Annotated in this window: 47 protein-coding genes (2 of these 47 running past the window's edge); 25 read left to right on the forward strand and 22 right to left on the reverse strand. The window is 37.2% G+C overall.

Going from position 1 to position 57,671, the window contains the following annotated elements; all coding sequences use genetic code 11:
• Positions 1 to 442: the beginning of a tRNA-queuosine alpha-mannosyltransferase domain-containing protein gene (locus EPA86_RS01970; RefSeq protein ID WP_140601346.1), read on the reverse strand. The gene continues 656 nt to the left of window position 1, outside the view; only the first 442 of its 1,098 coding nucleotides appear in the window; its start codon is at positions 440 to 442; its stop codon lies off the left edge, out of view.
• Between the two features lie 137 nt (positions 443 to 579).
• Between EPA86_RS01970 and EPA86_RS01975 the strand changes: the two genes are divergently transcribed.
• The gene (locus EPA86_RS01975; RefSeq protein WP_140601348.1) at positions 580 to 1,161 is read left to right on the forward strand and encodes a lipid-binding SYLF domain-containing protein; all 582 of its coding nucleotides are present in this window, start codon (positions 580 to 582) and stop codon (positions 1,159 to 1,161) included.
• Between the two features lie 392 nt (positions 1,162 to 1,553).
• Here EPA86_RS01975 and EPA86_RS01980 read toward each other — a convergent pair whose 3' ends face one another.
• From EPA86_RS01980 to EPA86_RS01995, 4 genes are all read right to left on the reverse strand, one after another.
• Complete coding sequence (locus EPA86_RS01980) at positions 1,554 to 1,841, reverse strand: hypothetical protein (RefSeq protein WP_170309539.1); 288 nt, start codon at positions 1,839 to 1,841, stop codon at positions 1,554 to 1,556.
• A 66-nt stretch (positions 1,842 to 1,907) separates the two neighbouring features.
• Positions 1,908 to 2,927 carry a DUF2955 domain-containing protein gene (locus tag EPA86_RS01985; protein ID WP_246058206.1) on the reverse strand — a complete coding sequence of 340 codons (1,020 nt, stop codon included), beginning with the start codon at positions 2,925 to 2,927 and terminating at the stop codon, positions 1,908 to 1,910.
• Positions 2,928 to 2,946: 19 nt separating this feature from the next.
• Entirely contained in the window at positions 2,947 to 4,050 is a 1,104-nt protein-coding gene (locus EPA86_RS01990; RefSeq protein WP_140601351.1) for an HlyD family secretion protein, read from the reverse strand.
• A gap of 167 nt (positions 4,051 to 4,217) precedes the next feature.
• Positions 4,218 to 5,795, reverse strand: coding sequence for a sensor domain-containing diguanylate cyclase (locus tag EPA86_RS01995; protein ID WP_140601353.1), 1,578 nt, complete (start codon positions 5,793 to 5,795; stop codon positions 4,218 to 4,220).
• A gap of 282 nt (positions 5,796 to 6,077) precedes the next feature.
• On the opposite strand from EPA86_RS01995, the gene EPA86_RS02000 reads away from it, so the two are divergent.
• The 5 genes from EPA86_RS02000 to EPA86_RS02020 all read left to right on the forward strand — a co-directional run bounded on the left by EPA86_RS02000 (position 6,078) and on the right by EPA86_RS02020 (position 12,381).
• Positions 6,078 to 8,306, forward strand: a complete 2,229-nt coding sequence (locus EPA86_RS02000; RefSeq protein ID WP_246058207.1) for a cation:dicarboxylate symporter family transporter — start codon at positions 6,078 to 6,080, stop codon at positions 8,304 to 8,306.
• A 154-nt stretch (positions 8,307 to 8,460) separates the two neighbouring features.
• Positions 8,461 to 9,129 (forward strand): potassium channel family protein, encoded by a 669-nt coding sequence (locus EPA86_RS02005; protein WP_140601538.1) that lies wholly within the window; start codon positions 8,461 to 8,463, stop codon positions 9,127 to 9,129.
• A gap of 30 nt (positions 9,130 to 9,159) precedes the next feature.
• Entirely contained in the window at positions 9,160 to 10,263 is a 1,104-nt protein-coding gene (locus EPA86_RS02010) for an AI-2E family transporter (protein WP_140601355.1), read from the forward strand.
• A 51-nt stretch (positions 10,264 to 10,314) separates the two neighbouring features.
• Positions 10,315 to 11,556: an alpha/beta hydrolase gene (locus EPA86_RS02015; RefSeq protein ID WP_140601356.1), complete on the forward strand. Its 1,242-nt coding sequence runs from the start codon at positions 10,315 to 10,317 to the stop codon at positions 11,554 to 11,556.
• Between the two features lie 75 nt (positions 11,557 to 11,631).
• Complete coding sequence (locus tag EPA86_RS02020; protein WP_140601358.1) at positions 11,632 to 12,381, forward strand: substrate-binding periplasmic protein; 750 nt, start codon at positions 11,632 to 11,634, stop codon at positions 12,379 to 12,381.
• A 35-nt stretch (positions 12,382 to 12,416) separates the two neighbouring features.
• On the opposite strand, the gene EPA86_RS02025 is transcribed toward EPA86_RS02020, so the two are convergent.
• Positions 12,417 to 13,463: a phospholipase effector Tle1 domain-containing protein gene (locus EPA86_RS02025; protein WP_170309540.1), complete on the reverse strand. Its 1,047-nt coding sequence runs from the start codon at positions 13,461 to 13,463 to the stop codon at positions 12,417 to 12,419.
• Positions 13,464 to 13,622: 159 nt separating this feature from the next.
• On the opposite strand from EPA86_RS02025, the gene EPA86_RS02030 reads away from it, so the two are divergent.
• Complete coding sequence (locus EPA86_RS02030; RefSeq protein ID WP_140601540.1) at positions 13,623 to 14,348, forward strand: YebC/PmpR family DNA-binding transcriptional regulator; 726 nt, start codon at positions 13,623 to 13,625, stop codon at positions 14,346 to 14,348.
• A 63-nt stretch (positions 14,349 to 14,411) separates the two neighbouring features.
• Here the strand turns inward: EPA86_RS02030 and EPA86_RS02035 are convergent, their stop codons facing one another.
• Together EPA86_RS02035 and EPA86_RS02040 are read right to left on the reverse strand one after the other, a co-directional pair.
• Positions 14,412 to 15,542, reverse strand: a complete 1,131-nt coding sequence (locus EPA86_RS02035; RefSeq protein ID WP_140601362.1) for a metallophosphoesterase — start codon at positions 15,540 to 15,542, stop codon at positions 14,412 to 14,414.
• A gap of 208 nt (positions 15,543 to 15,750) precedes the next feature.
• Positions 15,751 to 18,798: a TonB-dependent receptor plug domain-containing protein gene (locus EPA86_RS02040; protein ID WP_140601542.1), complete on the reverse strand. Its 3,048-nt coding sequence runs from the start codon at positions 18,796 to 18,798 to the stop codon at positions 15,751 to 15,753.
• 452 nt (positions 18,799 to 19,250) lie between these two features.
• On the opposite strand from EPA86_RS02040, the gene EPA86_RS02045 reads away from it, so the two are divergent.
• Positions 19,251 to 21,407 carry a winged helix-turn-helix domain-containing protein gene (locus tag EPA86_RS02045; RefSeq protein ID WP_140601364.1) on the forward strand — a complete coding sequence of 719 codons (2,157 nt, stop codon included), beginning with the start codon at positions 19,251 to 19,253 and terminating at the stop codon, positions 21,405 to 21,407.
• 71 nt (positions 21,408 to 21,478) lie between these two features.
• The gene (locus tag EPA86_RS02050) at positions 21,479 to 21,865 is read left to right on the forward strand and encodes a VOC family protein (RefSeq protein ID WP_140601366.1); all 387 of its coding nucleotides are present in this window, start codon (positions 21,479 to 21,481) and stop codon (positions 21,863 to 21,865) included.
• Between the two features lie 162 nt (positions 21,866 to 22,027).
• Here EPA86_RS02050 and parC read toward each other — a convergent pair whose 3' ends face one another.
• From parC to EPA86_RS02090, 8 genes are all read right to left on the reverse strand, one after another.
• Entirely contained in the window at positions 22,028 to 24,343 is a 2,316-nt protein-coding gene (parC, locus tag EPA86_RS02055) for a DNA topoisomerase IV subunit A (RefSeq protein WP_140601368.1), read from the reverse strand.
• 177 nt (positions 24,344 to 24,520) lie between these two features.
• The gene (locus EPA86_RS02060; RefSeq protein ID WP_170309541.1) at positions 24,521 to 25,807 is read right to left on the reverse strand and encodes a diguanylate cyclase; all 1,287 of its coding nucleotides are present in this window, start codon (positions 25,805 to 25,807) and stop codon (positions 24,521 to 24,523) included.
• On the reverse strand, positions 25,804 to 27,711 hold the full coding sequence (locus tag EPA86_RS02065; RefSeq protein WP_140601372.1) for a tetratricopeptide repeat-containing diguanylate cyclase: 1,908 nt from the start codon (positions 27,709 to 27,711) through the stop codon (positions 25,804 to 25,806). Before EPA86_RS02065 ends, EPA86_RS02060 begins: the two co-directional genes overlap by 4 nt.
• On the reverse strand, positions 27,704 to 29,590 hold the full coding sequence (parE, locus tag EPA86_RS02070) for a DNA topoisomerase IV subunit B (protein ID WP_140601374.1): 1,887 nt from the start codon (positions 29,588 to 29,590) through the stop codon (positions 27,704 to 27,706). The genes EPA86_RS02065 and parE overlap by 8 nt, the downstream gene beginning before the upstream one ends.
• 89 nt (positions 29,591 to 29,679) lie before the next feature.
• Complete coding sequence (locus EPA86_RS02075) at positions 29,680 to 30,285, reverse strand: YqiA/YcfP family alpha/beta fold hydrolase (protein ID WP_140601376.1); 606 nt, start codon at positions 30,283 to 30,285, stop codon at positions 29,680 to 29,682.
• A gap of 25 nt (positions 30,286 to 30,310) precedes the next feature.
• The gene (locus EPA86_RS02080; protein WP_140601378.1) at positions 30,311 to 31,102 is read right to left on the reverse strand and encodes a metallophosphoesterase; all 792 of its coding nucleotides are present in this window, start codon (positions 31,100 to 31,102) and stop codon (positions 30,311 to 30,313) included.
• Positions 31,103 to 31,137: 35 nt separating this feature from the next.
• Positions 31,138 to 31,611 (reverse strand): DUF1249 domain-containing protein, encoded by a 474-nt coding sequence (locus EPA86_RS02085; RefSeq protein WP_140601380.1) that lies wholly within the window; start codon positions 31,609 to 31,611, stop codon positions 31,138 to 31,140.
• Between the two features lie 90 nt (positions 31,612 to 31,701).
• A complete protein-coding gene (locus EPA86_RS02090; protein ID WP_246058208.1) occupies positions 31,702 to 32,337 on the reverse strand; it encodes an NUDIX domain-containing protein in 636 nt (211 codons plus the stop codon).
• Positions 32,338 to 32,539: 202 nt separating this feature from the next.
• Between EPA86_RS02090 and tolC the strand changes: the two genes are divergently transcribed.
• Positions 32,540 to 33,874 carry an outer membrane channel protein TolC gene (gene tolC, locus EPA86_RS02095; RefSeq protein WP_140601382.1) on the forward strand — a complete coding sequence of 445 codons (1,335 nt, stop codon included), beginning with the start codon at positions 32,540 to 32,542 and terminating at the stop codon, positions 33,872 to 33,874.
• A gap of 172 nt (positions 33,875 to 34,046) precedes the next feature.
• On the opposite strand, the gene EPA86_RS02100 is transcribed toward tolC, so the two are convergent.
• From EPA86_RS02100 to EPA86_RS02110, 3 genes are all read right to left on the reverse strand, one after another.
• A complete protein-coding gene (locus EPA86_RS02100) occupies positions 34,047 to 35,072 on the reverse strand; it encodes a M14 family metallopeptidase (RefSeq protein WP_170309542.1) in 1,026 nt (341 codons plus the stop codon).
• Positions 35,069 to 36,544 (reverse strand): glutamate-cysteine ligase family protein, encoded by a 1,476-nt coding sequence (locus EPA86_RS02105; RefSeq protein WP_140601386.1) that lies wholly within the window; start codon positions 36,542 to 36,544, stop codon positions 35,069 to 35,071. Before EPA86_RS02105 ends, EPA86_RS02100 begins: the two co-directional genes overlap by 4 nt.
• Before the next feature lie 210 nt (positions 36,545 to 36,754).
• A complete protein-coding gene (locus EPA86_RS02110; RefSeq protein WP_140601388.1) occupies positions 36,755 to 37,849 on the reverse strand; it encodes a glycosyltransferase family 4 protein in 1,095 nt (364 codons plus the stop codon).
• A 180-nt stretch (positions 37,850 to 38,029) separates the two neighbouring features.
• Here EPA86_RS02110 and lpxL point away from each other — a divergent pair, with 180 nt between their 5' ends.
• Both lpxL and EPA86_RS02120 read left to right on the forward strand, forming a co-directional pair.
• Entirely contained in the window at positions 38,030 to 38,968 is a 939-nt protein-coding gene (lpxL, locus tag EPA86_RS02115) for an LpxL/LpxP family Kdo(2)-lipid IV(A) lauroyl/palmitoleoyl acyltransferase (RefSeq protein WP_140601390.1), read from the forward strand.
• Positions 38,969 to 39,069: 101 nt separating this feature from the next.
• Positions 39,070 to 39,771, forward strand: coding sequence for a TcpQ domain-containing protein (locus EPA86_RS02120; protein ID WP_140601392.1), 702 nt, complete (start codon positions 39,070 to 39,072; stop codon positions 39,769 to 39,771).
• Positions 39,772 to 40,006: 235 nt separating this feature from the next.
• Here the strand turns inward: EPA86_RS02120 and glnE are convergent, their stop codons facing one another.
• Positions 40,007 to 42,895, reverse strand: coding sequence for a bifunctional [glutamate--ammonia ligase]-adenylyl-L-tyrosine phosphorylase/[glutamate--ammonia-ligase] adenylyltransferase (gene glnE / locus EPA86_RS02125; RefSeq protein ID WP_140601393.1), 2,889 nt, complete (start codon positions 42,893 to 42,895; stop codon positions 40,007 to 40,009).
• Positions 42,896 to 43,081: 186 nt separating this feature from the next.
• Between glnE and EPA86_RS02130 the strand changes: the two genes are divergently transcribed.
• The 8 genes from EPA86_RS02130 (at position 43,082) to EPA86_RS02165 (ending at position 49,552) form a co-directional block, all read left to right on the forward strand.
• Positions 43,082 to 44,011, forward strand: coding sequence for a hypothetical protein (locus tag EPA86_RS02130; protein ID WP_140601547.1), 930 nt, complete (start codon positions 43,082 to 43,084; stop codon positions 44,009 to 44,011).
• 26 nt (positions 44,012 to 44,037) lie between these two features.
• Positions 44,038 to 44,940, forward strand: a complete 903-nt coding sequence (locus EPA86_RS02135; protein ID WP_140601394.1) for a DUF350 domain-containing protein — start codon at positions 44,038 to 44,040, stop codon at positions 44,938 to 44,940.
• A gap of 105 nt (positions 44,941 to 45,045) precedes the next feature.
• Complete coding sequence (locus tag EPA86_RS02140; RefSeq protein WP_140601396.1) at positions 45,046 to 46,740, forward strand: polyamine aminopropyltransferase; 1,695 nt, start codon at positions 45,046 to 45,048, stop codon at positions 46,738 to 46,740.
• A gap of 189 nt (positions 46,741 to 46,929) precedes the next feature.
• The gene (locus EPA86_RS02145; RefSeq protein WP_140601398.1) at positions 46,930 to 47,343 is read left to right on the forward strand and encodes a YjfI family protein; all 414 of its coding nucleotides are present in this window, start codon (positions 46,930 to 46,932) and stop codon (positions 47,341 to 47,343) included.
• A 44-nt stretch (positions 47,344 to 47,387) separates the two neighbouring features.
• Positions 47,388 to 48,077, forward strand: a complete 690-nt coding sequence (locus EPA86_RS02150) for a PspA/IM30 family protein (RefSeq protein ID WP_140601400.1) — start codon at positions 47,388 to 47,390, stop codon at positions 48,075 to 48,077.
• 79 nt (positions 48,078 to 48,156) lie between these two features.
• Positions 48,157 to 48,798 carry a hypothetical protein gene (locus tag EPA86_RS02155; RefSeq protein ID WP_140601402.1) on the forward strand — a complete coding sequence of 214 codons (642 nt, stop codon included), beginning with the start codon at positions 48,157 to 48,159 and terminating at the stop codon, positions 48,796 to 48,798.
• 53 nt (positions 48,799 to 48,851) lie between these two features.
• Positions 48,852 to 49,181: a hypothetical protein gene (locus EPA86_RS02160; protein ID WP_140601404.1), complete on the forward strand. Its 330-nt coding sequence runs from the start codon at positions 48,852 to 48,854 to the stop codon at positions 49,179 to 49,181.
• Between the two features lie 110 nt (positions 49,182 to 49,291).
• Positions 49,292 to 49,552, forward strand: coding sequence for an Lpp/OprI family alanine-zipper lipoprotein (locus EPA86_RS02165; RefSeq protein ID WP_246058209.1), 261 nt, complete (start codon positions 49,292 to 49,294; stop codon positions 49,550 to 49,552).
• 270 nt (positions 49,553 to 49,822) lie between these two features.
• On the opposite strand, the gene EPA86_RS02170 is transcribed toward EPA86_RS02165, so the two are convergent.
• Positions 49,823 to 50,767: a L,D-transpeptidase family protein gene (locus EPA86_RS02170; RefSeq protein WP_246058211.1), complete on the reverse strand. Its 945-nt coding sequence runs from the start codon at positions 50,765 to 50,767 to the stop codon at positions 49,823 to 49,825.
• Positions 50,768 to 52,420 carry a CYTH domain-containing protein gene (locus tag EPA86_RS02175; protein ID WP_140601406.1) on the reverse strand — a complete coding sequence of 551 codons (1,653 nt, stop codon included), beginning with the start codon at positions 52,418 to 52,420 and terminating at the stop codon, positions 50,768 to 50,770.
• A 141-nt stretch (positions 52,421 to 52,561) separates the two neighbouring features.
• Here EPA86_RS02175 and EPA86_RS02180 point away from each other — a divergent pair, with 141 nt between their 5' ends.
• The 5 genes from EPA86_RS02180 to leuA all read left to right on the forward strand — a co-directional run.
• Complete coding sequence (locus tag EPA86_RS02180; RefSeq protein ID WP_140601408.1) at positions 52,562 to 53,173, forward strand: TIGR04211 family SH3 domain-containing protein; 612 nt, start codon at positions 52,562 to 52,564, stop codon at positions 53,171 to 53,173.
• Positions 53,174 to 53,214: 41 nt separating this feature from the next.
• Complete coding sequence (locus EPA86_RS02185) at positions 53,215 to 54,300, forward strand: glycosyltransferase family 4 protein (protein ID WP_140601410.1); 1,086 nt, start codon at positions 53,215 to 53,217, stop codon at positions 54,298 to 54,300.
• A 39-nt stretch (positions 54,301 to 54,339) separates the two neighbouring features.
• Positions 54,340 to 55,395, forward strand: a complete 1,056-nt coding sequence (locus tag EPA86_RS02190) for a CDP-glycerol glycerophosphotransferase family protein (RefSeq protein WP_140601412.1) — start codon at positions 54,340 to 54,342, stop codon at positions 55,393 to 55,395.
• Positions 55,396 to 55,532: 137 nt separating this feature from the next.
• On the forward strand, positions 55,533 to 57,044 hold the full coding sequence (locus tag EPA86_RS02195; RefSeq protein ID WP_140601414.1) for a capsule assembly Wzi family protein: 1,512 nt from the start codon (positions 55,533 to 55,535) through the stop codon (positions 57,042 to 57,044).
• Positions 57,045 to 57,375: 331 nt separating this feature from the next.
• A protein-coding gene (gene leuA, locus EPA86_RS02200; RefSeq protein WP_140601416.1) for a 2-isopropylmalate synthase crosses the window boundary here: on the forward strand, positions 57,376 to 57,671 show its 5' end (the start). The gene runs 1,279 nt beyond the window's last position; only the first 296 of its 1,575 coding nucleotides appear in the window; it begins with the start codon at positions 57,376 to 57,378; its stop codon lies beyond the right edge, outside the window.

Consider the following 57,671-nt stretch of genomic DNA (forward strand, 5'->3'; position numbering starts at 1 on the left):
ACTTTTTTAATAATTGCTGACAACCTTGCAGAAATGTTCTCTTGTTATACTCAGTATTAAAAACCACAGTATCGCCCGCAAGTGCAGTATATAAACTTAAAATCTGAGGTTCTACTGAATTAAATTCTTTGCCTGATTTAGGGTAAGCAAATTGGTTCTCATGAAAATAAACAATGGCAGGAATATTAACTAATGCAGGTACAAAGCCTTTTAATGAAGAAAGATCAGTCATAGAGGTGGCAATAATTAAATCATAGCCTTGCTCTAAAACAGGCCGTTGTGAATAAGCCCAAGTTAAACTATTACCACGAATACGCCATGAAAAAAATCGTGCAGGTAACGTTAATGCAGTGAAGTCATGCTCAGGAAACTGGCTCACCAGAGACTGCCGCCAGTATTGATGGCTTGCTGCATCATAAGCTGACAGTAGCAATATTCTCACTGGAAATTTTCCTTTTAGACCTGTTAACTAACTGATTATTTAAATGTTTATCGTAAGATGATAAACATTATATTTGAAAAATACCTATTATGAATTAAGCTAAATTGTAAACTAATGAAACATCAAAGGATAATAGTATGCAAACATTTAAGAATATAGCGGTCGCTTCTCTCGCTTCTTCATTGCTCTTTGCTTGTGCTACAGGTAACACGCCAGCAGCTAAAAAGCAAAATGCCATCGCTGAGACCTCGGAAGCCTTGCAACAAATATATGAAGATCATCCTTCAGCTAAATCGGCTATTAATAAAAGCTTAGCCCACTTAGTATGTACAGGTAGCGATAGTTACTTAATGGCAGCCTCCTCTGGTGGCGGAGTTTGTGTATTAAGACAAGGCGGTAATACTGAGTTTTATCGCTTTGCTTCATTGGGCGTTGGAGCGGGCATTGGCTTTAAGAAAGTTGCCTTTGTCTACGCCTACAATGATACCGAAGCATTACGCCGCTTTCGTGAAGAAGGCTGGGATGCAGGCGCTAAAGCAGATGCCAGTGCTAAACATGAAGATGAAGGTGGTCAAGCAGCCGCTAACACCTCATTTGACGTTGATGGTGTAAGAATCTATCAATCAGCACTATGGGGCGCAGCTGCACAAGCAACCGTGCAAGGCTATAAGTTCTGGCAAACAGATTTCACTGATGATGTGATGCAAAATAGTGAATAGTAGGCACTGTCACACATAACATTTACAAAAAGGAGTTAGAGGCTCCTTTTTGTTTGTCTATTATTAAAGTAATGCCTTACCGCACCCCTGTAATACTTGGTTGTTTATCTTAACTGTAACTTTACTTTCAAACTCAATTCCACTCATAATATCTGTACAGGCTTTATCATCTATAGTTATGAGCAATGTGTTCCTAACGCGGAAAGTACGCTGTCGCTTTTTTGAGTCAACAATAGGTTCAACATAAAGGTATGTTTTAACTAATTGCCCATAGTCAGAACTAAAATAAATATGCTTTCCTTCAGCGATCTCTAATAACCAACCGGGTTCTTGACCAATTGCACGAAAATTAACTCCACGCGATTTAGCTTTTTGCCAAACATTCTGCTCAGTTAATTTATCTGCTTTTTTATCGGAGCATCTCCTATGGTTCCATCTAAGAAACGTTCAAGAGCATCTGTTGGACATTCTCCTTTCACATATTGTGAAACCTGACTATCACCACAAGCACTACAAGCATTTCCATAAGTTTTCACCGAATTCCCAGCAACTAACCCGCACACGGGATCATACTGCATTGTGCACATTTGTGGTCGTGGCTCTTTACAGAAACTGATGTTAGCACTTATCTTCTTTTCTTCACTCTCTTGAGCTTTGTTACTCGCGCAAGCTGTTGTCATAAATAAAAAAATAATAATAATACTAATACTTTTAGAAAACATAGCTTTTCTCCTCATTGCTCAAATTTACTTAAATAGATAACGCTCTATCACTTTAAGTGCACAAACGATATAAATAATAGCACTTGTAATTAGTGACACTCGTTGCGCTAAGATAGCATTAAAGTTAGTGTCTGCTGCCATACTACTATTCACCACCACCAATAACGCTATAAAGCCAGAGCTGTAATATTTAGACATAGTTGAACCAGAAAATATCTGACGACCAAAATACAAACTAGTTATTAATAAGATTAGTAAATAGAAATGAAATTGTGGTACAGCAACAATTAACCAGTAAAATAGCCAAGCAAAAACACCACCTAGCAAGGTTGATAACAAAGAGTTCTTTCCTGCTTCCTTCCCCTGAGTTAAGTCAGGTTTTAAAATAAATATGGCAGAGAAAATCATCACCAATAAATAATCTGATAGACCATAAGTAATAAAAACTGCTGCAATAGGAAAGGCCACCATTGTACTTTTTAACGCCAGTTTTGCCGCTACTCCAACATAGGCTTTATTGTACTTGGGCTTTACTGGAAACTGCGTAAACTCAGGATCTGGAAAGACAAAATGCGCTAACCAAATCATGGTAATAGTTAACCAACTTGAATAAACAAAACCTACAGAAAAGCTGATAGCTAACCCTTCATGGCTGTTCGCAATCATGGGTAAAATTAAAATGGCAATCATCGACATCAGAGTAAACCAAAACGAGCCACCACGATTCAAGTAGTAATAGAGATGAAACAGCACTAAAGCTAGAATTAAAAGATAAGCTAACGGAAACTGAAGAAAAAACAGGGAAAATGTTAAGCCTAGGGCGAAGGCAAATAGGGTTGATATCATATTATACAAGCTTGCCCGCAAAGAGGGCTTTGGCAAGGGCATAGCTAATATCATGGCCGTGAACACGGGCATAAGAAATGCCAGTGGCCAATTAATACCATAAGCTAATGCGCAGGCGAAAGTAACACCAAAGGCGAATCGAAAAATCCGCATAGTGTTTACATTGGCATAAGCATTAGCTAAAAAAGTTAAAGACATTGAAAAAGTAGCTTTGGTGTTAATAAATATACGAGAGAATACTTAAAATACGTATCCACAACCACCCCATAGCATTAACAAACCCATTATCGCCAGTATAAATTTGTACATCAGCTTGACCACCTAAGCGACGAAACTGTCTCGATGAATCATCATCAAAGGTAATCATGACAGGAAAACGTTGCGCATCTCTAAGCCAGCCTGTTTTTGATTCAACAGAAGTTAACCCGCCTACAACACTGCTTGAATTAGTATCGACAGCAAAGCCAATACTGCTAACAGTACCTTGATATATTTTCCCTGGGTTAACATCTAAGGCGATATCCACCGTATTACCTATAGCGAGATTCGCTAAATTATTCTCACGTAAATTCACCTGGATCCAAGCATTATTCGCTTCAATAAAGGTCATCGCAGCAACGCCAGCCGTGGCAAAATAACCAGTATCCACTTGCAAATTTGTGATTCCTCCTTTTGAAGGAGCCATAATAACGGTACGGCTAAGATCTAACTGTGCTTTTTTAAGTGATGCCAGAGCTGAACGTATACGAGGATTATCATTACCCTCTTTACCTAAAGCTTGTTTCGCTTTATCTAAATTAGCTTTGGCACTAACTACCTCTGCTTCGCTTGCTTTAATAGCGGCTCTGGCCTTATCACCATCAGAATGGGACAACACATTTTTCCTTTCCATTTCAAACACACGAGCACTTTGTGCTTTAACATGTTCAACATTGGTTTCTGCCACCACTAACTGCGCTTGAGCAGTAACGACGCTTGCCATTCCAGCACCTATTTCTTGACCTGCCATTTCTAGAGCTGCTTCAGCATTTTCAACAGCTAATTCATAATCACTAGCATCAATACGAAACAAAACATCACCAGCTTCAACAATTTGATCTTGCTTGACTAAAACTTCCGTAATACGGCCAGACACTTGCGGAACGATTGGCGTTACATATGTTTGTAGCCTGGCTTGATCTGACCAAGGAGCGTGACGGTCAGCAACAATGTACCAAACAAAAATAAAAGCGGTTAGTATCAGAATATACTTAGTGATTTTACGGACAGGATCTTGAATGGCTTGTGAGGTATTTTCTTGGCTAACTTCTTGTTCCGACATAGTTATCTTTTATCCATAATTTTATTTTCTTTATTTAGGGGCTATTGATGTTTGTTTCAGCGATCTTACAGAAAACCCCAAAACCTATAATTTCATCACACTTTAGCTGTTTTATAACGGCGAACAGGAGTACATATAATCGTATATTCCTAAAGAATCAAATAAGCCTATAGATTAAATGAAAATAGTACCTCTGTATTTCTACCTTCCTTTTTCGCTTGATAAAGTGCTTGATCTGCCTTTTCGATAATATCTTCAATAGCAATTGCTTTTTCATCCTTCTCATTGGCATCTACAATACACGCTCCAAGGCTAATAGTTAAATATTCAGATACCGAAGAATCAGGATGAATTATTTTCTCTTCAACAAGGCTTATGCGAATTTCTGTTAATTGCTTTGCGATATAGGCATGTGAAACATCACTAAAAACCATGATAAATTCTTCACCACCAAAGCGCGCACAAATATCACTACCGCGTTTGAAGAACTTACTTAAATGTTTGGCAACATGAATAAGCGCTTTATCGCCTTCTTGATGCCCTAAGCTATCATTGTATTTCTTAAAATAATCAATATCAGCTAAAATAACGCAAAAACCAATGTCATGGCGCTTGAGTAAATTTAATTGTCTTTCAATATGTTGAGTAAAGGCTCTTCTATTGGCTATTTGTGTTAGTGGATCTAAGTATACTTGCTCATTTAATTTTTTTTCTTGCAATTTAACAGTATGAGTTAGTTGATTAAAATTAATAGCAAAATCGTCAAGTTCTGCGATGTGCGTATTTTCATTTAATTGCTGGAATTTTAAAGTGTCTCTCATGGCTTTAATCTGTGACGATATTGCTTGGATAGGAGAGACTATTTTATTAATAGACCATACACGCCATACTAAAAGCATCAGTATCAATATACCGACATAGATAATGCCACGCTCATCTACCCAAGGTGACACAACACTGGTGGTATGGGTCACTGTTAAAACAGCAATAGGCTTATCTAAAAAGTCAGTAATCACTAACTGATTAACCGGATGCTGCTTACCTATAACAGGAATATCAGTCCACTGTTTCAACGTAGAAGGCTTAACCACTTCATTTACAACATCTAGAGTCAACTGTGCATAGCTGTCTTGCGCGATCTGTGCTAAAAAATCGTCATCCAATACCCGAATTAGTACAAGATGACCTTGTATTGTTTTATCATCATCGAAGGCATTCACTTGCACACTACTAAAAAAAGCAGGGCCTTTCACCGTAGAGATCATCCCAGAAATTGGCTCAAACCTTTTTTGATTTTTTGATTGGTTAAAGAGCTCTTTATGTTCAGGAAAGCGGGTAAAGTCATCTAATTCAAACTGAATTTTCGTGCGTGTAGAATGATCAAAGCCTTTTTTATAAATCGAGTTAAACTGCTTATCAACAAAAATAATGCCATCAATATTTAACTCAACAAACATATCATCGGCTAATACTTGCTTAATGAATGCTTGATTTGGTTTTTGTAAAAACTCTGCGGTTTGACGAGAAGTAGCTAGATGATAGCTTGCATCTTCTAGCCTTGAAAAATAGCGTTGGGCATCATGACGAATGTCATCTAAATCACTTTTAATTAATAAACTTAATGTTTCTTCCGTATGAGGTCGTTCGATAAATACTTGATAGCCTACTTTCGTTAAAATGAAGATCATGACAACAATAATAAAGGCTCGCAACTGTAGCTGACTTATTGTAGGTGCTGATTTCATAATAAATACTCATTTACCCATTGTAAATTTGAATTCTGTCAACGTTAAAACTTGGTAAGTAACATTTTTTGCCTATCAAAAAACATACAATATATCTTAAAACACACCAGAAATAAATCTTAGCTATTTTTAATTAATACATGCTAAATATTTGAATTTGAAAAAAGTATCTCTATTCAATTGCTATAGATTGTAATTCGCGTACTTTTTCATATAAAAAATTAATGGTGCTATAAAAAATTTTATGAATGTGCCACCTCTGCCTTTAAATATGATATTTTCATGGAAAAAATCAATAAAAACAGTACACTTCATAATCGAGCTCACACTGTTTCTGGAGACATGATGTCAATAGCAAAACTCTATAATAAATTAAGCCCTTTTCAACGTGTAATTGTTGCACTATTACTTGGTATTGCTACGGGGATATTTGTTGGCGAGCCAGCAGGACAACTAGAGATTCTAGGTAATGTTTACATCAGCTTATTACAGATGACTGTTTTACCTTATGTGTTGGTATCCATTATTGGTGGGTTAGGTAGATTAGATAGCAACATGGCAACCACTATTGGCACCAGAGCTGTTAAAATAATCCTAGCAGTTTGGCTCGCTGTCATGTGTACATTACTCTTTTTGCCATTAGCTTATCCCAATTGGCAAACTGGTGGTTTTTTCAGTAGTAGTATGATTACTGAGCCGACAACTTTTAACTTTATTAAACTATATATCCCCTCAAATATATTTTCCTCATTATCTGAAACCGTGGTACCTGCCGTCGTCTTATTTTCTTTATTAATGGGTATTGCCTTAATTAACGTAAAGAATAAAGAAACATTATTAATTCTGACCACAAATGTTGGCGACAGCTTAATGAAAGTTGCTTCTTATGTAACTAAGTTAGCCCCTCTTGGTATTTTTGCTATTTCTGCCTCTGCAGCAGGCACATTAGAAGTGGAGGAATTAGGTCGATTACAAGTATTTCTGTGGGTCTATATAACGGCTGCAGCTTTGCTCGCCTTTGTACTTTTACCACTACTTATTCATTGGGCAACACCTTTTACCTATCGAGAAGTGCTATCAACAGCTGGTGAAGCAATGATCACTGCTATTGCAACAGGCTCGGTTCTTGTTGTATTGCCTATGATAATAGATCGCTCCAAAGAGCTTCTTGCAAAACATAAAATGGAGTGTGAAGAAACAGATTCAACAGTTGATGTATTAGTGCCTACAGCCTACAGTTTTCCAAATTCAGGAACATTATTAGGTTTAGGCTTTGTTTTGTTTTCAGCTTGGTACGTCGGTACACCGCTAGGTATTGAGCAATATCTTGCTTTTGTAACCATGGGCGCTTTAACAGCCTTTGGTAAAATGGCAATTGCTATCCCCTTCTTATTAGACTTTTTTGATTTACCTGCGGATCAGTTTCAACTGTATTTATTAGGTAGTGTTGTCACCGCTCGATTTGCTGTAGGTTTAGCTGCATTACATGGTTTTGTAATAACACTTTTAGTGGCATCAGCTGTAATAAAAAAAATGAAATGGCACCGTTTTTTTCAAGCTATCGGCGTCCATTTAGGGGTGACATTTTCAGTGATGATAGTCGTCGGACTGTTATTGAAGTCTTTGATCCCATATAAATATGAGGGTGTGCAAACCTTTGAATCATTAAGGGCAATGTCACCTATCGTCGAACGAGTCCCTTACCAATCATTACAGCCTTTGACCGCTAATGAATTAACTCAACCTAGACTCGACATTATACTTGAGCGTGGCAATATTCGTATCGGCTACTTCAATGCAAGTTTGCCATATGCCTTCAAAAACAATGATAACCAAATAGTAGGTTTTGACATTGAATTGATGAATGAATTTGCCAAAGATCTCGGTGTTAAAGTTGCCTTGATTCGTATTGATAATATCAAAGATGAAGCTAAGCTGTTAGAAAATGGCAGCATAGATATCACAATTGGTGGAAAAATCATAACGCCATTGAGAGCACTTAAAGTTGCTTTTTCAGATTCATACACTCATCACAGTGCGGGATTACTCATACACGATGCAAAAAGAGATGATTTTGCCGACTTATATGATATTCAAGAGCTAAAAGACTTTAACCTTGGTATTGGCAAAAGCAAATATTATCAAGAAGCGGTTAAAGAGTATTTCCCTAACGCGAAATTAATTGAAGTCTCTAACATTCGACATTTCCTTAAAGGAAAACATGCTGATGTTGATGCGCTTATCTATTCAACAGAGGCCGGTTCAGCTTGGGCTATGCTCTATCCTAACTTTTCTGCCATCGTTCCAAAAGGTATGAAATTAAAAGCACCAGTTGGCTTTACATTACCTAAAGGTCAAGCTGATTACGTCGCTTTTATAAATACTTGGTTAAAACTGAAAAAAGATAATGGCTTCCAAGATAAGGTATATAACTATTGGATTTTAGGTGAAAACCCTAAAGCCAAAAGACCAAGATGGTCAGTAATGAAAGACGTATTAGGCTGGCTGTAATAGCGGATTGTAATTTCTAAGGATAAAATCATGCACTCACCCTAGCTTGGGTGATTTGATATCAACTTGTTAAGTAAAGTTTTTTTGCTCATAATAACTTATCAATAAATACTTTTATGATAATAATTAAAACAGAGATGTTATTTTGAAAAAAATGGATGAACGCGACAATTTTGTCTACCTGACTTTTGCACTAATTTTATTATTACTAGGCACTGCCGCTGCGCAACAATTCTTTGATGACTCAATGCAGCGGTTAATGCAATCAACAACAGTTATTACCTTATTAGTCGCGGTTTGGGGAGTAAAATCTGAGCAATTCATTCTTCGAAAAACCTTTATATTTCCTCTGGCTATCTTTTTTGTTGCCATTTTTAGCAACTGGTTGGGCAATGCCGGATTTGATCAATTCTATCTACTATTGCTGTTAAGTTTTTTCATATCAACTTCAATTAAAACCGCGAAACAAGTGCTGTTTACCGGAATTATTGACGGTAATAAAATTCTAGGGGCCATCTGCTTATACTTATTGATGGGTTTAATTTGGGCCATTATTTACACGTTATTGCAACTTACATTTCCTGGCTCTTTTCTTGCCATGCAAACCAGTAGCGATTGGTATTCTTTATTTCCTAACTTTGTTTACTTTTCATTTGTCACAATCACAACGCTTGGCTTTGGAGATATTGCGCCGACATTACCCGTCGCTAAATTTTTAGTTTATTTTGAAGCCATTTTTGGCCAATTCTATTTAGCTATTTTAGTGGCAAGCTTAGTTGGATCTCGTATGTCAAACATCACGAAAACTCAACAAAACACTTAATATAAACTTACACGGAACGGTTATTTAAACATGAGCCTAAAACATAACATTACTGAATCGCAAACTCTTAATCAACAAGTGATAGATGCAGCAATAAAGCTTGGTGCTGTAGCCCTTCTTATTGGCTGGTGTTTTGCTATTTTACGTCCTTTTATCTTGATTGTTTTATGGGGGGCTATCTTAGCGGTTGCCTTAAAACCGATACATAATAAACTCACTAAAGTGCTAAAAGGAAAAGTAAGTATTGCTTCAACGGTTATCGCTGTTGTAGGAATTGCTCTTATAGTGGTTCCTGCTGTGAATTTATCTGCTTCTTCAATTGAGTCAGCACAATACATCTATAATGGTATTGAAGACGGTACACTAAAAATTCCACAAGCGAATGAAAGCGTAAAACAATGGCCTATTATTGGCGAACAAAGCTATGCTTTATGGCAAGCTGCCTCACAAGATATTCAAAAAGTTGCTAGTCAATATTCTGAGCAGATTAAGACTCTTTCAGCTTCTCTGCTTTCTGCTGCTGCTGGCCTTGGGGGAGGTATATTACAGTTTATTATTTCACTTATTATTGCCGTTGTCTTTATGGCTAAAGCTGACATTTCTTCTCAAGGACTACAACGCCTAATGTTCCGTTTAATGGGTGAAAACGGCCAACGAACTATTACAACTACCGTTGCAACAATTCGAAGTGTTGCCATGGGAGTACTAGGTGTTGCCGTCATTCAATCGTTACTTGCTGGTATTGGATTATTAATTGCTGACATTCCAGCAGCAGGTATTTGGGCAAGTGTTATTCTTATATTGGCTATAGCGCAATTACCTCCTATCATCATTTTAGGGCCTATTGCTGCGTACTACTTCTCAGTAGCGGATACCACACCCGCCATAATTTTTCTTATTTATAGTATCGTTGTAAGCAGTAGTGATGCCTTCTTAAAGCCATTGTTTTTAGGTCGAGGAATGGATATTCCTATGTTAGTAATCTTACTTGGTGCCATTGGCGGTATGTTGCTTTCAGGTATTATTGGCTTGTTCGTAGGTGCTGTAGTATTAGCATTAGGTTACCAGCTGATGTTAGATTGGCTATCTCAAAACTCTGAAGACACAGAAGGAGCTGCAAATGAAACTCTGTAACGATATATAACAGAGTCATCGAAAATAGTAAGAGCGCTAAAAGGAAATTAAATGTTTAAGAATCGTCAATTTTTTACTCTCTTTTTCGTATTGTTAATGACATTAAACTTAACAGCATGTTCATTAAAAGAGATCAGTGAGCAGTCAGAAATACTCAATGATTTAGCACAGCTAACAGGTAAAGTTAGCTCTGTTGAAAGAACTGATGCAAATATCATGGTCGCTGTGCTAACTAAAAGTGATACCCGCACAGAAATTATATCTCAAATACAAGCAGATACGGACGGAAATTATAAGCTTAATGTTCTACCAGGTACTTATCTAATTGGTGCATATATAGATAAAAACAATAACAAGAAAAGAGAAGCAAACGAAAGTGCCAGCATGTACAGCATCAATGCAGAAAAGTTTACTGAGCTAACTATTTCAAAAGCCGAAACTAAAATTATTCCTCAGATCATCATAGAGAAAGATCAGAATATTGGCACTCAAACAAAAGTTCACTATAACGCCAATAAAATAAGAAATAATGCTGGTCAAGTTGTTAGCCTTAACAATGCTATGTTTGCAGCTGAAAATGCTAGTATAGGTTTGTGGCGCCCTATTGATTTTCTTCAAGAAGTCGGCGGAGGCTTGCTTTTTTTGCAGCCATTTGAAGCCAATAAAATACCTGTTGTTTTTATTCATGGCATATCAGGCAACCCTATCGAGTTTGCAAAGATAATTAATCAATTAGATCGTGACAGGTTTCAACCATGGGTACTGTATTACCCTAGTGGTGTGCCATTAACATTAGTCAGTGATTATCTATTTTCCTCGTTAAATAAACTACACCATGAATATCAGTTTAACGATATACAGGTAATCAGTCATAGTATGGGGGGCTTAGTCGCACGCACTTATTTACAAAAGCACCACCAAAATAATCCTCAATTTGATATTTCACTGTATGTTACTATCAATAGCCCTATGTTAGGCATGGAAAGTGCTGCAAGAGGTGTTGAATCCTCTCCTATTGTTGTAGCTTCATGGCGAGACCTTGCAAGCGGAAGTGATTATATTAAAGCTGCTCATCAATGGAAAATTCCAGAATCTCTACCTTATCACCTATTTTTCTCATACTTGCCTAATGAAGATGGTGATGGTGTTGTCCCTTTAAACAGCCAGCTGTCACTTTCATTGCAAGATGAGGCTACAAGAATATACGGCTCTCAAGCACAACACGCTGCTATACTAAATGATGCTGTATTCATCAAACGACTAAACAATATTATGTTAAAACCAAGCGACTAATTACAAGCGATAAACAAAGCGTCCATTTTGTAAGGAAAGTATGAGTTGAATGTCACCTTAAGAACATTTTTCATCTTGGCATTATTATTTACATCGTCAGTATCAGCCTGCGAGTTTGTCATGGGTTATCGAACAAGTGAACGATTACCTTTCATTGAGAAAGCACCGAGTAATGCAGGTATTTATCTTGATATTTACCAACTTGCCTTGAAGAATATTGGCTGTAGTTTATCAGTTGTTCGTGCACCTAAAAAAAGAATACTAAAAATGTTAGCGCTGGGTGAAATTGATTTTTATCCTGGCCTTGGTATTACCAAAAAAAGATCTGAGTATTTAGAGTTTTTTGACAATGGACTTACTAGCCATGTAATTGCCCTATCACACAGCGATACTGATACCATTCATCAATTTAGTGATATGTCGGGAAAAGTGTTACTTACAGCCATTGGTGCTAATAATTTTGATGCAAGGCAAACAGGTATACTCGTACGAGAAGCTTATGACTTATCTCTGAGCACTGCAGTCAAGTTGTTATCAGAAAAAAAAGTAGATTTTTATTTATATAATAAAGACTCAGTAAAGTATTTTTTAAAGGCTGAACCAAATGATCAAATAAAACTTCACCCATGCTGTTTTAATGAAGTTGCCATGACACTAGGTTTTTCTAAATACTCCAAATTTTCTAAGTACTACAAATATATACAAGTAACCGAACTTCCCGCTAAAAGCCCTATACATCTAAACAAAGCAGAAGAATTTAAGCGTGAATTAGAAAAATTAAAACAACTTGGTGTCATAGCAGAGATTAAGTCACGATATTTTTAGTTATCACTTCATATTAGCCATGCATAACTTGATTACTAAATGATATTTGCTAAGTCATGAACGCCTTTGCATGGTTCACTAATCTCACCCGTTTCTAACAGCACTTGATAGGGTAAATTTCTTAATGAGTATGGTCGATAATCTTCAACTTGCTGATAACGTTTTGCCACAGTATGATGAATCAAAGGCAAATAATCTGACTTCTGTTCAGCAACATTAACTCGAACAACTCTCAGTGCTAGGGTTTTCGCATTCATGTTACTACGTTGTTGGCTGTGTAATGTACCTTTGATTAACGGCTTAATAACTAAATCATCAAAACAAATTTCATCTTGTGCGCCATTTGTTTTTAGTGCTTGGTAATTGATGTTTTCTGGGGCAATAAAAATTAAGCGATCAGATACCTTTGACAGCATAAATGACAAACTAATATCAGATAAACCATCAAACCAATAACTGCCGCCAATATCTGAATGGACACCTGCAAACCACACTTCTGTAATACGTTTATCTTTATTAAATAGTGTTGGTTGAAATAAAACACGTTTTTCATCTAGCGCCAGCAAATGAACAGCTTCTTCAATATGTGCGCCTAAAATATCATTTTCAAAAACGATACCACTGGCCGGAAAAGTTGCAGGGTTTAAATCGAGTGAGCCACGTGTAGCCGCAACTGTATCAAAAACACCTAGGAAGGTAATGGGGTACTTTAGCTGCGCAGCAAACATTCTAGCGATAGCTGCTCCTCGACTAAAGCCAAAAACAAAAATTTCGATACCTTCCTGGTAACATTGCATTAAATGCTCATTCGCTTCGGCTAATATATCATCCATATCAGAATAAGGTGGTGCAAACAGCGCATTAAACTTACGTTTTAACCAGTTACCTCGAGTGCCAACACCACTAAAGTAATAGCTTTGTTGATCTGGCGTTTGGCTATTTTCTGTGTTCAATGGTTGTAATTGGCCACCGAAATATAGGTGTAGCTTTAGGATATTACTGATACTGCCATCAGAAAAATAATCTTGTGCATCACTAGGCTCATTGCAAGTACCATCAAAACAAAAAATAAGCTTCTTCATATTATCTTCCTGATAATTCATTAAGGAATAAGCATAGACTTTTTTCATGCCATAAATCAAAAATCCCCGCAATATTTAAACAAGAGCACTAGCAACACCGAAATGACGCTGGTAGAATCTAGGGCATTAATTTTCAGAACACAAAAAGAAGCATTTATCATGGGTAGAGCGTATCAAAACCGAAAAGAGTCAATGGCAAAAACTGCCGGAGCTAAAACTAAAGTTTATTCAAAATACGGTAAAGCAATTTATGTTTGCGCCAAAAACGGTGGTACAGATCCTAATGGTAATGTTGTTTTACGTGGGTTAATTGATCGTGCAAAGAAAGACCAAGTACCAACACATGTTATTGAAAAAGCAATAGACAAGGCTAGCGGTGCGGGCGGTGAAGATTATAGTGAAGCACGATATGAAGGTTTTGGCCCAGGTAACTGTATGGTTATCATTGACTGTTTAACCGATAACGGTAACCGTACCATTAAAGATGTTCGTCAATGTTTCACTAAAACTCATTCTAAAATTGGCTCATCTGGTACCGTATCTCATATGTTTAATCATCAAGCTGTTTTTGCTTTTAAAGGTGATGATGATGAAGCTGTATTAGAAAACTTAATGATGGCTGATATAGATGTAACCGACGTTGAACTTGAAGACGGTATTATTACGGTTTATGCACCACATACTGAGTTTTATAAAATTAAAACAGAATTCGCAAACTCGATGCCAGAGTTTGACTTAGAAGTTGAAGAAATCACTTGGGTTCCGCAAACTTATACTGAAATAACTGACGAGACTGATAAAGCAAATTTTGAAAAGTTCATCGCCATGTTAGATGATTGTGATGATGTGCAAGAGGTTTACCATAACGCAGAAGTTAAAGCGTAATTGGCTCTATAAACTGATTAAAAAGCCCGCAAATGTGCGGGCTTTTTTATGCAAATGTTGAAATTATCGTACCTTTAAAGGAAGTTTCTCTCCCATCAAATTCCCTCGCCACATTATAAGCTCGCTGCTTTCTTTTTCCTTCGTAGGCTCAATAAGCAGTATCTCACCGTATTGACCATTTTTAATGCTCGAGTCTATGGCAATAACTCGACCTTGGTGACGAGTTTCGATTTGTTTTTGTGACGTATGACCCACAACAATATGACTGACTTCAAAATGCTTAAGTAACAAATCAATCTCTTCGCTAGATGCGCCGTTATCTTTAAAATAACCGCGATACCAAATTGGACCATTTCTTTTGTGCAAATATTCAGCCCAGCCTTTGCGAGGGCTCGCTAGCTCTGCTTTGACTAAATTCTTTTTAAAAACATGATTAATAGACTCAAGACTATGCTTATCTTTTGCTAAGCTCGGATGAAAACCTCCATGAGCAAATAGCATATTATTGACTTTGACTAGCACTGGTTTACTACGTAACCAGTCACCTAAAATAGAATGTTTTGAAAACAAACCTTCAAACGGTTTATCAAGCAATTTAGCCACTTCAACATACTTTGGATGTAGATAACGTAAATCACCATTTAAAATCATCACTTCATGATTACCTAGGGTTAGGTGAATTTTACCGCCTAGTTGTTCAGCTTGACGCTCTAAGTCATAAAGAAACCATAAGATTTCAGTCACTTTATCGCCGCGATCAAATATATCGCCGGTAATAACGAAATGTCCATTACCAAAGATCCACTGTTTGTTTTCATCAATGATTTTATTATTGGTTAGCAATTTTATCATCAAGTCATATTGACCATGAAAATCACTTAAAGCCGCAACAGAAAAGTTGCCAGAAAACTCTAATACATTTTCTTCAATACTTTTCAATTCGTGGACTTTAGCTGATAAACCACAAGCACTCATTGTAGATGGCTCGGTAAATGGCTCTGTTTTTTGTGTTATTACTTCACCTTTACAAAGCCAGTAGGCTTCAAGGGTCGATTCTTTTACAAAAATATATGGTCCATCATTGATTTCAGTATGTTCAACATCCGCTTTGGGTATCGCATATGTCAAGTTAGACAAAACAGCCATCACAACAAGTAAACTAAAACGAATAAAAATAGAAAAATTGTTAAACATATAAAAACCTATGCATTCCCGTTCAAGGGTAAAGGGGAAAGTTAATTTATCAGATAATACAATAAAAGTACTCTGAGCGAGCAATAGAATCACATCCTTGTGAAAAATTAAGCAAACAATCGCTAAACTGTTTGCTTAATAAAGTTGTTATAAAATGCTACTTTTAAAAGAGTATGCCTCTTTTTGATAGCATTTAACTAACTTATCGTTAAAACCTAACTTCTGCAGAAACAAAGATGAAGCGACCTGTGCCTGCATCATATTCACTGCCAAAGTTACCACGACCACCGTAGAAGAACTGACCTTTATCATCAAAGATGTTATTAACACCACCTGATAAAATTACTGCCGATTCATTTTCCATATCCATGGTGTAAGACACTGCTAAGTTATGTTTAAAGTAAGACGCATAGTTTTGAAATGCTAATGATTCAGGGTTTGCCACACAGTCTTCACTACCTGCTGCACACCTTTCATCGTTATCAAGCATTGCTTCTTCCCAGCTCTCTTGTGTCGATTTACTGCGTAAAGCAGAACTCTTATAACTCGTACTCCAACGGATACGGAAGTCATCGATATACCAAGCTAATGATGCAGACGCTTTGTCTTCAAATGTTCCATAATAGCCAACATAATCTTCTTTGACTTTACCTTCATTACCCGTAGAGGTATTTGAATGCTCTAATAAGTGCGTCCAATCTAATTTGAATTTTAAGCTGCCTAAGTCGTTTAAATCATATGCGTAAGCTACCGCAATATCTACACCACGGGTTGCCAACTCATCGATGTTATAGCTACGTTGAAGAATTTCTTCAATTTGACCTTCACTATTACGTTCAATAGCATTACAAAACTCATTCGGCTGTCCTAATGGAATACCCGTTGCATAACACTCTTCAATGATACGTTCATTAGAGAACTCATCGATCGCATCAGTAATAGAAATATCATAGTAGTCAACGGCTAAACTTAAACCGTCCATAAAGCTAGGCATATAAGTAAAACCTAAAGTAAAGGTTTCACCTGTCTCTTCATAAAGTTCAGGGTTACCAGCATTGGGTGAGTAACTGTTGTTATCATCTTCAAAAATGCCTTCTTCACTGTCTGCAATCGCTGCTAAAATACCTGGTTCTAAACGACAGTTATCGTGTCCTTTATCATCAGATGTCATTGTGGTGCCATCACAAAGATCATCGTAGCTATCAAAGTCACCAGCTGCTGGCTCATAAAGCTCATTTACACTTGGCGCACGTTGAGCAATTGCCCAATTACCTCGAACATTGAAACCTTCTACCACATTCCATAAAAAGCCAAGTTTGTAACTACTTACTAAACCAACATTTTTAATGTCATAGTCTGATGCACGAACAGATGCTTCCAATGATAAATGCTCCGCACCTACAACATCTTTTAATAGTGGGAATGATGCTTCAGCAAATACCTCAGCGACGCTAATTTCACCTTTAAATCCTGGTACTAAGTTCCAAGTAATACCACCATAAGTTAATTCATCATCAGTAATCGCTTCTTGGCTTTCATTACGGTACTCTGCGCCAAACACAGTAGCGACAGGGCCAGCAGGCATTTCAAATAAGTCACCAGCAATATAGCCCATTACCGTAGTTTGCTCGTTATAAGTATTCAATACTGGATTGGCACGAATATAATCTGCTGCTTCTTTTGAGATTGAGCCTTCGCCGAATAAGTTTAATGGTGCACAACCATCAGCTCTTGCTTGGGCATCATTACATTGAATAGTCACACCATCTTCTGCATAGCCTGCATCTAGAGCATATTGTGCTCTAAAAACATTAAATTCGTTATAGCGAAACTGTTCTTGATGAAATTTACCGTAACCTACAGAAACATCCCAGTCCCAGTCTCCATCAAACATGGTGCCTTGAAGACCCGCCCATGCTCTTACTGTTTCACGTTCGTTGTCTGTTTTAACATTACCTACTTCTGCCATACGGCGATCCCAATAGATGCGATCTTTATATTGACCTGCTGTTTCACGTATTTCTTCAGGCACATAAGGGTTATCAATTGGGATATAACCAAGTCTTACGGTACCCGGTTCACCCGTTACTCTATCAACATAAGTTGCTGTTTCACCTTCATATGAATCTTCAGGTGATTTATCATTTACCGTGTAGTTACCGCTAAATTGTACTTGTGAATAAAAAGTCACATCATCAGTGATATCGTAATCTAGCTTCAATGCTGCAGAAACTCTTTCGCTAGGCACCTTAAGTTGAACAAACTGACGCGTATTGATGCCGTATTTTTCTTCATTGCCTTTCCAGTCATCACGTAATGTTTGGCCATCGTACCAATAGTTTGGATCAAATCTGCTTGATTCAAGAAATACACCGCCAAAAATACCATCGCTTCGATTACGCCACTGATCTTGTGATGTGCCTGTTAAGTGAACATAACCGTCTTCTGTTTGAATGAGATTTTGCATGGTGTCTTCATCATACTTAAATGATGGCTCAATTGCGGCTCTATCTCTATCAGTAAACTTAAGCCCATACTGCTTGTCGTAAGTGCTACTAAAAAACAAATAGCCGCGATCATCAGCAAACGTAGTACCGTAGTCTACATCAAGGGTGAACTCTTTTTCTCCACCATCAACGCTTTCACCACCACGTACTTTGGCACCAAAACCTTCTTTATTTGTTTGGGTAATAATATTAACTACACCTGACACCGCATCAGCACCATAAGTCGCAGATGCACCACCAGTAATAACTTCTACACGCTCAACCATACCAGATGGTATAGTACTCATACTGACGTAATTACCGCTTTTAGAGTTAGAAACAACACGACGACCATCAATAAGTGTTAAGGTTCGTGTACTTCCTAAATCACGCAATTGAACCGTGGTAACCCCAGTATTTGAAACACTGGATTGGCTTGTGGTGTTGCTAATACCATGAGATAACGAAGGCATGTTATCTACTAAAATATCTGAAAGCTCTCCCAAGCCAGTATCGCTTATCGCTTCTTTGCCCAAAGTAACCAGTGGCGTTGCAACAGTAAAGCTGTCACGGCGTAAGCGTGAGCCCGTGATTACAATTTTTTCATCCGCAGCCTCTTGCACTTGTTCCGTTTGACTGGCAACTTGCTTTACAGGCTTTTCAACGTCACTTTCTTCGGCTGCATAAGCCGGAGTGAATACCAAAGCACTACTTGCTAATGCTGAATATATGGCTGTTTGAATTGCGATGGTGATAGGTTTTTTGTTCATCATTCATCTCTCTATTAGTAATGTTTCTTAATATTTTTATGTTTTCTATGATTAGTCTTTTAGAAACGAGTTACTTTCGACCTAGTTAACGCTTACCCACGTATAACAAAGACAGATCAAACCAAGTCAAAGTAACTTCAAAAGCGTCTAACTAAAATACGCTGTTAATGTTTTATGCAAGAGAGGCTATAGGTACAATCTATAGGAGGTCATTTGTACATCTATTTAATATCTATTTTCAAATAAGAGTTTATTTTCATTTAAAAACAAATAGTTAAATAATTCATAAAAAATAGACTGAAATTCACTACATTAATAAAAATACAGTTTTAGTAGAAAAATATTCCCGAAAGGAAACAGTTTTGATAGCATTTAAGATTCATATTTAAATCACCATTACAACTTAGCGGTGAATTAAAATTAAAGCGCTAAAAAGAGATAACATATAAATAATGGCAATGGATAAGGTTTTTACCCTAGGACAGTGTTTAGTCACTCCAGCAGAATTTTCAATTCAGGCAAAAGGACATGACAAAAAATCTCTCCAGCCCAAAATGATTGAAGTTTTATGTTATCTAGCCAAACACTACCCACGTGTTATCCCTCGTGATGAACTCATTGAAAATATTTGGGGTGAAAATAGTTACGTTGGTGATAAAAGCCTAACCAATGCTATTTGGCACTTAAGAAAACACTTAACACAAACAAAAGATAATCATGATGTTGAAGTCATCGAAACTATCAGAAAAGCAGGTTATCGCTTATTAATTGAACCTCAATGGCAAGACGAGTCTGCTTCTGTCGTAAGTGATTCACATAATGAAACTACGGTTATAAGTTCTTCTCGTGTAAAGTTAAGCACAAAATGGTCTTTAAGCCTTGCCGTATTAGTATTTACTATTATGGTTATGATTTTTGTCATTGACACAAATAAAAATACTGAAAGCCACCCCGAAATAAGTCAAATAACCAAGCACCCTGGTAGTGAATTATTTCCCTCTCCTTCACCTGATGGCAGATATGTGGTTTATAGCCAGTTATCAACTAATCAGCCCATTAACTTATACATGAAAGATACTTGGCAACCGCAACTGGCTCCTAAGCAACTAACTTTTGATAATGCTACAGAAGGCCACAGTGTTTGGAGTCATGATGGGCAATATCTATATTTTTCACGCAAAGATAAGCAAGCAAGAAAGTGTAAATACATTCGGTTGAAAGTGTTAAGTCATCAAGAAACTGAACTAGCTGACTGCCCCATGAAAGGCGGATATTATTATTTGGATATCTCACCAGATGATAAAACACTTGCCGTATATAATGATGAAAAAGCAGCTGAAGATACAGGCATTCATTTTATCGATTTAACCGATGAATCCTTCCCGATAAAACGTTTTTCTTGTGCTCAGAATTGCGGCTACAAAGATAGAGATATGGCATTCTCACCTGATGGCAAGTCTATGCTTGTTTCAAGAAGAGTTAATCGCTTTAACGAAAATATCTTCCTTGTAAATATTGCAGACAACTCAAGTAAGCAACTCACTTTCGGGGAAGAAGATATCGTTGGGTTTACTTGGTACCCAGACGGAAAACATGTAGTTTTTGCTACTCAGCGAGCTGATATTAAACATGGTTTTATTCTTAATACAAAATCACTTAAACAACATAAAGTAGATATTGCTGGCTTTAGTTATCCAAGTATCGCTAAGCAAGGTAATCAACTTTTCTTTCAACAACGACAAGAAAACCAATTTATTGCAAGCCTGCCTTTACATACCGAAGTCGCGAGTACACCGTTTCCTATTATGCGTTCAAATGCCAGCCATCGCTCGGCAGATTATAATGCTCATACTAATAAACTTGCCTATGTATCAAATGAGTCAGGTCATTTTGAATTATGGACGGCAAGAGCTGATGGTAGTGAACGAACTCAAATTACCCAGCTTAAACAAACTATTAGTTACCCTAAATGGTCTCATAATGGCAAGCATATCGCCTTTTTATCTTCTGCCGATGCGGGCTCAGATGAAAAAATATATATTTATTCAACAGAAAATCAAAAAATTAAGCAATTAAAAACTCCGTTTGCTAAGCATCATCGACCAAGCTGGAGCTTAGATGATAAAAACGTGTTAACGGCTATTTACACCAATGAATTCGTTGATATACACAGTATTCATTTGCAAGACAATTCAATAAAACGGTTAACCTTTGACGGTGGTCGTTTCGCTATTATGGCAACACCAAGCATCATGCTTTATACCAAGTTAAAAAGAGGCTTATGGCAAAAAGATTTATCAAAAAACGATGAACTAAAGCAAACTGAATCAAAGCAAGTAATTTCAGGAAAACAATTTTCAACGCTATATGCTTGGGCTCACCATCAAGGTAAAGTGTATTTTCAAAAGACATTTAAAGATCATCAACACTTAGTCGTGGCAGATCTCAATAGCAACACTATAGAGCCATTGGTTCAATTACCTCTAAATTCAATATCGAATACCAACAAACTAACTTATGTCACTAACACTGATAATGTTCTGTTTACGAGTGATAGTTACCCTAAAGCAAATATTCAAGCTATTAGCTATGAAGCTATTCTTCATTAATGAGTCTTTTTCTATTTTTATAGTAACGTATAAATTCCTTGAAAAATGCACGTAAATAAAAAGAGATAATTATGCACAAAAGTCGTCTCGCTGCCTTTGTTATTGATAATAACGTTCATGATATAGAGCAAGCTAATTCTTTTTGGGAAAATGCCCTTGGTATGCCTTGTAATCGTTCTGATGAAGAGTGGGCAAATCGATACGCTAGTTTACAGACCAATAAAGCTCACCCTGACATACTTATTCAAAAAGTAGAACATGAAAGTCGAATTCATTTAGATATAGAAACCGACAATATAAAAGCTGAAGTAGCTAGATTAGAAAAGCTCGGCGCTATCGTGATAAAAACCTTTGAGCGATGGGTAGTAATGCAAGCCCCAACTGGGCACCGATTTTGTGTAGTAAAGCCACAACGAGCTGACTTTAATAAATCTTCAGATGTGAATATTTGGAAATAAAGTCACTTTAAAGTGGCTCAAAACTTCTAGCGCTCCGCGGCACAGGTAGTGCAAACAAAACAATAAAAAAGGCTGCTGCCCTTATCAAGCTATATAGCTTTGATTTCAATGCAGCAACCTTAAAATGTTTCGCTCATCAACTATAAGTTAATTACGTTTAAGTTAAGATCCTTCACTATTTTCATTATTCACTTTTTCTGACTCTCCAGGGTTTGTCACAACTTTAGGTAGCTCAACCTCTAGATGAGAAACGCGCTGTAAACCTCGTGGCAATTTATTCCCTCGACGACCTCGTTCGCCTCGATAATGTTCAATATCAGTTGCTTTTAAGGTTAGTTTGCGCTTACCTGCATGCAATGTAACTGATGAACCATCTGGTACTATGGCTAATAAAGTCACGTATTCTTCACGTGTTTTCGCTCTTGCCGAAGGAATATTTATTATTTTATTCCCTTTACCTTTACTCAATAATGGTAAATTCTTCACAGGGAAAACTAGCATGCGTCCTTCTGTGGTTATTGCCAAGCAATAATCACTTTCAAGGTTTTCCACTCTTTGTGGGGTCATAACTTTGGCTGCATTAGGCAAGCTAATTAATGCCTTACCATTTTTATTTCTACTGACCATATCGCTAAAGTTAGCCACAAAACCATAACCAGCGTCACTAACCAGTAAATATTTACTTTCATCATCAGCCATAACACTGTGGACAAAAGTTTGCCCTGCGGCTAAATTAAAGCGTCCTGTAAGCGGTTCGCCTTGAGATCTTGCTGTAGGTAGCGTATGCGCATCAGTAGTGAAGGCACGGCCATCAGAGCCAACAAAAACCACAGGTCGATTGCTTCGACCTTTGGCTGAACATAAATAGCTATCACCGGCTTTATAACTTAAGGCTTTGGCATCAATGTCATGACCTTTGGCACAACGTGCCCAGCCTTTATCTGATACCACAACGGTTACTGCTTCACTCGGCACTAAATCTTTTTCAGTTAATGCTTTCGCTTCACTACGCTCAACTAGTTTTGAGCGGCGCTCATCGCCATACTGCTCCGCTGCTGCGAGAATTTCCTTTTTCATTAGCGTATTCATGCGTGCTTTTGAATTAAGAATTTTTTCTAGATATTCGCGCTCTTTATTTAATTCATCTTGCTCCGCTCGGATTTTAATCTCTTCAAGCTTTGCAAGTTGGCGTAGTTTAATTTCTAAAATGGCATGGGCTTGTAATTCTGACAAACCATATCGAGACATTAGTTCCGCTTTAGCATCATCATAGTTACGAATTATTTCAATGACTTCGTCAATATTTAGATAAGCAATCAATAAACCATCTAAAATGTGTAAACGAGCAAGGACTTTATCTAATCGATATTGTAAACGACGACGTACCGTTTCACGTCTAAACTCTAGCCATTCTGATAAAATTACTTGTAAGTTTTTAACGGCTGGCCTATTGTCCAAACCTATCATGTTGATATTTACACGATAGTTTTTCTCAAGATCTGTGCTGGCAAATAAATGTTGCATGAGTTGCTCAATATCAACACGGTTAGATCTGGGTACCACCACCAAGCGGACAGGATTTTCATGATCTGATTCGTCACGTAAATCAACCACCATGGGTAATTTTTTAGCCTGCATTTGAGCTGCTATTTGCTCTAAGACTTTACCACCTGATGCCTGATGAGGCAGTGCTGAAATAACAACTTCACCATGCTCTATATCGTAGACAGCACGCATTTTAATACTACCGCGACCTGTTTGATAAATTTTCTCAATTTCAGCTTTTGGCGTAATAATTTCTGCGTCTGTAGGGTAATCAGGTCCTTTCACATACTCGAGTAAATCTGCAACTTCAGCTTTGGGTTTATCAATCAGATGGACACAAGCATTGGCGATTTCTTTCACATTATGGGGTGGAATATCGGTTGCCATACCCACAGCAATCCCCGTAATGCCATTAAGTAAAATATGTGGCAACCTTGCAGGCAGTGTTTTTGGCTCTTTCATTGTGCCATCAAAGTTTGGCTGCCAATCTACAGTACCTTGACCTAATTCAGATAGTAATATTTCACTAAAACGAGATAAACGTGATTCAGTATAACGCATCGCCGCAAAGGATTTAGGATCGTCAGGAGCACCCCAGTTACCTTGTCCGTCGACTAACGGATAGCGATATGAAAACGGCTGGGCCATTAACACCATCGCTTCATAACAAGCAGAATCACCATGGGGGTGGAACTTACCCAGTACATCACCCACAGTACGAGCAGACTTTTTATACTTAGCAGCTGCTGATAAACCAAGTTCAGACATGGCATAAACGATGCGACGTTGTACAGGCTTTAAACCATCACCAATATGAGGCAATGCACGATCCATAATTACGTACATTGAGTAGTTTAAATAAGCTTCTTCGGTAAAGCGTCTTAGAGGAACTTGCTCTACGCCTTCAAGGCTATATTCGAGTACATCTGACATGAATTGAACTTCCTGATATGACTAACAAACATAAGTCTGCAAATGATTTTATTCTTGTTATTTCGTTTTGGACAATCTATAGCTTATATGATTTTGCTATGTGAAAAAATAGCTATTAAGCAATATTGTAACAATTAACTTGAACTTGTCGTAGTTATGTCTTGCTGCAAGCGTGAGTTATGTATTTCGTCTCTCTTGGTCACGTGCAATTTTATGATAACTGACAGCACGATTACGACCTTGCTTTTTCGCTTGATACATAGCTAAATCGGCACAATGCAGAATATCGTCAAAACTCATTTCACTCGATTGCATCGTCGCCACACCAATACTGGTTGTCACTTGATGCTCTACCGAAAATTCTGAAAAATCATAACTCGCTATTTTTTCTAGAATCCGCTCAGCAATCGCTTTGGCTTTATTATGATCGGCATAAGGTAATAACGCCGCAAACTCTTCCCCTCCTATACGGGAGAAAACATCACGTGTTCGCATCGTTTCTGAAATTAATTCTGCGCATTTTATTAACACCTGATCGCCCACTTGGTGTCCGTAATTATCGTTAATTGCTTTAAAATGATCTAAGTCGAGCAACAACACAGTAAACTCTGCAAAGCTTTCCCTAAACTGGCCAACCATCTGTTGACCTTCCTTAAACAAGGTATTGCGATTATAGACGCCGGTTAATGAGTCTATTTTTGTTAATTTCAGTAAGCGATTACGTATGGTGATCTGCCGCAACATAAGTAATATGAACACGACAGCTATAGTTAAAATAATGGTAAAGTTAATTCTGCGCTGCTCTTTCTCAGCTTGATGCTCTTCAATAACTCGCTCTTTTTGCCTATTTTGCATAGTTAAAATTTTATTTAACTCTTTCTTCTTATCAATTTCATGATTCTCTTTTATTGAATCAATCATTTTTTGCCGGTTTTCTTTTCGATAAATATTATAGCTTTTTAAGTATTCACGTCTTGCTAAAAAGGCCTCTTCATACTGTTCATTCTCAGCATAGCTTTCAGCCATTAAAGTCTGTAACTCTTTAAAAGGAGGTTGTGCTAACTGCTTTTTTGAAAGGTACTGAATAAAGCTTTGAGCCTGTTCAAAGTGTTCAATGGCAGCCGAGTTATCAGATGAAGTTCTCGCCCTAACTCCTTTCGCCATAAATAATAGGTATTGCTCAGCATAATTGTAAAAAGGCACTAACAGTGACAACGCCTCAATTTCTTTATCAATAGCTATTTTATCGTAATTAGGTAGTTTTAATTGAGAAAGTAAAGCCACTAATCTCACATCATAAGATAAGTATTCAACAGGACTTAAAAAGCTCTTTTCTTCAGGAGACTTTTCACCTAAATGATCCTGGCCTAGCAATTCAGCTTCTTGATAGATTGCATGACTACTGCCCACTATTAATAGCATACTAAGAAGCATACAAGCTTTTAATACTGTGCCTCTATTCATCCGCATACCCTATTTCGCCCTTGTGCTTTAGCACAATAGAGTTGTTCATCGGCTTTTTTAATTAAAGAAGCTAAGTCTGTTGATGTACCTTCTTGCATAGCAGCGACACCAACACTAATGGTTACTAAATCTAGCCCAACAATTTGCCAAACTTTCTCATCAATACTACGTCTCAAACGATTTGCAATGTCAATTGCTTGATGTAAAGACGTTTTAGGTAGAAATACAATAAACTCTTCACCACCAAAGCGACCAAAGATATCGGTTTTTCTCATCATTGTTAAACCAAGCTCAGCAATTTGAATAAGCACTTGATCGCCGACACTGTGACCTAATTGATCATTTATCCTTTTAAACTTATCGATATCTATCATCAAAACACTAAAAGCAATTTTCTTATTTAGCGCAAGTGAAAAAACTTTATTGCCTTTGTGCATCAGGCTTCGACGATTTGCCGTGCCCGTTAATGGATCGATACTAGTCGCTACTTTGAGTTTTTTCTGGCTTTGCAATAATTTCACTAATAACCATGCAAAAGCTAGTGCCACTAAAGCACTTACCATTAAGTAAATATTCTGTTCTTCATTAGCAAGTTTTACCTCGCTTAAAGCTGCTTCATTAAGTGATTTTTGACTCTGTAGCATTTTATTACGTAAATCAGCTTGTTCACTTTCTAAGTTCAAACGAACCTTTTCAATAGACAATGTATCTTCTTTCTCATCCTCTGCTTCTATTTGTAGCATCACTGAAGATTTCAATTCGTAGGCTTTTTTAAATGTTTTTTGCTCAAAAAAAGTATTCGCTCTTAGGTTAAGTAAGCTGACATAGTTTTTTGATTGTATCGTCGTTAGATTTTCTTCTGATAAAAAGATCTCTTCTGCTTTTGCAATACTGGCTAAGGTTTCATCATATCGTTTCAACTCAAACAATATAAACGCTTGGTTCATATAAAACTGTAATACCGCGCCATGCTGCTCGGTAAAATCTAGGTATTTTTGTGCTTTTAATAAATATTCATAACCGACATCAGGGTTACTATCTTCCTTATCGACATGTGCCCACGCCATGCCTGAATAGACTCCGTACATAAGCTGATTATCATGAACAGTTTTTGATTCATCGATTATGGTTTGAAACACCCTAATGGCTTGTTGATATCGTCCATTTGCGTGATGATGAATAGCAATATTGTGCAAGCTGTTATGGGCAAAAAGTAACTTACCCGCTTTTTTAAAATGATTATAAGAATCCAGATAATAGCGAGTAGATTGTTCATCTTGCTTTAAATATGAGTATAAAATACCTAATTCTGAAGTTACTGAGCCTTTCAATTCTTCATCAGATGTTTGTGCTGCAATATTAAAAGCATCATTTAAGATCACTAACGAACGCTGATAATCATCTGTTAAATAATACACAGCGCCAAGGTTTATCAAACCATAGGCTATATAGGCTTTATTATGCAGTGACTCTGCCACCTCAAGGCCTTTTTTATAATCTTCTGTTGCTGAGGCGATATCTCCCAAGCTTTCAACGGCAAAACCTCGAGTATATAAAAGTTGGGTTATTTTAATGCTAGGGCTGGCTAGCTGTTTCGCTAACTGTAATCCTTGATTGGCAATTCGCTTTCCTTCTGTATATTGCGATTGATCAACATACATCTCGGATAATAATTGAAAATAGACAAGCTTGTCTTTAATTGAAAGCTCATTTAATAGGGGTTGGAATTTGAGTAGTTGTTCAATGGCTGAAGTCAAATTGCTATCTTTTAGTACCTCTAAGCGCTTAACTTCAGCCTTAAACTGATCGGTCTCTACTGAATAAGCAAAACCGTGATACAAGGCAAAAAATAAAAATATGCCATGTAAAAAGAAGACGTTACTAATGCTTTTTAAGCTAGACAACCGCCATATCACCTTTAGTTTGCAACCACTCTTTACGGTCACCACTTCTTTTTTTAGACAATAACATGTCCATCAGTTCCATCGTATCGCTGTGCTCATCAACGGTAAGTTGTACTAAACGACGCGTATTTGGGTCCATGGTCGTTTCTCGCAGCTGCATTGGGTTCATTTCGCCCAAGCCTTTAAAGCGCTGGACATTAACTTTACCGCGTTTTTTCTCTGCTTCTATACGATCTAATATGCCATCTTTTTCTGCCTCATCAAGGGCATAAAAAACTTCTTTTGCTAAATCAATTCGATACAGAGGTGGCATTGCCACATAAACATGACCAGCTTGTACTAAAGGTAAGAAGTGCTGAGTAAATAAAGCGCATAACAAAGTCGCAATATGCAGCCCATCAGAATCCGCATCGGCTAAGATACAAATCTTACCGTACCTTAATTCAGATAAATCATCATTATCAGGGTCAATACCTAAAGCGACAGAAATATCGTGGACTTCTTGAGAGGCGAGAATTTGTCCAGAGTCAACTTCCCAAGTATTAAGTATTTTACCTCTAAGGGGCATGATGGCTTGAAACTCTCGATCTCTTGCTTGTTTTGCACTACCGCCAGCAGAGTCACCTTCCACTAAAAAGAGTTCTGTTCTCTTAATATCTTGGCTACCACAATCGGTGAGTTTTCCAGGAAGAGCAGGTCCTTGAGTTATTTTTTTACGAACTACTTTTTTGCTCGCACGCATACGTTTTTGCGCATTACTAATACAAAACTCAGCTAATGCTTCAGCAATATCAGTATGCTCATTTAGCCATAAACTAAAAGCATCCTTAACAACCCCAGTGACAAAAGCTGCGCACTGCCTTGACGATAAACGCTCTTTCGTTTGTCCTGCAAACTGTGGGTCTTGCATTTTTATCGACAAAATATAACTACATTTGTCCCAAATATCGTCAGGGGTTAATTTAACACCACGCGGAATAATATTACGAAATTCACAAAATTCTCGCATTGATTCTAACAAACCTTGGCGTAAGCCATTAACATGCGTGCCACCAGCAATGGTTGGTATCAAGTTAACGTAACTTTCACCAATTCCCTCACCGCCTTCAGGTAACCAAGTAACGGCCCAATCAACAGCTTCATGTTGTGACGAAAAGCTGCCAACAAACGGCTCTTCAGGTAAGTTAACATAACCTTTTACTGATTCTTTTAAATAATCTGTGAGGCCATCTTCATAGCACCATTGATATTTTTTATCTTCCGTTTTGTCATGGAATTTAATCGTTAAGCCAGGACATAAAACGGCTTTAGCCTTAAGTAAGTGTGTTAAACGTAATACAGAAAATTTAGGTGAATCGAAATAACTGGCGTCAGGCCAAAATTTAACTTTAGTACCAGTATTACGTTTGCCAACCGTACCTGTTTCTTTTAGCTCTTCAACTTTATCGCCATTTTCAAAGGCCATTTCAAAGAGTTTGCCTTCTCGTTTAACAGTAACATCAACACGTGTTGATAAGGCATTAACAACTGAAATACCCACACCATGTAAACCACCAGAAAACTGGTAATTTTTATTGGAGAACTTACCACCTGCATGTAATTTACTAAAAATTAATTCAACCCCCGAAACCCCCTCTTCAGGATGAACATCAGTCGGCATACCACGACCATCATCAATCACCTCTAAAGATTGGTCTTTATCGAGTATGACTAATATATTTTGTGCATGACCCGCTAATGCTTCATCGACTGAGTTATCGATAACCTCTTGGCCTAAGTGATTAGGGCGGGTAGTATCGGTATACATTCCAGGACGTCGGCGAACAGGTTCTAAGCCGCTAAGGACTTCAATGGATTCGGAATTATATTGGTCAGTCATAGCACTTTCTATTATTAGTTTTAATCTTTATGCTCCCTCAAGTTCTTGTAGAAGTCATAAAATTCATGAGTTGTTAATGCAGGTAAACTTTACTTTAATTGTAAAAAATCAGCAATAGCAGGTAAATGTTGTTCATAGTCAATAAAACTATGATCACCGCCTTGCTCAACAATTAATTGGCAATATTGGTACTTAGTTGCAGCTTGTTGATAATCTAACACTTCATCGCCCGTTTGTACCATGACCAAATAATTATTTTTTTGTTCACTGTCAATCTTAGGAGCAACTTGTTCTATTGCTTTAAGTTGATGCATATGCTGCTCTGTTACAAAGTACACTTCATCGGTATAAGGATTTTTCTGTTCACCGATATAATCACTTAATAATTTGTACGGTGTTACCGAAGGATTTATCAATACGGCTGGGATATCATATTTCTCACTTAAATAATTTGAGAAATATCCGCCCAATGAAGAACCAATTAGCGCCCAGCTATCTTTAGTGCTGTCTTCAGTACTTTGCTCGACAATATCTTCTAATTGTTGAAGGGCAGCACTTGGCGTGGTTGCAACTTGTGGACAGTGAAACACAACCTTAGGGTAATATTTTGCAAAAAAACCTCTGGTTTGTTCAGCTTTAATTGATAAAGGTGAAGAATTAAAGCCATGGATATATAAAATATGTTGTTGAGTCATTAAACACCTAATAAATTTTTTTTACTTAACATGGCAATCTAACCACTTCAGTTTCTAACTGACCACCTTCAAATAAAGAGAATATTCTATAAGCGGGGCCTAAAGCTAATGCAGACACGCCATCAACACTAGGGTCAAATTGTATCGATGTTGCTGGACAAGTATAAACATCTGCACTTTGGTAACTTCGCTGGTCCCCTTTATTTTGAGCGGGAAAATAATGTGCACCATGGACGTGCCCACAAGCTATTGCACGAATATTTTTGTGCTTATTTATACATTGCCAGAAAGTAGCTTGATTTTCTAAACCATGTCGGTCGATAAAATAACCAACATTTACAGGGTGATGGTGCATCATCACTAACTGATGGCATGACTGATTGATCACTTTGCTCAACCTTACCACTTCATCTTGGGCAAAGTAACCAGCGGGTGTATCGCTTTTACTATTCACTAACTGAATTTGCCAATTATGCTTGGAAATAGTTTTATCTTGCTTAAATGGTTTATTCACTAAGAACTTATTTAATAAAGCTTGTTCATCGTGATTGCCTGCAAGAAAAAAACAGGGAATAGTAATATTAGCAAGGGCAAAAGCATCAGCAAATTGCTGATAAGAAGCATCGCTATGATCTTGGGTTAAATCTCCAGTGAAAACTAGACAATCTATCTCGTCATTTTCTGCAATAGAAAAAAGAACTCGTTTTAAATTAGCTAAAACATCAACACCACAATGCAACTGGCCTTGCTCTGCAAATAAATGGCTATCTGAAATTTGTACTACTTGAAGCGAAGGCTGCTGATTGTTTGCTAACATATTTACCGCGAATTCATTAAATAGAATTAAGAGAACTAACTTTCAAGGACGACTTGCGTTTGCCCCATAGACAAACATAGATGAAGCCAATCGTGTAAAAACTGATTAATTTGCTGTTTTTCATCTTGCTGATGCATATGCTGATTAGGATAATCATAGCGAGGCTTAATTTGTCTAACGTCTTGGCTTTTTATCACCTCCGCCATACGGGCATCATGATAGAGTCGAATCTCCATACGAGGTTTAAATAACTTAGCAATTTTTGCATCACTGATCGTTTTAATCGACTGCTGCTCAATAGTTACCACTGAGGTATAACGAGTAACTTCAATAATCTTAATACAATAAGCTAATGACTCATTAATACAAAACTGACGTTGCTCATGAAGCTGTTCATTGCCAGCCAATAGCTTAGTTAAGAGCATGTAATTATTGGCACACAATGTCATCAAACTAACAAGGTTAGGCTGATATTTCTTCTGTTTTTGTTTATTTGGAAAAAAACTCATCACCCTCCCCTTCTAAAGTATTAACGCATTGTAGGTGAACCTATTAAGTAAGTTTACCTTAATTTGATGTTTTACGGCACCAAGGATTAGTTATTTCAGTGTTTGATAGTTTAATGCGAGCCATTGCAAAGCGATAATAGTTGATGCGTTGGTTATTTTACCCGCTGATAATAAAGAAAAAGCTTCTTCTCTTGGCACAAGATGTAACAAAATATCTTCATTTTCCTCATCTAATCCAAATACGCCGCCAACCTCTACCTTAGTTGAGTCAATTTGAGCTAGATACAAATGAATGCACTCGCTCATTCCACCGGGGCTCGAAAGGTACTTCATCACAGGGGAAATATCTTGTGCTCTAATATCAATATTTGCTTCTTCTTTAGCTTCACGTATCGCGACATCAATAGGGCTTTCATCTTTAGCAAACATGCCAGCAATAAATTCTAATAACCAAGGATTCTCATTACTGCGCAAGGCACCTGGTCTAAACTGTTCAATTAATAAGACTTTATCTGCCTTAATATCGTATGGCATCAATACAACAGCATCACCCCGTTCAAACATTTCTCGCTTGATAACTTGGCTAGTCTTTCCAGAAAAGAGCTTATGAGTTAACTGATAAACATTAATCGCAAAAAAGCCTTGGTATTGAGTTTCAATTGACTTAATTTCTACGTCATTTTCATTGTACCTAAGCATAGGTGCATCAAGGTTATCATTAATCACTTATTTATCCTTATTCAGGTTAATTTATCGAGTAAATCATCGATATTTAAAGTATTATGCTATGTTTATTACGCAAATATAATAATTTGTTACACTAGTAAACAGTTATTTTATTTGGTTAATTTAAAAACTTCTGTAACATAGCCGAGTATAAAAACAAAATGTAATACGCGTGCATTTGCACACAAGGAATACCTTACTCATGAAAAAATCATTAAGCACCCTAATTATAGCCATTGCAGGTGCGCTATCTAGCACAAGTGCACAGGCAGATGACTTACTTACCGTATATCAACAAGCATTATTAAACGACCCTGTTGTTCTAAAAGCACAGGCTCAATTTAAAGTAGTGCAAGAAGATATTGTTCAAGCACGTGCAGTACTACTACCACAAATAAGTGCTAACGGCTCATACTCAGATGGTGAACGTGAGTCATATAGCAGATTAACTGGAAATGTCTCAACTGTTGAGTTTAATAGCTTAGGCTATGGTGCTAATTTAAATATGCAATTGTACCATCACGACAGCTGGTTACGTTTAGATAATGCTGAAAAATCAGCACATCAAAGCGACTTAACTTACCAAGTGGCAAAACAAGACTTAATTACCCGTGTAACAAAAGCTTACTTTGACTTATTAAGCACTAAAGATGATTTAGTGTTTGCAAAAGCAGAAAAAGAAGCCATTGCTCGTCAATTAGAGCAAACTAAACAACGTTTTTCGGTTGGATTAACGGCTATTACCGATGTGCATGAAGCTCAGGCACAATACGATAATGCCGTAACAGAAGAAATTCGTGCTGAAAATGCTATTTACCAAGCGGAAGAAGAACTCAGAGTTATTACCAATGCTTACCCGAAAAATGTGAGTGTGTTAAACACTGATCGTTTCAGTACTAGTTTACCATCACCAAGCAGTGCAGATGAGTGGCAAGTAAAAGCAGAAGCGAAAAACTTAGACTTAATTGCTGCAAAAGTTGGTATTGATATCGCTAAAGACAATATCAATATTGCTCGCTCTGGACACTACCCAACCCTTGATTTTGGCGCAAGTTACAACAGTAATGATGGCGAAACTGACGGTGTGGGTGGCCCTCGTTTAGATGACTACTCTGTGGGTGTTCAACTTAATGTACCAATTTATTCTGGTGGTGCTATTGAAAGCTCAGTACGAAAAGCACAAAACCAATTTGTTGCTGCAAGCCAAGACTTATCATTAACACACCGTAGTGTAGTTCGTACAACACGTAATGCTTATAACACTGTTATTGCGGGTATCTCAGCTATTAAAGCATTAGAGCAATCTGTATTAAGTGCTCAAAAAGCACTTGAGGCAACAGAAGCAGGTTTTGAAGTAGGTACACGTACTATTGTTGACGTATTAGACAGCACTCGTAACTTATATAACGCTAAGCGTAACCTTTCTTCAACACGTTATGGTTACATTCAAAATGTTTTATTATTAAAACGTGCTGCAGGTACCATTACAGAAGAAGACATCAATGCAATTAATTCTGGCCTGATGGCGCAAAATTAATGCTTAAAAGTAAAACTTCTTAATTAGAAAAGCGATTCATAGTTAATGAATCGCTTTTTTTATGTCTGCTTAGTACTCAACTTTCGCTGATAAGTACTTTCATGTTAATACTTGCTGTACATAAGTAATGAAGTGCAGAAAAATAGCTATCCTCATGAAGGAGCACTAACCACTATGACTCTATGGTGGCATAAAATAAGCAATCATTATTGGCAATATCCAACTTAGTCGTCGCCATAAACAATTGCAGTGATTGTTTCGTGTAAATACAACCATTCTTTAAAGTGAGTAATTGCAATAGCTGGTCGTTCCCTTGTTCATCTTTTGCTATTAACGGCAAATTATCACCTTTGTTATACCAGCCAATTAATTCTCCTGCAGGGGTTAACTGCTGATTAAGCCTTTCGATATCGGTTCTTACGGTAATATCTGCGGTTAGCAAAGCATAATCTCCAAACCCCAAGATAATCTCTGGTTTCAATTCAACACGACAAGGAAAACGGTGAATATCTACTTTGTCTGCATGATGATCAAAAATACAATCATTGCTTGTGTATTTTCCAACCCCTGCAATCGCCACTTGATGAGATAACTGTTCAGTAGCACCACCGCACTCAATAGTGACAATGGGTGCTGAAAAATCTTGCTCCATAATCGCGCCAACATGCAAACCAGTGAGTATAACCTTATTAGTAAACAGTGAAATTAAATCAAGTACTTTATCGTTATCAGACACAGAAACACCAAACGCGGGACTGCTGCCTGAGGTATTATGCAAATCAATAATAGCTTCAGGATTAACTTCTCTAACTGCTTGTATAATTTGCTTAGCCCTTAAACTGATACAACTTTTTGGATCTTTGCTTAAATCAAAGTAGCGATTTAAATCTTGTGCTTCATATAAATAGCGATGAGAGAACTCAGGGCAAAGTTTCGCTGCCTCAGGGTTACAAACAATAAAGCGAATATTCACCGCAGGCTTTACTTTCGCAATTAGCCATTGATGCAAGGCAATAAAACCAGAGGGCTCATTGCCATGAATTAATGTTGTAATAACCCGAGTACGTGTTTCATCAATGCCTTTGACATCAAAAATAGTTAAGCCGTTTAATTCTCGTAAAAAAGCTAGTGGATTACTATGAATATCGCTATTAAACGGCTCTTGAATATAGTTGGTTGTTCTTAGAAAGGTCTTCATAACCAACACCGATGCCATTCACTAATGGGTAATCCTTCGAGTTGATTAGCGTAAAATAGCTCGAGCATTTTTTCACAAGCTTCATCATTAGGTAGAGAGTGACGTAAATGCTTTAAGGTATTTTTGGCCCAGCTGCCTCCTGTTACTCCTACAGACAACCTTTTTTGAATTATTTGTAAATATTTATCACGCTCTTCACAGCTAACACCTAATGAATTTAAGCCGTCATTGGCAACCAGTAACATATCATCAATAACATTCTTAATAGGTACTTCAACAGGTTTGTTTTGATAGTTTTGCGGCCATAATATGGTGGCATCTAAGCCATTTTTTGCTGCTCGATAAAAGTTATAATTAGCAAACTGAAATGGAATTCTCGATAAGTATTGTTCAATTTTTGGCGCTAAACCAACAGCCATACCAATAGCAAATGCCGCATTGGCGGTCATATCTAATGCCGTGGGACCTGCGGGTAATGCTCGAAATTCAATGCGTACATGGCCTTTACCTGCTGGCGAATAAATGGGTCGATTCCAAGGCCAAGTCGTTCCCATATGAAAATTTAACTCCGCAAGTTCTGGATTGTGCTCATATGTTTTTTCAGGAAAAGTTTCAGGCATAATAGGTTGGTATAAATTTACTGTCTCAGAGAATAGCTCCCACGCACCTTTACGAACCCAGCCATGGCCAAAAGTTACTCGAGAAGGCTCACGCCAATTATTATGATCTGGCATTCGGCTATCGGTAGACTGCTTAAATAATGCCACACGTGTTTCATCCCAAGCACAATTACCAAGAAAAACTCCGGAGTTTGCAGAAATAGCTAATGACATAGGTAAGCTAAGTTGAGCAGCATTAAAGGTATCAGCAAACTTATCTTTTTCTGTCATTAAATGTACTTGGAACGACGTATTAGCGCCTTCCGTACATAATTCTGAGGTATGAAAATCAATGGGCTCATCACCATCAATTTTAATATGAAATGGTTCGCCTCTAAGCTTACATAATTCTCGAGCAAGTGACTTATATCGCCCTAAATCTGTCATATAGCCATTGGATAAATGCTGCTCTGCCAATGTAGGTAATATGCCTATGGCAACAGGCCTTGTTCCAAGTTTTGCTGCCGTTGAATTTAAGTGGACAAACTTAGCTAAAATTTCTTGGGTAAGTTGACTAAAAGGCTTTCCTGCGGCTTTAACCGGTGAAAGATTTAATTCGAGATTATAAGTGTTTAGTTCAGATTGAAACTGTTCATCTTGCAGTAAGTCAAGCAACTCCAAGTTTACTGGGCTTACTTGATGCTGAGCATTCATTAAGTATATTTCAAGCTCTGCACCAATATAAATATCACCTTGGCCAAAACTTGGTTTAGCAATAACTTGTTTTAAGGTATCAAGTTGATCATGAATTTTACGGTTAAATTTTTCATAATCATCTGCGCTATAATCTTGCTCAACAACATTACGCCCCATATCCTGCTCACCTTATAGAATAACTATAAATAAAGATGGTATGTATTTAGATTATATGAAAAATAATATTTATTCTACTTAGACTTTAGTGGCTGAAAATAAGTAAATTTAACGTTTAAAAACCTACCAGTATGAATTACTGCTAGGTACTGAATTTAATGGTATGAAAAGGTAACTAGGTTAAGAAAAGTCACTGTCGATAAAAGCAAACTACATTAGCTTTCTAAAAAAGTCACAAAGCTCATTGGCTTCACGCTCGACAGAATAAAGCTCAAGTACTCGCGCTCTGCCTGCAGTTCCCATTTCAGCCAGTTTGTCATCATCATTCAGTAGTGTATTGAGCTTATCCTTAACTGCCGCTGAATCATTAATAGGAACCACATAACCATCAATCCCTTGTCTAACAACCTCAGGCCATGCCCCAGCCTCAGATGCCAGTACCGCAGCGCCACTGCTCATTGCTTCAAGAATAGTTAGTCCAAAACCTTCATTCTCACTTAATGCTACCACTAGAGATAATGCACTAAAGATCCCTGGAATATCGGCAAAATCTTGCTCACCTGCAAATACAATACGCTCGGACAAATTAGCTTGCGCGATTTGCTCTTTTAGTTCATTAACAAACGATTCGTTAGAACCAGAAATAGAACCAACAATTACCGCGGTATAATCAGGGTACTCATTTAAGACATCAATACAGCCTTGTACGAAAAGGTGCACACCTTTTTGTTTCCTAACACGACCAAGTATAGCAATACCACGCCTACCTTTATTAATATGACTAGGTAACAAATTTAACGATTGCCATGCAGCCTCTTTATTTTCAGGCGGTATATAGACATCCGTTTTAACACCATGATAAATAATTGCATCGGGTTTTCGGTGTAAAAAGCTAGCTGACGCTTTGCACATTGCTAAAACAGCATCCATTCTATCCGTTAACCATAAGGTGAAACCTGAACGGTATCGTTGTGCCGCTGAACTAAATACCACTTTAATTTTTGCTCTAAAGATATATTTCAAAATTAATGCTTGGATCATTTCATCTACACGACGAGCATGGAATATTCTATATTTTCCATTTTTTAGCGGCTTACGACACATTTTAGCTACTTGCCAAAAACTAATAGCCAAACTTGGGTCTGGCAAATGGTGTTTCCCCATAACACGTAAATTAATTAATGCTCGTTGATGAGACAACACCTGTAACATAGTTGAAGTGACACCGGAGAAATTACTATTAGAGTTACCTATAATTAACTCTACTTCAGATTCATTGGCTACTTGGCTTGTGGAACTTGTCATCAAAAAAACTCATTCATTCAACTATTATCATATAAACCGCTATTCTACTGTAAAACAGGGTGGGCAAAATAGCGCTTTTACAAAAAATATCAAAATTTCATCGTTTAACTGCTATTCGCTATTCTCGATTACTTGGGTATAATCAGCGCCAGCCTTAAATAAGCCATAGTGATAGCTGTTGTGAGTAAAAACAAAGTTTTACAACCTGATTTTAAATTCTCTTTTTTATTACCAAAATATTGGCCAACTTGGCTTGGCGTTTTTATTCTTTATAGTATTTCTTGGCTACCTTATAAACTCCAACTCTCCTTAGGTAGACTTATCGGTAGGTTATTATTCAAGCTAGGGTCTAAGCGACAACGCGTCGCTTTAACAAACTTAAGGTTATGCTTTCCTGAAAAAGATGAAGCAGAGCTACAACGTATATTAAAAGCTAACTTTGAGAATACAGGTATCGCTTTACTTGAAACAGGCATGGGCTGGTGGTGGCCTGACTGGCGTGTTAAACGCAAAATGACTATCAAAGGCCTTCATCATTTAGAAAAAGCAAAAAAAGAAGGCAAAGGTGTTTTATTACTTGCCATGCATTACCTTAGTGTTGAAATGAATGCCCGTGGTGTTGGTTATGGCCACCCTATGGTTGTTTTCTATCGACCACATAACAACCAGTTAATGGAATATTTTCAATTTAGGGGCCGAGGTCGCTCTAACAAGTACATGTTAGGTAAGCGAGATGTAAAAGGGTTAATTAAAGCCTTGCACGATGGCGAAGTATGTATTTACTTACCAGATCAAGATTATGGTAGAAACCGCAGTGTTTTTGTTCCATTTTTTGGTGTAAAAGAAGCAGCATCAACAACAGGTACCCTTATTTTTGCTCGACAAAAAAATGTTGAAACCATGATGATTTTGCCTATTAGAAATGATGATGGTAGCGGCTACACCCTTGAAATTTTACCGCCATTTGAAAACTTCCCTACCAATGACGATATTGCGGATGTAACTCGTGTAAACCAAGAATTAGAAAAAGCAATTTCCGTTAAACCTGAACAATATATGTGGTTACATAGACGTTTTAAAACCAGACCTAACCCAGAAGACCCTTCATTATATAAATAATATTCGAGCTATGTAGATAAATACTCTGCCAAAATTTGTATAAATAAACTTCTTTGCGTAAAGTTATAACTATTATAACGATTTAAGGTGTTGATTAAGTAATGAACTTTTGGCTACGTAATTTTATTCTCGCAATAATATTGTCAGGATTAGCGTGGGCATTTTTTGCCAATCAAGACTTTCTATTGTCACTTGATGGCTCCCTTGGACAGGCGGAAGTAGAGGAAAAGCCTAGCGTCATTGATACTCCGCCTAAAGAAGCTTATCAAGCAGTTAGCACCAGTAAACCTAAAGTTGCCACTCCAAGTACCACTAACAAGGCTGCTATTGGTTTATCTAAATTTTACGCTAATCTACATGGCGATGATATTGACGGCGATGGTCCCAAAATAAAAAACAATATTGTTTATTTACCTGAGCCTAAAGGTGATTTGGAAAAAATCCTGCAAGCACGAGAAATGATTGTACGCCCCTATAAAAAGAATTGGCATGGCAGCATAGAATCTCGCCCTTTCAGAAAAGGTCAAGCGCTGAATATCAAGCTTTCTGAGTATGCTGATAAAGGTGGTGTAGAGCTCATTTGGTGGTTAAACCGTGATTTTATCGTAAAAGACCCGTTTCGCATTGAAAAAGATCTACTTTCTACGGCTTACCAAATTGGCAAAGCTATTGAAGGTCACTTTGAAGAAGGACTAGCAATTTACTTTTGCAATCGTCAACGCGCTATCGTTGTTATCGAAGATGAAGAAAATATTTTCCTCGATGAAGAGTGCATACTTCAAGGTACCGACAAACTATATTAACCTCAACTCGGTTTAAGAAATTAGCTAGCTTTTTGAAGTGTATGTAAATTTATATTTATTCTAGCTTGGCTAATTTTCTTAATACAAGGCAAATTAGTGCGCCAATAGCTAGTCTATTGCAAACTAATTTAACGCTGTAGTAAGAAAATAGACTGCTAGGAAGCAAGTTATTATCCCGAGGTCAGGTTATATTAATTCAATCTATTGCTAGCAATTAGAGCATAAATATTTTCAGCTACTGCAAGTACTTATGCCATAGAGACTCTATTACTTTTTGTTGCTCAAAACCTGATTTTGCAAGCTTTTGCTCTGCATTTTGCATACTTGCTTGATGTCCTAATGCGCGCAAGTTTTGATATGTCTCTCCTAATATTGCACTTTCCTGTGTTGTTAAAATTGACTGCTCTGCTAGCTGCTTAAAAATACCTATATTATCAGCATTTTGACTGATGGATTGGTACTGAGCACAGTAAGCTAATACCAAATACTGGGCTAGAAACTCAATATCAACTAAACCACCCACACCTTGTTTGATATCAAGCAAGTCATGTGTTGATTTATCAAGATGCGAACGCATTTTTTCGCGCATTTCTTTCACGTCTTCTTTGAGTTGTTCTAAGTCTCTTTCTTTTGATAAAACATCATGACGAATGTTAGCAAACTCTTCGCATATTAAAGTGTTACCATAGATCATTCTCGCTCGCACAAGCGCTTGATGCTCCCAAGTCCAAGCATCCTCATGTTGATATTGTGCAAACGTATTAAGGTGAACAACCAACACGCCAGAATTACCTGAAGGTCTCAAGCGCATATCTAATTCGTACAAAATACCACTACTCATGCGCGTATTAAAAATATGCATCATACGTTGAGCTAACTTCATATAAAACTGACTCGCAGATACCGACTTTTCACCTGTGGTCATTTCATCACGTTCACTTTGGTGAACAAAGACTAAGTCCAAATCAGAGCTATAACCCAACTCACTTCCACCCGTCTTACCATAAGCAATAACACCAAAGTTATTATGGTGCGTTACACTCTGAGCATCAGCACAAGAGCTAGGCACGCCAAAACGCTGTGCAACTTGCTGCCAAGCAAGACTTATCACTTCATCGACAATCGCCTCTGCTAGTGAAGTAAGGTGTTGGCTGACTTGATTAACAGAAAGCACATTAGCAATATCAGCAGCTGCAATTCGTAATTGTTGTGATTGCTTAAATTGCCTTAGTGCTTCCATTTGCGCTTCTAAATCCTCTTCTGGAATACGCAACATCCGTTCGCGCAATTCTAAAGCGTATGCACTCAACTGTGGTGGGTTATGTAATAACTTAGGATCAATTAATTCATCTAATAAAATAGGGTACTTTGCAATATAGTCAGTCACCCAACTACTCGCCTGACATAAATGAATCAGTTGCTTTAAAGCACCTTCATTTTCAAACAATAACTCTAAGTATGCAGTACGAGTGATAATCTTATTAAATACATGCAACACTCGCTCAAGTACTACTTCACTTTGTGTCTTATCTTGAATATGACAAATGAGCATAGGGATCAGTTTTTCAAGAACTTGCCTACCTCGATTACCTAAACTTCTTTTCTCTGTCTCAGCTCTAAAATCACTGAGTAGTGACCAAACTTTATCGCTACGCCAAGGCTTATTTTCTTGTTCTAACCAAGCAATTGATTCTTCATCACTCCAGCGACTTAACCATAAGGTAGTCCAGTGCTCATCCTGTGCCTGATGATTCGGGCTTTCAATTCCAATAAGTAAATCAAATTCTTGATGAACCGCATCCATATGCTCTTGTAAGATAATTAAAAATTCTGTCCAATTTGCAATATTTAATATCGATAAAATTCGTTGCTGGTTAATATCATCATCAGGTAAGGTTTGGGTTTGTTTATCGTCTAGGGCTTGAATAATATTTTCAACACGTCTTAGAAAGCGATAAGCACCTTCAAGCACAATTCTGCTCGAGGCGTTAATTTCACCTACATCAACCAATAAAGGCAACACAGTAAGTAATCGCCTTTGCTGTAAGGATTTATCTCTACCACCACGTATCAATTGAAAAACTTGAACAATAAACTCTATTTCACGAATTCCGCCTGCACCTAGCTTGATATTATTAACCAGTTGCTTACGTCGAACTTCTTGTGAAATCATCATTTTCATACGACGTAAACTATCTATCACACTAAAATCAATATAACGACGATATACAAAGGGACGCAACATAGTAGATAAGGTGTCATGATAAGGACTGTCACCGACTAAACGAGCTTTTAGCATGGCATAACGTTCCCAATCTCTGCCCTGCTCTTGATAGTAATCTTCCATGGCATTGAACGTTAGAACGAGTGGGCCACTGTCTCCAAAGGGTCTTAAGCGCATATCCACTCGATAAACAAAACCATCAGCGGTCACTTGATGTAAAGAACTAATGAGCTTTTGTGCAAGTCGAGTGAAAAATTGCTGATTATCTAAAGCTCTACGGCAATTAATGGTTTCACCACTTTCAGGATAAGTAAAAATCAAGTCAATATCTGATGAGAAATTTAGCTCTTTGCCGCCTAGTTTTCCCATACCATAAACGAGTAATACTTGTGTTTCACCCTGTGCATTTACTGGTGTTCCCCACTTATTTTGGCAAAAAATTGTTAGCCAATTCAAACTGGCTAAAATCAATTCATCAGCTAATGAAGATAAACAAGCAAGTGACAAATCTAATTCAACATCAAGTACCATATCAGCTATCGCGATTGCTACCATCTGCTGTAAACGAAAACGCCTTAACAGTCGGTGCAGTTGTGCTTCATCTTGGCAATCATTAAGTAAGTCAGTCAACAATGCTTGATAATTTGGCATAACAAAATCGTCTTTATTATCAAGCAGCCCTTGATTAAATAACGCAAAAACTAAATCTGGTGCTTGTTGAGCACTTTTAAAAACAAAATCACTGAGTGCAATGGCTTGTTTAAATTGTGATAATTGGCTTTGAGATAACTGCTGAGCAATACTTGGGTGTTGTTCAGCAAAGATTTGCCATCTTTTTTCGGATAAATCAGTTAATGAAGCTGGTAACAGTAATGATGAAGATGTGTCAGATGAATTCATGGGCATTCCTATGTCGGCTATAGACATAATATGTCAATGGTGCTATTAATAAGAAAATCAGTAATAATGTGATAACTTAGCATTTTTGAGGAGATAATGGCATAAATGCAGGCCTTTAATAGAGATTTTTTATGTAGGAGTTGGTTGAAACGTTACTTTCAACATGGTGCTGCCTTGATAACAATTATGTTGTTGTCTGCTTGTGGCGACCCAGTAAAAGAGCAAATATCCCAACAACTACCCATCACCGAACAAAGAGTTGCGCAATTAGGTCAAGCTCTTGAGAACGGTGAAATACGTAATGCTAATTTAATTCAGCAATATGCTGATAAAGTATTAGCGTTAAAGCCTAACCTATCTCCTTTGATTGCAGAATTCCAAAAAGATGCTTCAATGCAAGGGCCTATGTATAAAGCCTTGTTAGATAGGGTAAACACGGCAAAAGAACAACCACAAATGTTCGAATCCAGTCAGGCGCTATACAATGAATTGCTTAATATCTATCAAGCCGCAGATCCGGTACTTTACTCTGACGCCCTTAGTGACCCACTGAATGTTCTAGCCGATATGTCAGATGGCGAACTTCCACGTATTAATGCACTATCTAAAGATCAAAGTATGCTTGCCAATAAAGCACAAGACTTTGGTGTAGGTGAGCAATTAATTGGCAATCCAAACTACGGTCAGTGGACAACTGGTAGCAATGGCATGTCTTTTTGGGCTTGGTATGGTATGTACTCCATGATGGGAGACTTGTTTGGTCGACGTACTTATTATAACGATTGGGGAAGATCTCGTAATTACAGCTATTACAACGATTATGGCAGAACGCGCTATAGCTCACCTAGTCAATTAAGAAAGCAAACAAAACTAGATAATAGAGTGAAAAAGTCCTTTGCCAGCAAGGGGCAAAAGTTTACTAGTCCTTACAGTAAAAACCGCAGTGGTTCGTCAAGCTTATCTGGCCAAAGTAAAACAGCTCAAACGAGTGCTAATCGCTTTCGCAGTAATAACATTAAAAAAAGTAATTATGCGAAAAACTCTAGCTCACGTAAGAATTCAAGCTTTCGTAATAGTAATACCAACACGTCTCGCGGCTTTAGCCGAGGCAAGTAAGAATAATAGGATACATGGGACAATTTATGAATACATTTATAGAACTCGTTGGTGTTAATCAGGAGCTACTGACTTATTTAGCTATCGATGTCACTATCGCAATTATTTTATTAGGCGCTATGCGTTTTCTTTCTGGCCTTTCGGCCAAAGTGAATACTACTGAAGAATTGGCACATCACGATAATTTCGCCTTTGGTTTAAGTGTCGCAGGTAGCATTTTAGCTCTAGGTATTGTACTTACAGGGGCAATCACCGGAGAAGCTGCAACTAGTTACCTTATGGAAATTGTTGGGATGTTTGCTTACGGTGCTTATGGCTTAATTCTTATCAAAGTAGGACGTATAGTTCACGATAAGATTGCCTTACAGCATTTAGATAAAACCGCTTTAATTAAAGAGAAAAATTTAACCATAGGTATTATTGATGCAGCAGGTGCAATTGCCACAGCGATAGTCATTAGAGCCGTATTACTCTGGGTGGATGGCTTAAACTTAAGTACCTTTATTGCAATTACTAGTGGTTTTATTGTCGCCCAAGCCGTATTGGTTATCGTAACTCGTATCAGAGAGAATCAATACGCGAAAAATAACCAAGAAGACTGTTTACAAGAAGCATTAAGCAAAGGTCAGATAGCACTTGCTATTCGTTATAGCGGCCAAGTGATCAGTACAGCATTAGCAGTTACTGCAGCAAGTCATTTCTTAATTTATAGCCCTGAAACTTTAGTGATGAATTTATTAGGTTGGTTAGTGATAGGTGTAGTAATGACACTACTCGTTGCCATACTTACAGCCCTAGCTAAGCGCATTGTGTTATGGGGTATCAACTTAGTTGAAGAAGTTGATCAACAGCATAATATTGGTGTTGCCAGCATCGAAATGGCGACTAGTATTGCTATTGCACTAATCTTAACGGCTTTAATGGCCTAGTAACTCTTAGGTTTACTCATACTTAAAAAGTAAGCAAAGCAATTTGCTTACTTTTTTACTTTCTACACAATCATTTTCTTTAATACAGTTTATTTAACAACACTTATGACGAGCAAAAAAAGCTTCTACCTCGACGATACTTTACTCATTTTAACAATGGCAGTGCTTGCGGGCTGTGGTCTTGTTTATGAATACTTACTCTCCCACTACGCAGGTCGAGTACTCGGTGTAATGGAAAGCACTATCTACACTATGATAGGCCTAATGATTGTTTCAATGGGGCTCGGTGCTTTTGCAGCCCGTAAAGTAAAGTGCGCTTTTAATGGCTTTGTTTGGCTAGAATTAATGATTGCCTGTTTAGGCAGTATTTCAATTTTACTCATTGGCGGCTTAATTGCTATCACCCAAATCTTTCCTCATTTAATTGCTGACATGTTTGCCATGCCACCTGATATGTTACCCAAAGGTGGCATCTTTAAACAATTAAATTGGCTAGCGATGAAAACGCCCTATTTGTTTGGTGTATTGCTGGGCTTTTTCATTGGCATGGAAATCCCTCTCATTGCACGTATTCGTGAAGATATTCATCAAAAACACCTCGTTAATAACTTAGGGACTATTTATGGTGCTGACTATGTCGGTGCCGGTATAGGAGCAGCGATTTGGGTATTATTTTTATTAAGCATTGATATCAGTAAGGCGGCAGCCTTAACGGCAAGTTTAAACCTTGTCGCAGGTACTTTTTTTATTATGCGTTATTGGCAAAGGTTATCCTGGAAAAAGACCTTTGTTAGTTTACATATTGCCTTAGCACTTATCATTATCATCATGTTTAATTATGGTAATCAATGGCTAAACCAAATGAATAGCTTATTGTATCTAGATAAAGTCGTTCATACGCAAAAAACTCGATATCAACAACTTACTTTTACTCATCGATATATGGGACTTGAAAACAGCAGCATCATCAATTTTTATTTAAATGGCCGTTTACAGTTTTCATCAATAGATGAGCATATATACCATGACTATCTAGTTGCCCCCGCGTTAGCAGGTTCAGCAAGGCAAGAACATATTTTAATTATTGGTGGTGGTGACGGCTTAGCCTTACGAGATATTTTAACTTATGATCCTAAGAGCGTTACTTTAGTTGATTTAGATAGTGAGCTTATTGATATTTTCCAAAATCCTCATCAGCATGTTGAAAATGCTTTAGCAGAGAATATTATCAAATTAAATAAAGCAAGCCTTCAAGACAAGCGACTAACCATTAAAAGAGCTGATGCCTTTATCGAAATAAATGAGTTAATTAAAAAAGGGCAAGTGTTCGATAGCATCATCGTTGATTTACCCGATCCAAGTCACCCTGATCTAAATAAACTTTATTCAGTCAATTTTTACGCTAGACTAAATCAATTGCTTTCAGGTGATGGCTTGATTTCAATACAATCAACTAGCCCCTATCATGCTAAAGACACTTTCATCTCTATTGGCAAGACAGTAAAAGCTGCAGGTTTTGCTCATGTTGAACAGTATCATGATAATGTGCCAAGCTTTGGCGAATGGGGCTGGACTATCGCCGCTAAAAATGGGGCTAGCCCATTAGTGAGATTACAAAAGCTTACTCAGCTTAATGAAGAGCATAAATGGCTAAACCTTGAAACATTGAAAGCAGCTTTTATCTTTCCGAGAGGATTTTATAAAAACATCGATGAAATTAAAGAAAATACTTTAGGCAGTCATACTATCTATCAATTACATCAAAATGCATGGAAAGATCAACAAGGCTTAAATGAATAATAAATAACAGAAAAAATCGACAGCAAGTTTTAATAACAAATTAATTTAAAATAATCACAATTGAGCGCTTGACATAATATGTCAGAGTGTTAAATTTAACCAAGACGACATAATATGTCATCGATACTTACTCATTCAATTGAATCAATTTTTATGGGTAAGTTTATTTACAATAAGGATAGGAAATACATGAATATTCATACTATAGCCGATCATTTAAACAGTTTGGCAGATAATTCAGACACAGGGATGAGCTTTGATTGTCAACCAATCTCAGGCGAAGTTGATGTACTGCAAATTAGTATTATTGGCCGTGAAGAAATCCCAGTATTTGTATCGGTTACTGAAGATCAAATTCTATGCATTAGCTACTTATGGGGAGTTGATGAAGTTAAAAGCGACTCTATTGCAGCTATGCATGAAAGCATGTTGGAAATGAACATTCCGATGCCTTTATCATCTTTCTCAAAAATTGGTGATAAATACGTTATTTTTGGCGCACTATCAATCAACTCAAGCTATTCAGATGTTGAACATGAACTAGCGGTGCTAAGTAACAATGCCCTTGAAGTTATTGATGATATGAGTGATTACTTAAACTAAATAGCATAAGCCTCTAGTTTTGGTTAACTTATTTGGAGAAAAAGATGAGTATATTTAAAAAGATTATGACAGCGGTTCGTGGTGGTGCTTCTGAAGCTGGTGAAGCGATTATTGACGCAAATGCTACCCGTATTTTTGAGCAAGAAATTCGTGATGCAGAAAATCACTTAACAAAAGCAAAGCGTGATTTAACAGGTGTTGTTGCTGAACAAATGGCAGCTCAACGTGACGTTGAACGTTTAAACCGTGAAATTGCTGAACATGAAGGTTATGCTGGACAAGCGCTAGAGAAAGGCGATGAAGCATTAGCTTTAGCTGTAGCTGAAAAAATTGCTACTTTAGAAAGCGAACTAGCAACACAACAGCAAGCATTAGCTAGTTATACTGGCAATGCCGATAGACTTAAAGAATTAGTTAAGAAGAGTGAACGTCAAGTAGCCGAGCATAAGCGTCAACTTTCAATGGTAAAGACTACTGAAAGTGTACAAAAAGCAACGTCTGCAATTACTGATAACTTTTCTTCTAGTAACTCAAAGTTACTGAGTGCGAAAGATTCTTTAGAACGTATTAAAGCAAAACAGCAAAAGTTTGATGATAAAATGAAAGCCGCTGAAATGCTTGAATCAGAAGATTCTGATGTGTCACTTGCAGCACAATTAAAAGCAGCAGGTATTGGCGCTCAAGATAGCAGTGCAAATTCTGTGCTTGACCGCATTAAAGCCAAACAAAAATAATTAATTATTTTTGTAAAAATAAACGAGCTAGGTAACTAGCTCGTTTTGTTGTATTCGATGTCTTAATAAAGGTTGAATAATGAGCTTTCTGAATAAACTATTTAATAAAGAAAAGAAGAGTGAGCGAAAACTAACTCAAGTTAATCAATTACTCCTTGGTGATATCATAGTGTTAACTGACAGCTTTGCGCTGCCTGAGACATTACGTGGACAACAGTTCCAAGTAAAAGCCATTAATAGTTATGAATTCGAGCATACAGTGCAAACTGAATGGCAATTACTTGGCACCAATAGCGTAGAAATATTTCTCTCTCTAGACGTTGAAGATACCACTGAATTAAAGTTCTCAATAAAAATATCCCACGAAGACGTAGAAACCTTATTTGATTTAGATAGCTTCTCAGAAATCTTTGATGAGCCAGGGCAAGCCTTTTTAGACAGAAAAGTCGACAACGCACTTACTAGCCATTGGTCTAGTGAACAATATCAGCAAAGTACTTTTGCAAAAGTTGGTTACTTTCATCGCAAAGATCACCGTAGCGAGAATCTATCATCCTATGAAGGCAAAGACAGTGGTGAACAGTTTGAGCAGTATGTTTTATATAACAAAGATCAAAGCAAAGGTATCGATATTGAAGTGTGGGATGATGGCGATACTGAAGTCTGTTTAACGTTATTTAGACCATTAACTGATATAATTGATATGTACCCTGCCAGTTAATGTGTTAATAAGTGGCGAGCTAATATTCGCCTTTTTCAACCTGAGAAAACACCATGAGTAGAAAAATACCTGATAAGTGGCAATCATCAGTTAAAGCAATGAAAGCTGTGCAAGTTGCTTTTGATATGGATGAAAAAATCCAGCTATCAATTCGAAAGCAAGCTCTAGAAGCGGGGTTGAGCCCATCAGATCAAATACGTGATATTCTAGGTCTGCCTATAAATAAACGTCCTAAACGTCCACGCTTGACTGTTAGTCTTGCTGCCAGTGATTATGAAATTCTTGCTGAGAAATATGGCTTAGAAATTGACCAACAGCTTGAAATTAAAAAGAAGCTCATGGATGACTTAATTAGCTATGTCTCAAATGAAAGCTCAGAGTAAATTATCCCTTTGAGCTATTTTATTAGCTAAGAATCTTTTTTATGCATCAATGCGTTTTTATGCCATAATTGAATCGGTTACAAATAAATAACAACATTAGGGATATCATTATGTTAATGAAAAAAATTGCAATTGTTGCCTTTGCCGCAGCAGTAACAGGTTGTTCTAATACCAGCGCATTAGAAGAGAATATTTCGACATTAACCAATAAGGTTGATGCTTTATCAACGCAAGTAGCTAATTTAGAAGCACAGCAAAAAGCGATCAGTAAAGATGCAAAAGCTGCCAAAGATGCTGCAGAGCAAGCGCTAAACGATGCTAAAAAAGCAAATGATAGAATTGATAACGTCGTTTCTTCATATAAAAAATAGTATTTAGTTTGCTAAATACCCAAAAAAAGCACTCATTGAGTGCTTTTTTTGGGCTTAATGTTAAAAGTGCTAGTAAACCTCAACTCGGGATAACAACTTGCTTTCTAGCAATCTATTTTCCTTACTACAGCGTTAAATTAGTTTGCAATGGACTAGCTATTGGCGCACTAATTTTCCTTGTATTAAGAAATATCGCCAAGCTAGAATAATGATAAATATAAATTTATATATAATTTAAATCGCTAGCTAAATTCTTACCCCGAGTTGAGGCTAGTAAGTTTTACCTTCATCTTGTTCACCTTCCTCTAACTCAATAACCAAGCCTGTCGGTTTTTCAATAACCGGCACAAGCTGATGCCAATAATTTCTGTTCGAACCAACAAAACGTTGCACTGCATTGGCCAGTTTAATTGTCTGCTTCCCTGGTTCTTCTGTTAGCGGCTCATGGATTTCAATTAACTGCCTTTGACCATTTTCATAAGACATTTTGATCGGTTGATCGATGATTCTTACTCTTGTTTGCAAAGCGACATTATCATAGAGCCATTTTATATCATCATCATACATCCGAATGCAGCCAGAGCTTGCTCTCATACCAATACCAAAACGTTTATTGGTACCATGAATTAAGTATTCACTGGTACCTAACCTTAAGGCATACTTTCCAAAGGGGTTGTTTGCTCCTGGTGGTACTTCATTAGCTAACACTACCCCTTTTTCTTTTAAATACCGCTCTTTCATAGCTTTGGTAGGTCGCCAAACTGGGTCTTTTCTCTTCTCGCTGATATAACTTGTTGCTTTAGGGGTTGCAAGTCCTTGTCGACCTATTCCAACAGGAAATACATGTACTTTGTTCTTATCAGGTTCAAAATAATAAAGCCTTAACTCAGGCAAATTAACCACAATACCTTCTTGTTTAATAAAGGGTAATAACATAGCTGAAGGAATAACAACTCGCGTGCCAACCTCAGGTAAAAAGGGATCAATACTTGGGTTTGCTGCAAGCAAGGCTAAAAAACCAACATTATATTGCTCTGCTATTTTTTGAAAGAAATCACCTTGTTCAACTTGATGGTACTGTATCTGACCAATTAACCGTTGCTTTCCTTCAGGAATATCATACTCAGCCGCCAATACATTACATGCTAAAAGCAGGCTTACTGTATTGATAATGACAAAGGTAGCAAAAAACTCTTTCATTAATTTCATATTCATTTACCCTTGCCAATATGGAGTAATCGACAAAGCATTATCTTTAGATTGCTCTATTGCCTCTAACAAATTGTCAACTTTAGCATTTAACCAATTTGCTAACTTTTCTTGTTTTATGGGTAACATATCTAACTGTTGTTGTAATAAATATAAGGTTTGTAACTCGCTAATGCCTTGTTTTATGTCTAACCAAGCTACACGGTAAACCTTCTGCTTTTCAGATAACAGTGAATTATTTTCTTCCTTGTTAAATAACGAAATAAACCAGCTACCCGTTAACAAGCTTCTAATCAACAATGGATATAATGCTAAATAATCTTTGCTTGTTAATGCATTATTATCGCTAAAATTAGCAATTTCTGTTTTTAAGTCATTAAGTGCTTTAGCTAATCCATGCTCTGCAAAGTTTGCGAGTTTAATAGCAGAAGCATCTTGGTTTGATTCTTCTGAGTGTGTGATGGCTTTTTTCTCTATTAATACATTAAGTAATGACAACTGAAGTTGGTTAATACGCTCACTGGTAAGTAAAACTAACATTTGCTCAATATTAGGGTAGCGTCTCTGCTCTAACTTTAATTTTTCAATTAAGGCTTCACTATGAGCAATTTTTTTACGGTAAACTCCTGATTTGGTGGTGAGTTCTTGTAAATGCAGCGCATTATCAACCCAATGTGTTACTCGGCTAAAGTAAGTTAACTCATCTCTGATCTTTATTAATTCTGGTGATAAATATTTATCAAAAAGCCAGAAACCTTGCCGTAATAAAACAAATAGTTCGTTTAATTTACTTAACACATTTAAAGAAGGCTGTTCGACATAAGCATCTATTTGCTGCTGAATTTTTTCCAAGGAAAATTCAACACCATGGTAAAAAGCAGTAGAAATTGTCTTCACTTGTTTCATGGGCATAATTTCTAATGCTTCGTGATGTTGTTTATCACTTTTTAACAAGACTTTTTTCGCTGCTTTGGTTGCAAGACCCATCGAAGACTCTTGCTCTTCATACTTAGCCGCCAGCTGATAACCACGTGCGGCTTTGCTTAACCGACCAGAGCGCATTGATACTTTACTCATTAACAGCTTGGCAAATCCAAACAAAGCTTGTGTTTCACCTTGCTGAAGCTCAAGCTCTAATTCATGGATAATTTCAACGTCATTAAAACCATCACAATTAATTTCACCTTGATCATAGGCTAAGTCAATAACAGCCTCTTGATAGGTTATTAACCAGGTAATACGAGTAAAGTGCGTATTAAACATACTCACGATACTATTTTGTAACACATCTACATTAGCACCGTCAGGCCAAATTTCTTGAGGAAAAAGTGAAAGATTGACCTGTTCATCAGCTATATCAACATTATATTCAGGTCTTTTATGTAAACCACCTACCACTTGACCAGAGGTTTTTATGGTTTGTTCATATTGGCAATGATTGTCACCTAATTGGATTCCTCTGACACGCAAACCAATATCCATTTTACGCAAAGCTAAATCAGGTGTATCAATGTAACGATTGGTCAAATATTTTTTTTGCTGAGTGTAGCTAATATTGTTATCTGACAATAACTTAGAAATTACATCAGCAACGTCTTGGCTGTGCTCTTCATGCTGATCATCAAACAATAAATACTTTAGTTCTATTTCTGTGCTCATTTTGCTTTTAAAAGTAAGTTATCACAACTACAGCATACCTTGTGATAAAGAAGATACCAAGCGAATCATTTAACTTGCCAACTAAGCTACAAACACATAATATCTTGTCTTTAATGGTTTATTTTAATACTTGGTAGTTTCATGAAAAACGTTGTTAGAGTTCTTGCGTGTCTTTTTATCTCACTTTCATCAACTATGTTTGTACATGCTGAAGAGCTTGAGTCCGCACCAGAAATCCAATCAGGCTTTATTTCTGATGACTTAACAATTTTCATGCATGCTGGCCCAGGTACTAACTATCGTATTTTAGGCACTATAACTGCAGGTACTCAAATTCAAATAACGGGTAATAGTGATAAAGGCTATAGTGAAATTATTGATGATAAAAATAGAACCACATGGGTAGAATCAAAGTATATTACTGATAAACCAGGGTTAAGGTTTACCGTGACTGAGTTGAATAACAAAATTGCTACAAACCAAGAGTTCTCAAGTCAACTAGATGGTGAAGTAAATGCGCTTAAAGCAACAATTGTAGATTTAGAAACACAAAATGCAACTTTAACTAAAGAAACTGCTCAATTAGAAAGAACACTCAACAACACTCAAAGTAAACTAAAAGATCAAGATACCAATATTAAAAAGCAATGGTTCTATATGGGCGCCGCCGTTTTAGGTGTTGGTTTATTACTTGGTTTAATTCTCCCTAAATTCTTTGGCCGCCGTAGAAGCTCTCTAGATAGCTGGCAATAATACTTCTACGCTACTAAAGCACAATTAAAGCGTAACCAACAATGAAAATATTAGTCATCCCCAACAGAGGTCGTTCCGTTAATGCTGTGCGACCTGAAGCTGAGTGCTACATCAGTTTAGCGAAAGCCGGCCATGAGTTAACGTTATTTACTTGCAAAGAAAATGCTTATTACGATAAATACCAAGCTGCAGGGCTAACTATCATAGAGCTCGCGTCACTTAAAAAGCACAGTTTTTCCGTTATAAAACAAATTCACCAATATATTAAGCAACATAAAATAGACATAGTCTATGCCACAGAATCAAGTGGCATCCCAAATGCGGCCTTTGCCTGTATAGGCACAAAAGCTAAGATGATTGCCTACCGTGGCACAATGGGCGGTATGTATAAAACAGATCCAAGTAACTATTTATGTACCCTTCACCCGAGAATTGATGGCTATATCTGCTTGTCAGATGCGGTAAAAACCAATGTTGTAACAAAAGTTAGAAAAGCAATCTTGCCCTATGTAACAACCATTTATAAGGGGCATGATCTCACTTGGTATGATAAGCCAGCAGGTACCTTAACAGAATTTGGTATCAATGATGATGACTTCACTGTGTTATGTGTTGGCAGTGCTCGAGACTATAAAGGCATGCAATATATGATTGAAGCCACAAGTTATTTAAAAGATTTAAATCATTTCAAACTACTTTTAGTCGGTGATGGTTTTAACTGCGATCCTTTTCAGAGTCAAATTGAAGCAACTGGCATGAGCCAACATATAATACAACCAGGCTTTAGAAATGATGTTCCTCAATTAGCTGGAGCCTGTCAGGTATTAGTGCTCCCTTCCATAAGAGAAGGTCTATCAAGAGCAATCTTAGAGTCATTATCATACGGCACACCGGTTATTACCTCTAATTGTGGCGGCCCAACTGAAGTAATAACTGATGATAAAAATGGTTATATCGTGCCTTTAAGAGATGGTAAAGCTATAGCTGATAAAATTCGCTATTTGTATAACTCTCCTGAAACACTAGAGCGACTCAACGAAAATGCAGTGAAGACAATTCAAACAAAAATGTCTCACCAAAAAACTGTTGATGATATGCAAAGCTTTTTTCAAAGCATGATAAAATAAGTCTAAACCGACTGCTTAAATACATTGAACTCTTTACCGATGAAAAATTACTTATTTTATTTATCAGAAAACTACTCATTTAAAATTCTTCGCCCACTGCAAGCTGAAATATTAAAGCGTGGTGATCAGGTTAAATGGTTTGTTGAAGGCAACAATGTCAATACTCACTATTTTAAAGACAATGAAGAAACGTTGAATAGTGTTGAAGAGGTCAAAGCTTATAACCCAGTTGCCGTATTTTTACCGGGCAACCTTGCACCAGCTTTTATTCCAGGAATAAAAATATCACTATTTCATGGCTTTATAGGCGGTAAACAACGTCAAAAAGACGGTGAAAACTACTTCTTTATTATTCGCGATTGTTTCGATCTTTACTGTACGCATGGACCAAGTTCAACTACTCATTTTAAAAAGCTTGCCAAAAAGCATAAATATTTTGATGTCGTTGAAACAGGCTTTTGCCAAATGGACCCTTACTATAATGAAGCATTAAAATCAGGCAGTGAAATAACAGAAAAAATAACTGGCAAACCCATCGTGTTGTTTAGTTCTACTTTTTCACCTCGTATTACTCAAGCACCTGCTTTATTGAAAACAATAGAAAGGCTTTCTAAAGATAGTCCTTGGCAGTGGTGGGTCACTTTTCATCCCAAAATGGCTCAAAATATTGTAGATGACTACAAGGCCATTCAGCATGAAAATTTAACCTTTATTGAAACAGATAATTTAATCCCTTATATGGAAAAAGCCGACATCATGTTGGCTGACTTCTCTTCTATGATCACCGACTTTATCTTATTAAATAAACCTGTAGTTACTTTCAGAAACCCTGACGGTCTAGAACATCTAATTAACGTTGATGATGAAAATGAAATTGAGTCTGCAATTAGCGAAGCATTAACACACCCCAAAGCTTTAATGGAGAAAATAACTCAATTTAGTCAAGTTACACACCCTTATAATGATGGCAAATCGAGTGCTCGCGTGATAGACGCCGTAGAAGACAAATTAAATACGCCTAATACACACCGTAAGCCGCTTAATTTACTGCGCAACTTAAAATTGAGAAAGAAACTTAAATACTGGGGCTTTTAACAGAAGTTACATTTTTTATACGTTTCTAAGGTGATTTTTCGAGCATCACATTTGAAAATCCGTATAATAGTTTTTTTTAATTTTCTTAACTATTCATCTACTGCTCTGGCTAGCATTAATGCAAGTTTATAATTTTCATGATTAAACATATTTCCTTTTCTACTGTCTTGGTTTCTTTAAGCTTAATGTGCATTACCACTGTAAAAGCCGAGCCATGGATTGATACCTCAGACATTTACTTAAAAGCCAATATTCAACTTCTTGCTGACGCTGGCTTTATCACCACGCCTACAACGACTTACCCGTTAATGTGGCACGACATTAATCGAGATATAAAGTCTTTGCATGCTGCAGCGTTAACGAAGCAACAACAAAATGCTTTTTACTACATCAAGCATCAATTTAAGTTAGCTAAACGTAATCAAGTCAGAATTAAAGGCCAAGTGGGTGTTGAAGACACTCGTTTTACTAGCTTTGGTGATAGTTTCAGAGAAACCAATAGCTTACAAATACAAACATCAACCATGATAGGCAACATTGCGAGTAATGTATCTTTTAGTTATTACCCTGATGCTGAAAATAAAAGTGATAAAAAGCGCTGGGATAATAGCTACCTTGCCGCTTTTTTAGGTAACTGGGTGGTTTCTGTCGGCAAGCAAGATCGCTGGTTCGGTCCAACATGGGATACCAGCTTAAGCTTAACAAATAATGCCAGACCTATAACTGCCCTTGCATTAACAAGAAAATCAGCAGAGCCAATCACCGTCCCCTTTACCGAACATCAAATGCCATGGACTGTCACAACGTTTATGGGAAAAATGGATGATACTAGAGTAGTAAAAGATACATTGTTATGGGGCTTTCGCTTTAATTTTAAACCTCTTAAAAACTTAGAATTCGGTATTACTCGAATCGCTCAATGGGGGGGAGAAGGCAGACCTCAGGATCTAAAAACTTTTTGGAATGTGCTAATAGGTAAAGATAATTGTGGTGCCGGTGGATTAGATTGCTCAGGTAATAATGAACCAGGAAATCAACAAGCAGGTTGGGATATGCGCTACTCTTTCAACCTATTTGATACTCAAATGGGACTCTATGGGCAATACTATGCTGAAGATGGCGCCAACGAAGGTGGCTTAAAAATGGTCACTAAGGCTGAAGTTCAAGGGGGCTTTGATATGCATATAGACATATTTTCAAACCCTAGTACTGTATTCTTAGAAATTACCGATAGTTATGGAGATTGTAATACCGGAGCAGGTATCGGAAACTGTTACTATGAACATCATATCTACAAAACAGGCATGCGTTTTGAGGGAAGAACCATAGGCAATTTATATGATAACGATGCAAAAAGTATTGTCTTAGGTGCGATATCACAAATAAATACAAATACTCGTTTAACCACAAAATTTCATTATTTAGATCTTAATTACGATAATAGTGATAAAGCTCCTGATGATCCTATCATTGGTAACCCTTTAACTAGTATTGCTGAAGAAATGGTCATGCTATCTAGTAGTGTTCAACACAACTATAAAAATTGGCGCTTTACCCTTGGTGCTGATATCAGCCAATCAACTTTTAAAAATGATCTCGATAAAGAAACTGATATTAATGCTTCATTTACAGTTGAATATAACCTCTAGCGATAGAATATAGCCCTTTACCATAGTGTTAAAACATTAAGTTATTGACAGCTACAAACGAAATGCGCTATTAATATACATCTAAAGTGAATAAAGAAAAATTTTATACAATTTACAGATTTTAAGTTAATAAAATGACCACAATTATTAAGCACATTACCCTTAACCTCCTCCTCGCATTATCAATGCGCGGCTCGGTTAATCATGCTTAATTTTTATATTTACTAAACAAAGCAGAATTTAATAAGAACCCGCGCTAAACACCGCGGGTTTTTTATGTCCGCACGATTAGCACACAATGAAAAGAATTATTGAAATAAAGGACAAAAAGATGAGCACAGCACAAGCAGGCAATGATCAAGTCATTATTTTTGACACCACCTTAAGAGATGGCGAACAAGCATTAAATGCTAGCCTTTCAGTACATGAGAAATTACAAATAGCCCAAGCAATAGAGCGCCTTGGTGTTGATGTGATGGAAGTAGGCTTTCCCGTGTCATCTCCTGGTGATTTTGAATCAGTTCAACAAATTGCTCGTACTATAAAGAATGCTCGCGTATGTGGCTTAGCTCGTGCTATGGAAGCTGATATTGATGCTTGTGCTAACGCATTAAAAGTTGCCGATCA

The sequence above is a fragment of the Litorilituus lipolyticus genome (assembly GCF_006439335.1).
In the GTDB taxonomy this organism is placed as follows: Bacteria; Pseudomonadota; Gammaproteobacteria; order Enterobacterales; family Alteromonadaceae; genus Colwellia; species Colwellia lipolytica.

Bases quoted from the DNA above. Each gene is read 5' to 3' on its own strand.
- EPA86_RS02035 (WP_140601362.1), bottom strand. From the start codon at position 15,542: ATGTTTAACAATTTTTCTATTTTTATTCGTTTTAGTTTACTTGTTGTG.
- EPA86_RS02135 (WP_140601394.1), top strand. From the start codon at position 44,038: ATGAATACATTTATAGAACTCGTTGGTGTTAATCAGGAGCTACTGACT.
- tolC (WP_140601382.1), top strand. From the start codon at position 32,540: ATGAAAAAATCATTAAGCACCCTAATTATAGCCATTGCAGGTGCGCTA.
- EPA86_RS02075 (WP_140601376.1), bottom strand. From the start codon at position 30,285: ATGACTCAACAACATATTTTATATATCCATGGCTTTAATTCTTCACCT.
- EPA86_RS02005 (WP_140601538.1), top strand. From the start codon at position 8,461: ATGGATGAACGCGACAATTTTGTCTACCTGACTTTTGCACTAATTTTA.
- EPA86_RS02160 (WP_140601404.1), top strand. From the start codon at position 48,852: ATGAGTAGAAAAATACCTGATAAGTGGCAATCATCAGTTAAAGCAATG.
- EPA86_RS01985 (WP_246058206.1), bottom strand. From the start codon at position 2,927: ATGTCTTTAACTTTTTTAGCTAATGCTTATGCCAATGTAAACACTATG.
- EPA86_RS02155 (WP_140601402.1), top strand. From the start codon at position 48,157: ATGAGCTTTCTGAATAAACTATTTAATAAAGAAAAGAAGAGTGAGCGA.
- EPA86_RS02145 (WP_140601398.1), top strand. From the start codon at position 46,930: ATGAATATTCATACTATAGCCGATCATTTAAACAGTTTGGCAGATAAT.
- EPA86_RS01975 (WP_140601348.1), top strand. From the start codon at position 580: ATGCAAACATTTAAGAATATAGCGGTCGCTTCTCTCGCTTCTTCATTG.
- EPA86_RS02015 (WP_140601356.1), top strand. From the start codon at position 10,315: ATGTTTAAGAATCGTCAATTTTTTACTCTCTTTTTCGTATTGTTAATG.
- EPA86_RS02045 (WP_140601364.1), top strand. From the start codon at position 19,251: ATGGCAATGGATAAGGTTTTTACCCTAGGACAGTGTTTAGTCACTCCA.
- EPA86_RS02025 (WP_170309540.1), bottom strand. From the start codon at position 13,463: ATGAAGAAGCTTATTTTTTGTTTTGATGGTACTTGCAATGAGCCTAGT.
- EPA86_RS02000 (WP_246058207.1), top strand. From the start codon at position 6,078: ATGGAAAAAATCAATAAAAACAGTACACTTCATAATCGAGCTCACACT.
- EPA86_RS02180 (WP_140601408.1), top strand. From the start codon at position 52,562: ATGAAAAACGTTGTTAGAGTTCTTGCGTGTCTTTTTATCTCACTTTCA.
- glnE (WP_140601393.1), bottom strand. From the start codon at position 42,895: ATGAATTCATCTGACACATCTTCATCATTACTGTTACCAGCTTCATTA.
- parE (WP_140601374.1), bottom strand. From the start codon at position 29,590: ATGACTGACCAATATAATTCCGAATCCATTGAAGTCCTTAGCGGCTTA.
- EPA86_RS02130 (WP_140601547.1), top strand. From the start codon at position 43,082: ATGTTGTTGTCTGCTTGTGGCGACCCAGTAAAAGAGCAAATATCCCAA.
- EPA86_RS02060 (WP_170309541.1), bottom strand. From the start codon at position 25,807: ATGAATAGAGGCACAGTATTAAAAGCTTGTATGCTTCTTAGTATGCTA.
- EPA86_RS01990 (WP_140601351.1), bottom strand. From the start codon at position 4,050: ATGTCGGAACAAGAAGTTAGCCAAGAAAATACCTCACAAGCCATTCAA.
- EPA86_RS02195 (WP_140601414.1), top strand. From the start codon at position 55,533: ATGATTAAACATATTTCCTTTTCTACTGTCTTGGTTTCTTTAAGCTTA.
- EPA86_RS02170 (WP_246058211.1), bottom strand. From the start codon at position 50,767: ATGAATATGAAATTAATGAAAGAGTTTTTTGCTACCTTTGTCATTATC.
- EPA86_RS02100 (WP_170309542.1), bottom strand. From the start codon at position 35,072: ATGAAGACCTTTCTAAGAACAACCAACTATATTCAAGAGCCGTTTAAT.
- EPA86_RS02050 (WP_140601366.1), top strand. From the start codon at position 21,479: ATGCACAAAAGTCGTCTCGCTGCCTTTGTTATTGATAATAACGTTCAT.
- EPA86_RS02190 (WP_140601412.1), top strand. From the start codon at position 54,340: ATGAAAAATTACTTATTTTATTTATCAGAAAACTACTCATTTAAAATT.
- EPA86_RS02165 (WP_246058209.1), top strand. From the start codon at position 49,292: ATGTTAATGAAAAAAATTGCAATTGTTGCCTTTGCCGCAGCAGTAACA.
- EPA86_RS02110 (WP_140601388.1), bottom strand. From the start codon at position 37,849: ATGACAAGTTCCACAAGCCAAGTAGCCAATGAATCTGAAGTAGAGTTA.
- EPA86_RS01995 (WP_140601353.1), bottom strand. From the start codon at position 5,795: ATGAAATCAGCACCTACAATAAGTCAGCTACAGTTGCGAGCCTTTATT.
- EPA86_RS01980 (WP_170309539.1), bottom strand. From the start codon at position 1,841: ATGACAACAGCTTGCGCGAGTAACAAAGCTCAAGAGAGTGAAGAAAAG.
- EPA86_RS02040 (WP_140601542.1), bottom strand. From the start codon at position 18,798: ATGAACAAAAAACCTATCACCATCGCAATTCAAACAGCCATATATTCA.
- EPA86_RS02080 (WP_140601378.1), bottom strand. From the start codon at position 31,102: ATGTTAGCAAACAATCAGCAGCCTTCGCTTCAAGTAGTACAAATTTCA.
- EPA86_RS02105 (WP_140601386.1), bottom strand. From the start codon at position 36,544: ATGGGGCGTAATGTTGTTGAGCAAGATTATAGCGCAGATGATTATGAA.
- EPA86_RS02030 (WP_140601540.1), top strand. From the start codon at position 13,623: ATGGGTAGAGCGTATCAAAACCGAAAAGAGTCAATGGCAAAAACTGCC.
- EPA86_RS02120 (WP_140601392.1), top strand. From the start codon at position 39,070: ATGAACTTTTGGCTACGTAATTTTATTCTCGCAATAATATTGTCAGGA.
- EPA86_RS02010 (WP_140601355.1), top strand. From the start codon at position 9,160: ATGAGCCTAAAACATAACATTACTGAATCGCAAACTCTTAATCAACAA.
- EPA86_RS02085 (WP_140601380.1), bottom strand. From the start codon at position 31,611: ATGAGTTTTTTTCCAAATAAACAAAAACAGAAGAAATATCAGCCTAAC.
- EPA86_RS02175 (WP_140601406.1), bottom strand. From the start codon at position 52,420: ATGAGCACAGAAATAGAACTAAAGTATTTATTGTTTGATGATCAGCAT.
- EPA86_RS02140 (WP_140601396.1), top strand. From the start codon at position 45,046: ATGACGAGCAAAAAAAGCTTCTACCTCGACGATACTTTACTCATTTTA.
- parC (WP_140601368.1), bottom strand. From the start codon at position 24,343: ATGTCAGATGTACTCGAATATAGCCTTGAAGGCGTAGAGCAAGTTCCT.
- EPA86_RS02185 (WP_140601410.1), top strand. From the start codon at position 53,215: ATGAAAATATTAGTCATCCCCAACAGAGGTCGTTCCGTTAATGCTGTG.
- EPA86_RS02150 (WP_140601400.1), top strand. From the start codon at position 47,388: ATGAGTATATTTAAAAAGATTATGACAGCGGTTCGTGGTGGTGCTTCT.